This window comes from Mesorhizobium sp. ES1-4 (assembly GCF_020164745.1).
GTDB lineage: Bacteria > Pseudomonadota > Alphaproteobacteria > Rhizobiales > Rhizobiaceae > Mesorhizobium.
The window spans coordinates 1-56,253 of the sequence record NZ_JAIUGV010000002.1 but is presented as its reverse complement, the minus strand read 5'-3'; the positions used below and the strand labels follow the sequence as shown (position 1 = coordinate 56,253).

The 56,253-nt window shown below is 62.3% G+C and carries 54 protein-coding genes, 1 tRNA gene and 1 pseudogene (1 of these 56 only partly in view); 17 read left to right on the top strand and 39 right to left on the bottom strand.

Annotated elements, in window-relative coordinates; translation table 11 throughout:
- A protein-coding gene (locus LB556_RS03965; RefSeq protein ID WP_224564082.1) for an ATP-dependent Clp protease ATP-binding subunit crosses the window boundary here: on the top strand, positions 1-2,130 show its 3' portion. The gene continues 708 nt to the left of window position 1, outside the view; only the last 2,130 of its 2,838 coding nucleotides appear in the window; its start codon lies beyond the left edge, outside the window; the stop codon is at positions 2,128-2,130.
- A gap of 24 nt (positions 2,131-2,154) precedes the next feature.
- Here LB556_RS03965 and LB556_RS03960 read toward each other — a convergent pair whose 3' ends face one another.
- Entirely contained in the window at positions 2,155-3,723 is a 1,569-nt protein-coding gene (locus LB556_RS03960; RefSeq protein WP_224564080.1) for a winged helix-turn-helix domain-containing tetratricopeptide repeat protein, read from the bottom strand.
- Between the two features lie 277 nt (positions 3,724-4,000).
- On the opposite strand from LB556_RS03960, the gene LB556_RS03955 reads away from it, so the two are divergent.
- A complete protein-coding gene (locus tag LB556_RS03955; RefSeq protein ID WP_224565045.1) occupies positions 4,001-4,723 on the top strand; it encodes an alpha/beta hydrolase in 723 nt (240 codons plus the stop codon).
- Positions 4,724-4,895: 172 nt separating this feature from the next.
- On the top strand, positions 4,896-5,168 hold the full coding sequence (locus tag LB556_RS03950) for a hypothetical protein (protein WP_224564077.1): 273 nt from the start codon (positions 4,896-4,898) through the stop codon (positions 5,166-5,168).
- A gap of 311 nt (positions 5,169-5,479) precedes the next feature.
- On the opposite strand, the gene LB556_RS03940 is transcribed toward LB556_RS03950, so the two are convergent.
- The 11 genes from LB556_RS03940 to LB556_RS03890 form a co-directional block, all read right to left on the bottom strand.
- A complete protein-coding gene (locus tag LB556_RS03940) occupies positions 5,480-5,821 on the bottom strand; it encodes a pilus assembly protein (protein ID WP_411908564.1) in 342 nt (113 codons plus the stop codon).
- 121 nt (positions 5,822-5,942) lie between these two features.
- Positions 5,943-6,347, bottom strand: a complete 405-nt coding sequence (locus LB556_RS03935; protein ID WP_224564075.1) for a TadE/TadG family type IV pilus assembly protein — start codon at positions 6,345-6,347, stop codon at positions 5,943-5,945.
- 42 nt (positions 6,348-6,389) lie between these two features.
- Positions 6,390-7,616, bottom strand: a complete 1,227-nt coding sequence (locus LB556_RS03930; RefSeq protein WP_224564070.1) for a pilus assembly protein TadG-related protein — start codon at positions 7,614-7,616, stop codon at positions 6,390-6,392.
- 663 nt (positions 7,617-8,279) lie between these two features.
- On the bottom strand, positions 8,280-9,011 hold the full coding sequence (locus LB556_RS03925) for a phage portal protein (RefSeq protein ID WP_224564067.1): 732 nt from the start codon (positions 9,009-9,011) through the stop codon (positions 8,280-8,282).
- Positions 9,011-9,490: a hypothetical protein gene (locus LB556_RS03920; RefSeq protein ID WP_224564065.1), complete on the bottom strand. Its 480-nt coding sequence runs from the start codon at positions 9,488-9,490 to the stop codon at positions 9,011-9,013. Before LB556_RS03920 ends, LB556_RS03925 begins: the two co-directional genes overlap by 1 nt.
- Before the next feature lie 1,486 nt (positions 9,491-10,976).
- Positions 10,977-11,192, bottom strand: a complete 216-nt coding sequence (locus LB556_RS03915) for a hypothetical protein (RefSeq protein WP_224564062.1) — start codon at positions 11,190-11,192, stop codon at positions 10,977-10,979.
- Positions 11,193-11,215: 23 nt separating this feature from the next.
- The gene (locus tag LB556_RS03910; protein ID WP_224564059.1) at positions 11,216-12,970 is read right to left on the bottom strand and encodes a phage terminase large subunit family protein; all 1,755 of its coding nucleotides are present in this window, start codon (positions 12,968-12,970) and stop codon (positions 11,216-11,218) included.
- Complete coding sequence (locus tag LB556_RS03905; RefSeq protein WP_224564056.1) at positions 12,957-13,463, bottom strand: terminase small subunit; 507 nt, start codon at positions 13,461-13,463, stop codon at positions 12,957-12,959. Before LB556_RS03905 ends, LB556_RS03910 begins: the two co-directional genes overlap by 14 nt.
- Before the next feature lie 335 nt (positions 13,464-13,798).
- Positions 13,799-15,772 carry a virulence-associated E family protein gene (locus tag LB556_RS03900; protein WP_224564052.1) on the bottom strand — a complete coding sequence of 658 codons (1,974 nt, stop codon included), beginning with the start codon at positions 15,770-15,772 and terminating at the stop codon, positions 13,799-13,801.
- Between the two features lie 99 nt (positions 15,773-15,871).
- Positions 15,872-17,056 carry a tyrosine-type recombinase/integrase gene (locus tag LB556_RS03895; protein WP_224564049.1) on the bottom strand — a complete coding sequence of 395 codons (1,185 nt, stop codon included), beginning with the start codon at positions 17,054-17,056 and terminating at the stop codon, positions 15,872-15,874.
- Between the two features lie 209 nt (positions 17,057-17,265).
- Positions 17,266-17,342: transfer RNA gene (locus LB556_RS03890), tRNA-Met, on the bottom strand.
- A 239-nt stretch (positions 17,343-17,581) separates the two neighbouring features.
- Here LB556_RS03890 and LB556_RS03885 point away from each other — a divergent pair.
- Entirely contained in the window at positions 17,582-18,547 is a 966-nt protein-coding gene (locus tag LB556_RS03885; RefSeq protein ID WP_224564047.1) for a Gfo/Idh/MocA family protein, read from the top strand.
- Between the two features lie 41 nt (positions 18,548-18,588).
- Here the strand turns inward: LB556_RS03885 and mnmA are convergent, their stop codons facing one another.
- Complete coding sequence (gene mnmA / locus LB556_RS03880) at positions 18,589-19,779, bottom strand: tRNA 2-thiouridine(34) synthase MnmA (protein WP_224564044.1); 1,191 nt, start codon at positions 19,777-19,779, stop codon at positions 18,589-18,591.
- 286 nt (positions 19,780-20,065) lie between these two features.
- On the opposite strand from mnmA, the gene LB556_RS03875 reads away from it, so the two are divergent.
- Positions 20,066-20,341: a DUF1153 domain-containing protein gene (locus LB556_RS03875; RefSeq protein ID WP_006203587.1), complete on the top strand. Its 276-nt coding sequence runs from the start codon at positions 20,066-20,068 to the stop codon at positions 20,339-20,341.
- Between the two features lie 391 nt (positions 20,342-20,732).
- Here the strand turns inward: LB556_RS03875 and LB556_RS03870 are convergent, their stop codons facing one another.
- Positions 20,733-21,110, bottom strand: a complete 378-nt coding sequence (locus LB556_RS03870) for a flagellar export protein FliJ (RefSeq protein ID WP_224564040.1) — start codon at positions 21,108-21,110, stop codon at positions 20,733-20,735.
- A gap of 451 nt (positions 21,111-21,561) precedes the next feature.
- Here LB556_RS03870 and ctrA point away from each other — a divergent pair, with 451 nt between their 5' ends.
- Entirely contained in the window at positions 21,562-22,257 is a 696-nt protein-coding gene (ctrA, locus tag LB556_RS03865; RefSeq protein ID WP_006203583.1) for a response regulator transcription factor CtrA, read from the top strand.
- A 131-nt stretch (positions 22,258-22,388) separates the two neighbouring features.
- Here ctrA and LB556_RS03860 read toward each other — a convergent pair whose 3' ends face one another.
- Positions 22,389-22,757, bottom strand: a complete 369-nt coding sequence (locus LB556_RS03860) for a PleD family two-component system response regulator (protein ID WP_224564037.1) — start codon at positions 22,755-22,757, stop codon at positions 22,389-22,391.
- A 241-nt stretch (positions 22,758-22,998) separates the two neighbouring features.
- Positions 22,999-23,628: a histidine phosphotransferase ChpT gene (chpT, locus tag LB556_RS03855; RefSeq protein WP_224564034.1), complete on the bottom strand. Its 630-nt coding sequence runs from the start codon at positions 23,626-23,628 to the stop codon at positions 22,999-23,001.
- A gap of 386 nt (positions 23,629-24,014) precedes the next feature.
- On the opposite strand from chpT, the gene LB556_RS03850 reads away from it, so the two are divergent.
- Together LB556_RS03850 and LB556_RS03845 are read left to right on the top strand one after the other, a co-directional pair.
- Positions 24,015-24,551 carry a DUF1134 domain-containing protein gene (locus LB556_RS03850; protein ID WP_224565041.1) on the top strand — a complete coding sequence of 179 codons (537 nt, stop codon included), beginning with the start codon at positions 24,015-24,017 and terminating at the stop codon, positions 24,549-24,551.
- A 154-nt stretch (positions 24,552-24,705) separates the two neighbouring features.
- Positions 24,706-25,842, top strand: coding sequence for a hypothetical protein (locus LB556_RS03845; protein WP_224564032.1), 1,137 nt, complete (start codon positions 24,706-24,708; stop codon positions 25,840-25,842).
- A gap of 52 nt (positions 25,843-25,894) precedes the next feature.
- On the opposite strand, the gene LB556_RS03840 is transcribed toward LB556_RS03845, so the two are convergent.
- The 5 genes from LB556_RS03840 to LB556_RS03820 form a co-directional block, all read right to left on the bottom strand.
- On the bottom strand, positions 25,895-26,689 hold the full coding sequence (locus LB556_RS03840; protein ID WP_224564029.1) for a TrmH family RNA methyltransferase: 795 nt from the start codon (positions 26,687-26,689) through the stop codon (positions 25,895-25,897).
- 103 nt (positions 26,690-26,792) lie between these two features.
- Positions 26,793-27,137: an ArsR/SmtB family transcription factor gene (locus tag LB556_RS03835; protein ID WP_224564027.1), complete on the bottom strand. Its 345-nt coding sequence runs from the start codon at positions 27,135-27,137 to the stop codon at positions 26,793-26,795.
- A 171-nt stretch (positions 27,138-27,308) separates the two neighbouring features.
- On the bottom strand, positions 27,309-28,073 hold the full coding sequence (locus LB556_RS03830; RefSeq protein ID WP_224564010.1) for a HugZ family protein: 765 nt from the start codon (positions 28,071-28,073) through the stop codon (positions 27,309-27,311).
- Positions 28,074-28,151: 78 nt separating this feature from the next.
- Positions 28,152-28,913 carry a 3-hydroxyacyl-CoA dehydrogenase gene (locus LB556_RS03825; RefSeq protein ID WP_224564007.1) on the bottom strand — a complete coding sequence of 254 codons (762 nt, stop codon included), beginning with the start codon at positions 28,911-28,913 and terminating at the stop codon, positions 28,152-28,154.
- Positions 28,914-29,086: 173 nt separating this feature from the next.
- Positions 29,087-29,611, bottom strand: a complete 525-nt coding sequence (locus tag LB556_RS03820) for a GNAT family N-acetyltransferase (protein WP_224564004.1) — start codon at positions 29,609-29,611, stop codon at positions 29,087-29,089.
- Positions 29,612-29,878: 267 nt separating this feature from the next.
- Between LB556_RS03820 and LB556_RS03815 the strand changes: the two genes are divergently transcribed.
- The gene (locus LB556_RS03815) at positions 29,879-30,868 is read left to right on the top strand and encodes a glutathione S-transferase family protein (RefSeq protein ID WP_224564001.1); all 990 of its coding nucleotides are present in this window, start codon (positions 29,879-29,881) and stop codon (positions 30,866-30,868) included.
- Position 30,869: 1 nt separating this feature from the next.
- Here the strand turns inward: LB556_RS03815 and LB556_RS03810 are convergent, their stop codons facing one another.
- Positions 30,870-31,367, bottom strand: a complete 498-nt coding sequence (locus tag LB556_RS03810) for an NUDIX domain-containing protein (protein ID WP_224563998.1) — start codon at positions 31,365-31,367, stop codon at positions 30,870-30,872.
- Between the two features lie 53 nt (positions 31,368-31,420).
- On the opposite strand from LB556_RS03810, the gene LB556_RS03805 reads away from it, so the two are divergent.
- Positions 31,421-32,350, top strand: coding sequence for a metallophosphoesterase family protein (locus tag LB556_RS03805; protein WP_224563981.1), 930 nt, complete (start codon positions 31,421-31,423; stop codon positions 32,348-32,350).
- On the opposite strand, the gene LB556_RS03800 is transcribed toward LB556_RS03805, so the two are convergent.
- From LB556_RS03800 to leuA, 4 genes are all read right to left on the bottom strand, one after another.
- A complete protein-coding gene (locus LB556_RS03800; protein ID WP_224563978.1) occupies positions 32,334-32,948 on the bottom strand; it encodes a hypothetical protein in 615 nt (204 codons plus the stop codon). The two genes, LB556_RS03805 and LB556_RS03800, sit on opposite strands and share 17 nt — an antisense overlap.
- 107 nt (positions 32,949-33,055) lie before the next feature.
- Positions 33,056-33,856, bottom strand: a complete 801-nt coding sequence (locus LB556_RS03795) for an alpha/beta fold hydrolase (RefSeq protein WP_224563975.1) — start codon at positions 33,854-33,856, stop codon at positions 33,056-33,058.
- A gap of 206 nt (positions 33,857-34,062) precedes the next feature.
- Positions 34,063-35,838 carry a tetratricopeptide repeat protein gene (locus tag LB556_RS03790; RefSeq protein WP_224563972.1) on the bottom strand — a complete coding sequence of 592 codons (1,776 nt, stop codon included), beginning with the start codon at positions 35,836-35,838 and terminating at the stop codon, positions 34,063-34,065.
- A gap of 256 nt (positions 35,839-36,094) precedes the next feature.
- On the bottom strand, positions 36,095-37,831 hold the full coding sequence (leuA, locus tag LB556_RS03785; RefSeq protein ID WP_224563969.1) for a 2-isopropylmalate synthase: 1,737 nt from the start codon (positions 37,829-37,831) through the stop codon (positions 36,095-36,097).
- Between the two features lie 399 nt (positions 37,832-38,230).
- Here leuA and LB556_RS03780 point away from each other — a divergent pair, with 399 nt between their 5' ends.
- On the top strand, positions 38,231-39,397 hold the full coding sequence (locus LB556_RS03780) for an ATP-grasp domain-containing protein (RefSeq protein WP_224563966.1): 1,167 nt from the start codon (positions 38,231-38,233) through the stop codon (positions 39,395-39,397).
- Positions 39,398-39,401: 4 nt separating this feature from the next.
- A complete protein-coding gene (locus LB556_RS03775; RefSeq protein ID WP_224563962.1) occupies positions 39,402-40,178 on the top strand; it encodes an esterase family protein in 777 nt (258 codons plus the stop codon).
- 134 nt (positions 40,179-40,312) lie between these two features.
- On the opposite strand, the gene LB556_RS03770 is transcribed toward LB556_RS03775, so the two are convergent.
- The 5 genes from LB556_RS03770 to LB556_RS03750 form a co-directional block, all read right to left on the bottom strand.
- A complete protein-coding gene (locus tag LB556_RS03770; RefSeq protein ID WP_224563959.1) occupies positions 40,313-41,416 on the bottom strand; it encodes an AbrB family transcriptional regulator in 1,104 nt (367 codons plus the stop codon).
- 65 nt (positions 41,417-41,481) lie between these two features.
- Entirely contained in the window at positions 41,482-41,727 is a 246-nt protein-coding gene (locus LB556_RS03765) for a type II toxin-antitoxin system Phd/YefM family antitoxin (protein ID WP_224563956.1), read from the bottom strand.
- Positions 41,728-41,741: 14 nt separating this feature from the next.
- A complete protein-coding gene (locus LB556_RS03760; protein WP_224563953.1) occupies positions 41,742-42,050 on the bottom strand; it encodes a putative quinol monooxygenase in 309 nt (102 codons plus the stop codon).
- A gap of 58 nt (positions 42,051-42,108) precedes the next feature.
- Positions 42,109-42,894, bottom strand: a complete 786-nt coding sequence (locus LB556_RS03755; protein ID WP_224563951.1) for an SDR family NAD(P)-dependent oxidoreductase — start codon at positions 42,892-42,894, stop codon at positions 42,109-42,111.
- 69 nt (positions 42,895-42,963) lie between these two features.
- The gene (locus tag LB556_RS03750; protein ID WP_224563948.1) at positions 42,964-43,401 is read right to left on the bottom strand and encodes a DsrE family protein; all 438 of its coding nucleotides are present in this window, start codon (positions 43,399-43,401) and stop codon (positions 42,964-42,966) included.
- A gap of 103 nt (positions 43,402-43,504) precedes the next feature.
- Between LB556_RS03750 and LB556_RS03745 the strand changes: the two genes are divergently transcribed.
- The 3 genes from LB556_RS03745 (at position 43,505) to LB556_RS03735 (ending at position 45,298) form a co-directional block, all read left to right on the top strand.
- Complete coding sequence (locus LB556_RS03745) at positions 43,505-44,602, top strand: hypothetical protein (protein ID WP_224563945.1); 1,098 nt, start codon at positions 43,505-43,507, stop codon at positions 44,600-44,602.
- A gap of 67 nt (positions 44,603-44,669) precedes the next feature.
- Positions 44,670-44,915 (top strand): antitoxin, encoded by a 246-nt coding sequence (locus LB556_RS03740; RefSeq protein WP_224563942.1) that lies wholly within the window; start codon positions 44,670-44,672, stop codon positions 44,913-44,915.
- Positions 44,912-45,298 carry a type II toxin-antitoxin system VapC family toxin gene (locus LB556_RS03735; protein ID WP_224563939.1) on the top strand — a complete coding sequence of 129 codons (387 nt, stop codon included), beginning with the start codon at positions 44,912-44,914 and terminating at the stop codon, positions 45,296-45,298. Before LB556_RS03740 ends, LB556_RS03735 begins: the two co-directional genes overlap by 4 nt.
- Position 45,299: 1 nt before the next feature.
- Here the strand turns inward: LB556_RS03735 and LB556_RS03730 are convergent, their stop codons facing one another.
- The 6 genes from LB556_RS03730 to LB556_RS03705 all read right to left on the bottom strand — a co-directional run bounded on the left by LB556_RS03730 (position 45,300) and on the right by LB556_RS03705 (position 53,001).
- On the bottom strand, positions 45,300-46,244 hold the full coding sequence (locus tag LB556_RS03730) for a cation diffusion facilitator family transporter (protein WP_224563936.1): 945 nt from the start codon (positions 46,242-46,244) through the stop codon (positions 45,300-45,302).
- A gap of 5 nt (positions 46,245-46,249) precedes the next feature.
- The gene (locus LB556_RS03725; RefSeq protein ID WP_224563933.1) at positions 46,250-48,439 is read right to left on the bottom strand and encodes an anthranilate synthase; all 2,190 of its coding nucleotides are present in this window, start codon (positions 48,437-48,439) and stop codon (positions 46,250-46,252) included.
- Between the two features lie 221 nt (positions 48,440-48,660).
- Positions 48,661-49,716, bottom strand: a complete 1,056-nt coding sequence (locus LB556_RS03720; protein ID WP_224563930.1) for a succinylglutamate desuccinylase/aspartoacylase family protein — start codon at positions 49,714-49,716, stop codon at positions 48,661-48,663.
- 88 nt (positions 49,717-49,804) lie between these two features.
- Positions 49,805-50,983 (bottom strand): MFS transporter, encoded by a 1,179-nt coding sequence (locus LB556_RS03715; RefSeq protein WP_224563928.1) that lies wholly within the window; start codon positions 50,981-50,983, stop codon positions 49,805-49,807.
- 168 nt (positions 50,984-51,151) lie between these two features.
- Positions 51,152-52,543: an FAD-containing oxidoreductase gene (locus LB556_RS03710; RefSeq protein WP_224563925.1), complete on the bottom strand. Its 1,392-nt coding sequence runs from the start codon at positions 52,541-52,543 to the stop codon at positions 51,152-51,154.
- A complete protein-coding gene (locus LB556_RS03705; RefSeq protein WP_224563922.1) occupies positions 52,540-53,001 on the bottom strand; it encodes a DUF4126 domain-containing protein in 462 nt (153 codons plus the stop codon). Before LB556_RS03705 ends, LB556_RS03710 begins: the two co-directional genes overlap by 4 nt.
- 118 nt (positions 53,002-53,119) lie before the next feature.
- Between LB556_RS03705 and LB556_RS31825 the strand changes: the two are divergent.
- A pseudogene (locus LB556_RS31825) lies at positions 53,120-53,330 on the top strand (DapH/DapD/GlmU-related protein); the annotation flags it as partial.
- Here the strand turns inward: LB556_RS31825 and LB556_RS03695 are convergent.
- On the bottom strand, positions 53,317-54,324 hold the full coding sequence (locus LB556_RS03695; RefSeq protein ID WP_224563919.1) for a helix-turn-helix domain-containing protein: 1,008 nt from the start codon (positions 54,322-54,324) through the stop codon (positions 53,317-53,319). The pseudogene LB556_RS31825 and the gene LB556_RS03695 sit on opposite strands and share 14 nt — an antisense overlap.
- 126 nt (positions 54,325-54,450) lie before the next feature.
- Between LB556_RS03695 and LB556_RS03690 the strand changes: the two genes are divergently transcribed.
- The gene (locus LB556_RS03690; protein ID WP_224563916.1) at positions 54,451-55,095 is read left to right on the top strand and encodes a cysteine hydrolase family protein; all 645 of its coding nucleotides are present in this window, start codon (positions 54,451-54,453) and stop codon (positions 55,093-55,095) included.
- A gap of 66 nt (positions 55,096-55,161) precedes the next feature.
- Here LB556_RS03690 and LB556_RS03685 read toward each other — a convergent pair.
- Positions 55,162-56,253: formate--tetrahydrofolate ligase (locus LB556_RS03685; protein ID WP_224563913.1), on the bottom strand; the 1,092-nt coding region annotated here is incomplete at its 5' end.

Below are 56,253 nucleotides of genomic sequence, written 5' to 3'. Positions count from 1 at the left end.
GGTGTCGGCAAGACGGCGGTCGTCGAGGGGTTTGCTTTGCGCATCGCCCAGGGCGACGTGCCGCCGACGCTTGAGAACGTCAGCGTGCGCATGCTCGACGTCGGGCTGATGCAGGCGGGCGCCAGCGTCAAGGGCGAATTCGAAAAACGGCTGAAGGCGGTTATTGACGAAGTCCAGTCCTCCGAGACGCCGATCATCCTCTTCATCGACGAGGCGCATACGCTGATCGGCGCCGGCGGCGCTGCCGGAACCGGCGATGCGGCCAATCTCCTGAAGCCCGCGCTGGCGCGCGGCGAACTGCGCACCATCGCCGCGACGACCTGGGCTGAATACAAGCAGCATATCGAGAAGGATCCGGCGCTGACGCGTCGCTTCCAGGTGGTCAAGATCGACGAGCCGTCGGAAGCCGTCGCCGTGCTGATGCTGCGCGGCGTCGCCGGCGTGCTGGAGCAGCACCACAAGGTGCAGATCCTGGACGAGGCGATCGAAGCCGCGGTTGCGCTCTCGCATCGCTACATTCCGGCGCGCCAGCTGCCGGACAAGGCGGTCAGCCTTCTCGATACCGCCTGCGCCCGCGTTGCCGTTTCGCAGCACGCAACGCCGGCCGAGGTCGAGGATATCTTGCGACGCCGCCAGGCGCTCGAGGTCGAGCGCGGCATCATAGGTCGCGAGGCGGCGATAGGCATCGAGGTGACGGACAGGCAAGCCAGGGTCGACGCCGGGCTGGCGGAGACCGAGACGACGCTCGCCGCCGCGCAGACACGCTGGGATCGGGAAAAGACCTTGGTGAGCGAGATCCTCGACCTGCGCGCCAGGCTGCGCGGCGAAGGTGTGCCGCTCGATGCGGCGGCCGATGAACCTAACGGGGACACGGAAAGCGCGGACGTTGCGGCGAAGACACCTGAGAACAAGTCGACCGAGAGCAAGCCGGCCGAAGGCAAGACCGCCGAGACCAAGTCTCAGAAAGCCAAGGCCTCGAAAGCCAAGGAATCCAGGGCGGCAAAGGCCGAGGCACCTTCCGCCGGGATCGTGGCCGGACCCTCTGCCGCCGATCTCGCGCGGCTGCGCGTGTTGATGACGGAACTCGCCGAAGCGCAAGGCGAGACGCCGCTGATCCTGCCTTCGGTCGACCGCAACGCGGTCGCCACCGTGGTGCAGGACTGGACCGGCATCCCGACGGGACGGATGCTCTCCAGCCAGACCGAGAAGGCGCTCAAGCTCGCCGCCACGCTGTCTGAACGCGTGGTCGGGCAGGACCATGCGATGGAGATGATCGCGAGGCGCGTCCAGACCAGCCGCGCCGGTCTCGGCGCGCCCGAGAAGCCGGTGGGCGTGTTCCTGCTTTGCGGTCCCTCGGGCGTCGGCAAGACCGAGACCGCGCTGGCGCTGGCCGAGACGCTCTATGGCGGCGAGCAGAACCTCATCTCGATCAACATGTCCGAATTCCAGGAAGCGCACACGGTCTCGACACTCAAGGGCGCGCCGCCCGGTTATGTCGGCTATGGCAAGGGCGGCATCCTGACCGAAGCGGTGCGGCGCAGGCCCTACTCGGTGATCCTGCTTGACGAGGTCGAGAAGGCGCATCCGGACGTGCACGAGATTTTTTTCCAGGTCTTCGACAAGGGGATGATGGACGACAGCGAGGGCCGGCGCATCGACTTCAAGAACACGCTGATCCTGCTCACCTCCAATGTCGGCTCCGAAGTCATTATGGACCGTAGCAGGAACGGCACCGTCCGGACTGGGCTCGACGATCTCGACACGGCCCTGCGCGCGCCGCTGCTGAAGGTGTTTCCGGCGGCATTCCTCGGCCGCGTGGTGACGATCCCCTACTATCCGCTTTCGGATTCGATGATCGAGGCGATCACCCGGCACCAGTTCGGCAAGATCGCGCGCCGGCTGAGGGCGACCAACGATGCCGAACTGGTGATCGGCGACGGCGTCATGGATCTGGTCAAGGCGCGCTGCACCGAGATTGAATCCGGCGGGCGCATGATTGACGCCATCCTGACCAACACGCTGCTGCCGGAGCTGAGCCGCGGCGTGCTCAACCGCTCGCTCGAAGGGGCGAAGATGACAAAGGTCACCGTAGGCGCCTCGGCGGAAGGATTTACTTACTCGTTCGAATAGACCCAATTGAAAGTCGTTATTTCGCTACAAACCATCCGCATCGGTGGCAGGTTCAAGATCGAGGCCGGCCGCCAGCAGCCCGCACCTGACCCTCTCCAGACCCGCGGGGTCTCTGAACGGCGCCTGACCAATGCCCTTTGTGAACGAATAGTCCGGCTTTATCGCCTTAAGCTCTTGCCAAACCTGCCACGCGCCTTGGCGATCGCCCAGAAGTCCAAGCGTCGCCGCAAGGTAGGCGCGGCTCATGTCGGTCTCCGGAACGAGCAGGATGCGCTCTCGCAACAGGGCGGCGGCGGTTTGGTATTTGCCGGCGATGAGATGCGCAACGCCCAGATGATGAAGATACAGGTGCGAGAAGAGAGGGTCGAGGCGCATGGCGCGTTCCAGATCCTCGATCGCCGTTAGCGGTTTTCCCGAGTACATGTTGAGCGTCCCGCGCAAAGACAGCGAAGGCGCGAAGTTTGGATTGAGCGCCAGCGAAATTTCGACTTCGGATTCCCATCGCTCAAAGTCCTTCCGGTACATCGAAATCAAGGCGGCAACGCCGTGAGGAAAGGCATCGTTTGGGTCGCGCTCGATGGCTTCCTCGACAAGCTTGCCGGCTTCCGTGAGCGCGCAATCGGGATCGTCAGTCCAGCGATTGTAGTAGGCGTGCGCCATGGCCATCGCGAGCGCGGCGTAGGGTGCTGGATAGCCGGGATCCTGCTTGATAGCCTGGCGAAACAGTTCACTTGTCCGCTTGAAGACATCGCCGTTCTGCGTGGCGCCACGTTGCATCGCGCGCCCGCGCAGGAAGCAGTCATAGGCGGCAATATCTTTGGTTCCCGTCGATGCCATTCGAGGCCATTGCGTCACCTCTCGCGGAGAAAGCGCGATGTGGAGCTCGCCAACGATCTGACGCGCCACCTCCTCCTGGACCGCGATCATATCGGCCAGCTCCCGATCATAGCTCTCGGCCCACTGATGGACGCCCGTCTCTCCGTCACTCAACTGCGCGACGATCCGCAGACGGTTGCCGCTTCTGCGAACGCTTCCCGCCAGGACGAAACGAACGCCGAGATCACTGGCGATGGTGCGTATGTCGACCGACTTTCCCTTGTAGGCAAAGCTCGAACTGCGGGCGATGACGACCAGCCCGGAGAGTTTTGACAGCATCGTTATGATCTCTTCGGCGAGACCGTCCGCGAAATACTCCTGTTCGGTATCGGTGCTGAGGCTGGTGAGCGGAAGAACGGCAAGCGAGGGCTTCGCCTGCTGCACGGCCACTTTGGCCTCCTGTTCGAGGCTTGGCCGAAGGAAGCGATAGCCGATCCGGGGGACCGTCGCGATCCATTCTCCGCCATCGGGCGAGGGGCCAAGTGCCTTGCGCAGCAGCGCGACCTGCACCGATAGATTACTCTCCTCGACGACATTCCCGTGCCAGCCGGCATCCATCAGTTCGGTTTTGGTGAGAATTTCGCCTGGTCGTGCGAGCAATGCATGGAGGAGAAGAATGCCACGGCGGCCCAGGGCGACCGGCTCGCCCTGGCGCAAAAGCGTCCCCTTGTCGGGGTCCAGCGTAAACGGGCCAAAAACGGTGGCGTTCTTCGACATTGCACCTGCTGACGCGGCTTTGGAAATTGTTCGGAGATTATTCGGCATCGCTTCAATACGCGAGAGACCACTTCAAGACATCGTACTCAAGCACGCCAACGGTATCGCATCATCAGTCGAGATCCTGCGCTGCAGGATCGTTCAATCAGCAAGCGCTGAAGCAGCCCTGCCGTGTGCGCGTGAAGAGTTCGCGGTGAACTCGGAACCAACTTGGAGGGAGAACTCGATGTCGACTGCTCTTACCGCACTCGTCTCGGCTGCTGCACTTGCCCTGGGCATGTCAGCAACCGGGGCGCTCGCTGCCCCTGTGAAATCCATCGTCCTTGTCCACGGCGGCTTCGTCGACGGGTCAGGCTGGGAAGGCGTCTATGAAATCCTGAAGAAGGATGGCTATGACGTCACCATCGTCCAGAACCCGACCACATCGCTCGCCGACGATGTGGCGGTGACCAGGCGCGCGATCGCGGCCGCGTCGGGCAATGTCATCCTTGTCGGCCATTCCTACGGCGGCGTCGTCGTCTCGGAGGCCGGCACCGATCCCAAGGTGGCGGGCGTGGTCTACATCACCGCCTTTGCACCCGACGCTGGCGAATCCGTTTCAAGCCTGATCGCCAACCCGCCGCCAGGTGCTCCGGTGCCGCCGATCCAGCCGCCGGTCGATGGCTTCCTGTTCCTGGACAAGGCTAAGTTCGCTGCGTCGTTTGCCGCTGATGTCCGGCCGGACCTCGCCTCATTCATGGGCGACTCGCAGGTCCCGTGGGCCGTGGCGGCGCTGGAGGGAAAGGTCAGCGCCCCGGCCTGGAAGGTGAAGCCCAGCTGGTACATGGTCGCCACCGAAGACAAGATGATCCCGCCGGACGCCCAACGCGCCATGTCGAAGCGCGCCGGCTCCACCGTCGTGGAAGTCGCCGGCAGCCATGCGATCTACGTGTCGAAGCCCGGCGCGGTCGCCGAGCTGATCGAAGAGGCTGCCCAGACGGCGAAGCCGGCCGGAAATTAGCCGGTTTCTTTCACCCGCCCAAACCGTCAGCCGTTATCGGCGGCAAGACCAGAAAACATCCAGGCAGTCGATGCGTCCCGGCGAGCACGCCGAGGCGCCAGGCTTGAATGTTGCCGATTACCAAACAGGTCGTCGATCGGACGACCGCATCACCCAGGAAAGGACCAGATCCATGAACCTCAAACTTATCTGCCTCGCAACAGCTTCCCTCTTCGCCCTTGGTGGCGCCGCGCTTGCCGGCGCTCTCGACGAGCCCTCCAACATGGCGCCCTTCTACGCGGATTCGGCGCTGAAGCAGTTGAAGCCGATGGCCGAATTCAAGAAGGTCTTCATGGCAATGCCGAAGGAAAAGCAGGAAGAAGTGCATAGGCTCTGCCAGGATGCCGCGATGAGCAAGCCGCACGCCGAGTTCTGCGCCGACGTGAACGCGCTGGCGGGGTCGTAACGCCATTCGATCAAGTCTTCCAGGGATGGCGGGTCTTCACCCGCCATCCGGCGGCCCGTCACGTGCCCCTCGGATCAGCGCATTCGCAAAGGCTGCAACGATCGCGATGGATGCGGTCGCGTGGTCGAACGGGAACGACCAGTCGGCACTGGGCGCAATCAACAGATGCGTCACACCGGCATCGTGGGGCGTATCCGATGCACGAACACAAGAATGCACTGGTTGATCGCCAGCCCCAGCAAGAACGCCAGACCCGCCGACAGGGCCGCGAGACGAACGTGATAGCGGTCGACTTTGCCCGAATGGTCGCCCTACGCGCCGACCAACGGCACCGTGACGGTCGTCGCATAGTTGATCGGGAAGGCGCTGAAATAGGGGAAGTCGATGACGAAGGCATAGCTGGCAGTCAGATGCGCCATGCGGAAGCCACCGCTTACCGGATCGACGACGATCGTGACGATGACATCCTTCAAACCCAAGGCCTGCAGTTTCTGTGTGGCGATCGCCTGGATGTCGGCCTGGGTCAGCGTGTTCTGAAGCTGCAGCGAGCGTGACGATGTCTCCAGCGTATAGCGGACGCTGGACACGGCGTTCATCGACCAGCCGAAGGCGAAGATGCCAAATAGCAGCATGATAAGAAAAGGCGCGATCAATGCGAACTCCAGCCCGGCACCGCCCGATCGATCCTGCCTGAACGTGGAAGCGGTTTTCCTGGAATTGCATTCGAGAAAGGGAATAGAACGGGTCTCCGTTTGCTTGAAGTTAGAAATGGCTCTAGCGGACACGGATTACCTCCAGGTGCCCGATGACGCTGGACGTGGAAAAAACACCGAAGGTGAAAGGCGGCACCCAGGTGGCCGAGGCCTGGATCTGGACATACACCGATGGCGCCTTGGGCCCACTGCACAATGTGGCCGCGTCGACCACGGTCGTCCCGCACATGTAAATTCGGCTTAGCGTAACCTGGCCATCCGCCGGCCGCTTCTCCCAGCTCGAAATGGCAATGCCCTGGGTTGCCGTATCATCGGTCGATCCTGCCATGATCAGGTTCGCGGCGGTCTTGACGCCGGCGCGCATCGACAGTGAACTCGTTACGTAGGACCAGCCGTCCAGGATGCCGAGCAGTGCCACGCACAGGAAGGGCAGAACCATCGCGAACTCGACGGCCGCAGCGCCCACCTCATCTCTGAGAATCGGTATCGATCGGCGCTTCACGTGAGACTACTCGACCAGTGCCACGGATTGCGCGGCCGGGATGTCGCGCATGCCGAGGCTCGTGCAATCCTGATCGATCGTCGAGTTGCCAGACCATTGGATCAGGTTCGCGACGACTTGGGTGCACCCGTTCTTGCCGGAGAAATTGCCGAGATAGTTGACCTGCTGCTTCGGGAAATAGAGCGCGCCGGTCAGCAACGAATCTGCGGTGCCGTTGAAGGTGCTTTGTCCGCCGGCGCCCGTTCTGTCCCCATACATCAGCACGCCGGAGTAGGCGCCGGATGTCGGCGCGCTCAGATTTACGGTGGCGTTGCCGTTCATGCTGACGGTCGAACTGCCTGCCATGAAGATGGTCACCCCGCTGCCGGTGATGGCAGCGTTGGCGTTTATCTTGAGATTGCCCTGGACAACGTAGACGCCAGGCGAAAGGGTGACGTTGCCGCTAAGACTGAGTCCATTACAGTACGTACCCGGCGCCAACGTCGCTTTGTTGGTGTTCTGGCAGGGGTTCGAGGCCGCCGGCGCCGGCAGACCGGCAAACGGATCGGCGGCGGGTAGCGCCTGGGTGATCGGGGCAGCACAAACCGTCGTGACGGGATTGCTGAGAGAGACGCCGCCCGCCGATATCAGGCAATCGGCCTGGAGCCCTGCAGAACCCTGAAGCTTGATGGCGTCAGAGGCAATCGAATTTGACATCACCGAGCAGCCGGTGAGCTTCACGCTGGTACTGCCTGAAAACAGCGCAGCCTTCGATGAGGACGGATCCAGCGCCAGCACGCAGGCCTTCGAGGCATTGGTGATGAGCGCCACCGCCCTCGCCTGTTCGGGAACCTGGCCCTGCGTGAAGATCGAGGTGAACATCCGATCGAGCTTCTGGCCGACGATGACCTCCACCGCCTTCTTCGCCGTGTTCGGTCCGGATGCCGGCGGCGTGTTGACGACGATCGTGCCCGAACCCAGCCCGTTGGAAGCGGCCGACTGGGTCGCGGCCGCGACGATCGTCGGCTGGTCAGACCCCGAGATCTGTTCGAGCGCGCCGGCATAGGCCGCGGCGTCGGCCGTCGCCTGAAGTCTCAGGCTGTTATAGTACCAGTAGGACGTCTCGATACCGAAGCCCGCGGCACCGATAACGATGGGCAAGGTCAGAGCGAAGATGGTGGCGACATTCGCGCTCGTATCCCGGCTTATACCGTCCGCCATAAGCCGAACTAGAGTGAAGCGATTGAAAGCCATGGTAAATTAGAAGACATGCATATATTAACAAACGGCTAAAAAGTTCGGTTCATTCTTAGCGGTGATCTATTTGATACCAAATGGACTCGTTGGCTGCTCGTTGCCCTCCGCCGTTACCGTGGCCGCCGCCGTTGCCGCCAGGTCCTGCAAAGGCCGGAGAGGCGTTCCCGGTCGGGCCCTTCGAGGCAGGAGCAACCTAGCGTGTTTTAGCAACTTGCCTCGTCGTGAGTACGCGCTGGGATCTGCTCCTCCATCAATGGCTCTCGAACTACATGGGAGGCCACAACGCGTGACTTCAGTCGCGAACTGGGCGCGCAGGAGATGCCGTGTGCGAAATCGCACACGAAATGACGTTAGCCCTGTTCACGTTGTGATTCTTGACGGATCGGGTTGCATATTCAAGCGGGGTGAGCCCATCGAGGCTCGTGTGTAGGCGAAATCGTAACGGCGTTTCGAGATCCGTCGATAACCGGCGGGGTTGAAGTCGAAATCTCTGGTCGGCTGACGGCACTCTTGGGCGAGCGTGCCTTCCCACGGCGTCAAAGGAGCGGGGGGATGTTGGTAGCGGGAGAGGCTATCATATGTGCATGAAACTGTTACATTTTATTGGCTCAATACCAACAAAAATGCCAACAGACGAGTTAATCCACAGCCAATTTGCTGTTAGCGCTCATCCCGCGCCGTCTGCCTCGCGTGCGCGTCTTCAAGCGAGTCCAGCGCGTCGAGCCGAAGCAGGACAGGCGCGAATTTCGAGATTGCCCGGTAAGCACCGGTCTCGAATTGGCCCAGGTGCAGCACGTCGTCGGCATCGATACGCACGGGCGGCGCATAGGTCGCGAAGACGTCAGTCGGACGAGCCGGGTGGATATGGAAGGCAAGGACAAGGCCATCCGCGTCAATCTCTACGCCGTTGACGATTTGCCTGCCGTTGGAAAGCATCGTGGTCAGATCGTTTGCGACCTGCTCAGCGGGTATTGCCTGAAGCTGGTCGCCGACCCATCGCGCGAAGGCTTCCCCGTCGATGAATTCATCGGCTACGGCGTTGGCCGTCAGGGCGCCGAAATTGCCCCGACTTGTCACATCTGCCCGCTTTGCCCACTTGGTGAAATGAGCGTCCAGCGCTGCCCGAGTTGCGGAGTCGGGATGCTGGCTTGTGGGGATCAGCCCTGGCCCGACAACGGCAGTCGACCAAGCCTCTTTCGCGGCGCGCGCCAAAGCGTTGTTTTGGGCCTTGTGCCGCGCACGGCCCTGCACAGTGCCACGGGCTGCGGCAATCTCAGTTGCATAGGTGCTGAAGGTCGCGCGGCCGGCATCGAAACGGTTCTTAGCGCCGGTAACGGCTTCGTAGCTGCGAACTGCGGCCGAGCGTTTCCAGAGACGATCTAGGAAGCGCATCAGTTTGCCCCCTTCGGCGGATTGAGCCGTCGCACGACTGGCGACAACATTTCATCGAGCACAACCACAATTGCACCGCGCGGTGTGAAAGCAGGATGCATGGCGGGCGAAGCCGCTTCCCCGTAGCGGACCAGATGCGCATTGATGAATCGGCCAAGCGTGCCGCGATAGACATCAACGACCAGCGACCAGCTTTCGCCATCGGTGAGACCGGCCAGGCATCGACCGATACGAAGATAGATTTCAAGGCAAACGTCACGCTGTAAATCGAGGTCTGCAACGCCGCAATCCTGCAATGCGCTGAGAATGATCGCCACGGCCGAATCTTCAGGCCGATAGATGTTTGGGCTGGTGTTGGTCCCGGCCGCGAAACAGATTAGCCGGTTTTGTGCGTAGCTCGACACGCGGGCGCGGGCCGTCTCCGGATGCAAGCCAGCGCAAGCAATGTCATCGATCAGATGCGAGATGCGAAGTTTCATGTAGGGATTATGTCTTAAACTGCTGAATATTTCAATAGACTTACACTTTCAATATTTATGTGAAATCGCTGTACTCAAGGTTTCACAATAGATGTGAAAGTATAAACTGTTGACATCCCCTATAGATTACGGCTACATTCTCAGCAGAATTTTTAGTAGCGCACCAGGCGGTCTTCATCTCCCCGCCCGCTGCAGTCGGCGACGATCCTGAGAAGTCGGACGCCGACAAAGAGCCGGGCGGCGGTCTCCAATTTGGAAGATTGACGCCGCTGCCCGGCTCCCCTCGAAAAAAAAGGGAACGGAAGCCAATGAACGCTTCACAGTTGAAACGAGCACAGCGAGCGGCAGAGACGTGCGCACGCATGAACATGCCTTTTGAACTCGCGGCTTGGATGGTTGCTAGTTGGTTCAAAGACAATGGGATTAGGGTGACTGAGCGAAATCTTGAATCGGCGTTCGCCGAATATCTGCGCTGAACGAGCCATGTCATATACCGAGACCGTTCGAAGCGAGATTCAGGCGATTTTGTTTAGTGCCAACCTCTACGCATGGGAACCGAGCAAAACCCACCAGGCGATAGAACTCTGCAAGAACAAGTTCTGCATTGCCCCGGATGCGGAATGGGCAGATTGGGTGATTGACGCCCCCGAGAGGCCAATTCCTCCCGTCCTCTACCACTACACGCGGTCTGCCAACGTCGAGAGCGTAAAACGATATGGGATCATGCCGGCTAGTCGGCTCAGACCCGAAATAATCCCAAGTTACGTTACTGAGGAAACCGTCGACGTCTACTCCCTTATTCGAAATCGTATTTACTTAAGTGAGATCAAATTCGCCGCTGCACCCAATGAGGGGGATGAATTTCAAGGCACTGGAATACGATTCGGCGCCCGAGGCGGGATTAGCAGAGTCGATGTCGACACGTCGAAAATCGCCAATCTCTGCCGAGCACATGAGACCAGAACAACCATTTACATCACCAATTCAACAATACAAGTTTCCGCAATTTTGAGCGTTAACCCACTCGGGTCTATCGATTGGAAAACACGTTTAACGTGATTTTCACGTTGAATACGTGCGTTGACATGAATTTATTCTTATGGAATCCATACCTCCGTTGAGCAAATTCACGGAGGGATTTCTAAATGTCTACTTGGGCAACTGAAAACAATTTTGGCCGCCAACACGCGGCCCGGTTAATCGAAGATTGCACCGCGACTGGCGACTTTCCACGATTGGTGCGGGAAATCCGCGAAATGGCCGCCGCCCACGATGGCGTTTCGGTCGGGTTTCTGTATGCTCTCGCAGAAAGAACACTGCGTTAAGGCCCCATGCCTGAGCTTGCTACAAAAGCAGACATGCGTGAGTTGCAGCGGCTAATAGAGCGGCAAACGTTGCAACTCACCATGCGTATCGGCGGGTTGACTGTCCTTGGTGTCGCGGCGCTGGCGATTCTGAGCCGCACCTGAGCACCGCAAGGGCAATATCACATGTCCGGATAGTTGAAGTATCCGGCTATTCTCGAAAGCGCTGCGCAAAAGGCTTGCGCCTCTTTATGCGAAAATATCACGCTTTTCCCGTCAAAATTTAGATACAGCTGCGGTCCAGGGCCAACGAAACTGGTAGTTCCGGCTTCAATCGAAATTCTTTCGTTGGTCACGACATCGGTTACGTTCTCGTCAAAGTATGCTGTAGTTCCCATCGCAAATTCCCCTATGCAACTATTTATTGCTCAAGCCACTTCGATCGGACGACGCTCGGCGTTTTCTTAGGCATGGCAAGACTGGCCAATTCCTCGCCGCGCCTTTCCGCATTCTGGTTTATCAGCGATCGTGCGGCCCATGCGTACACGGTTGCGTCCAACGACTCGGCTCGGGCTCCTTTGTTTCGTTCAAACCGGGCCACCGGCTGGCCCTTGGTATAGCGCACTATGCGTCGCTCAGATGTCAACTGCTCGAAATAGACCGGCTCCAGATCCTCACTGAAGCGAAAGCCCGTGACGCGAGATAGCCGCGCAAACAGGTTCGATTTCACTGCATCCGAGCCGACAAGCCAAAGGTGCTGGCTGCCGGACTTTTGCAGGAACTGGCGAGAGAAGCCCGCAACGCCCTTGATCGACACTACGCGGCGGCCAAAGCGCGGCCTGGTGAAAGCGTTAACAAGCTCGGTATGGCCGCCGTCACCAGAGTCTACACAAGCCGCACTGATTCCGATCGTTGCGCCGCGCGGGTGTTTCCACGTCTCGCGCAACATCGAGTCCAGTTCCTGCCAAACCGCGTCACCGTCAATGTTGCCCCAAAACACGCGATGGTCGAGCACGAAGACATCCGTAAGCCCATGGCCACAGATAACAGCCTCCAGTCTGTCGTCCTGGCAGTCGACGCCGGCAGTGATCCACAAGACCTCATCGGGCAGGCTTTCGAGGCCGAAGGCTTCACGTCGGCCGAATAATTCATGCTCGTCAAAGTCCTCGCCTTCCGTGCGCCACGGCTCGCCTAGGACAAGGTTTGTGAAGGTTTGAAGCGTTTCCGGCGTCCGCTTGGCTTGCAGAAATTCCGCTACCAGCGTCGACCATCGGGCGTTGAAATGCGGGCTCACCAGCGAGTTGATGCGAAAGCCGGCCCGCCCTATCACTTCCGGCTCCGTCGCGCGCCAGCGGCCGTCCTCCACCGCCTGCATCTTGTCCTTTTCTTCGATGATGCAGCCATTGCAGGGACAAACTACATGAGCCGTTTCCGGCTGGCCTTCCTCCCATCTCACATGCTGCCATTTCAGTTCGAAGTGTTCCCGGCAGGACGGGCAGCAGATTTCAAACTGGCGTTTGTCGGACGCATCGTACAGCCGAGTCACCGGCCCATGATCGAAGATGGGAGTTCCACCGAAAACCATCGTGCGGTCGCGGTAGGTTTGGCTGCGCATCCGCAAGAGGTCGAGAACTGAGCCTTCCTCGGTCGGGGCGTAGGCGTCGATCTCGTCGGCAATGATGATCTTGCCCAGCTTGCGGCGAAAGGCACGCGGGCTGGACGCGGACAGGAATTCGAGGCTGCCGCCAGGATACAGGCGTCGCATCATGGTCGAGCGGCCCGACTCGTCCGCATCGTCGGAAATCAATCCCCGGATCGCGGGCGAAGCTTCAAACAGCGCTTCGATGTCAACGCTGAAGGCGCGGCTATCGTCTGTCGTCGGTTGCGTTGCCAGGATCGGCGCGGGCGCCGTCGCGACGGTATGCCCGACATAGCCGGCGAGAAGTGCGGTGAAGCCTATGCGTGCTGATTTCTGGATCACTATTTCGGACGTTGCCGGATCGTCCAAAGCCTCGCAGATGCCGCGCTGATAGGCGTACAGGCGCATCCGCCCAGGCGTCGCGGAGGCGGTCGACGGCAGGAAGATGTTGCTTTCTATCCAGTCGGCCAGCGGCTGTGCCTTTGGCGGTCGTAGCGCCTCCAGTGCGTCGCTTCGGATGCGTTCAAGCGTTTCCATCGGCCAAGCCCTCCAGCGCGGCCCGTATCTCTCGATCGAGTGCAGCAACGTCGTTCGCGCTCAAATGCGGCATCGTTGCGCCATAGCGGCTAGGAACGGCCAGGACAGCCGCCCGAACGTCGCGGAGGATAGATTGCCATTCGCGGCTCACAGCTTCGGCCGCAACCATCTCACCAGCTGCCAGCCGGTTCTTGGCTTCCTGAGCTTCAGCCTGTGCCTTGGTGAGCCGCAACCGTTCCGCCTTCAGCGCGTCACCGCCTTGGCTCGGGCGGCCGGCACGGGCAGCGTGTTCGCGAAGATGCGCGCAATAGGCTTTGACCGATGCGGCAAGATCGAACCGCGCGCGGCCAGCCCGCTTCAAAACGCCGTTGGCCACGTGCTCGCCGATGGCCTGCCGGGAAATCCCGAGTAAGCCGGCAAGCTGCCTTTCGTGCACGATCTCAGGATGAGAAGCAGCCGGCTCGCCCAAGAGGTCAGTTAGATCGTACTCCATCTCGTAAGCTCATGTTTGAAAATTTCTGCAAAGAGGCTTTTTTCGCGGTCAGTGTTCCCCGCAACCGGCCGCCCATCGGAGGGACCCAAGTGGGGATATGCGCGCGCCTCTAACCCTCTAACCCACATCTCTATGACTCTACGATTCATGCGCAGAGTCACGTTCATTCCTATCTTCTCTTGTGCAGTTACGATCATTCCTATCTCTGCTTCACTTCTCTCAACTGCTTAGGATTAGGGTTAGAGGGTTAGAGGTCTTTCTAAGTTGTTGAATTGTTTGATGTATAACCCTCTAACCTTCAGGGGCGGCAGGGTTAGAGGGTTAGAGGATTTGCCTCAAAGCTCTAACCCTCGGTCGATAGGGTTAGAGGCAGGGTTAGAGGCTTCTGCATCCCTGTCATATGCGATGACGTAACCGTATTTCGTTTTGAGATCGGGCCGCGAAACCGGGCCTTTAGACCGCTTCCAGCCCGTCAACATGGCTAGCGCCTTGCCTATCCGCATTGCATCCACCTGCGCTGGCGAACCATCACGGCGCAGCATCTCGCACCATACCTGAGCCGAGCACGTGCTATGGCGGTACTGCTTTGGCGTCGCGGGACTGTCGTCGAACTCAGCGCCGATGGGCTGGTCTAGCCACGCCTGTATCTGCCCGGCTAGTATATCAACGTCGCTTTCTGCCCTGCGGCTCGCCTGCAGCGCTGATGCCTCTTTCTCAGCCTCCCGTGACAGGGACAGATTCAGCAAGCCTCCCGGCTGTCCGTCACGCATGATTTCATATCGCCAGAGCGCTTCGGCCCAAATCATGGGCAGCTTCTTTTTGAGCCTGTCTATGTCGATCGGGTCGCCCATCGTCCGGCTCGATTTGATCGGCCAATAGCGCCGATTCCCGGTAGGGTCTTTTAGATACTGGTCATCGTTCGTCGTGCCCATGAACACGCACTGACGGCGCCGGCTAACCGGATGACGTGCATAGGCCATGCGGGCGCGATCTTCGGTTTTGACCAGCGACTCCTTGACTTCATTCGCCTCGGCTTTGTTCAGGCTGGCAAGCTCACCGACTTCTATGACCCAATAGCCTTCGGTCTGCTCGATCATCTTTTGGCTATTCGACCAATCGATCGTCGGCGCGCCTGCCCAATCCATCCCAAGCGCCGCTACAAAGGTCGATTTTCGGCTTCCCTGCGGCCCTTCGATGATCGGCATGTAGTCGAACTTGTGACCTGGCTCGAACACGCGCGCCACGGCAGCAACGAGCCAAAGCAAAGCCGCTTCGCGATGGTAAGGCGTGTCGGGGCAGCCGAGATAATCGATGAACAGTGTTTCGGCCCGCTCAGTGCCGTTCCATTGGGGAAGCGAAGTCAGCCACTCGCGGATAGGGTGGAAGCGGTTTTCACGCGCCGCGCGCCCAATCGCGATGTCTGTGATGTCGCTCGAAAAGTCCGCGGCGAGGCCGCCATTGTGCGGTGCGGCGCTGAGCCATGTTCTGACATCCTGGCTATGGGCGTCAGCGAGGGTGCCGCCGGCCTCCCAATGCTTGCCCGTAAAGTGCTTGCCGTCCGGTCGCCGTTGCACTTTGACGCGCTCATAGAACTCGTCCAACGCGAAGACGCCCTGCATGGCGGGATGGCGCGTCACGATGTTGGAAGCATTGTCGGGCGTCTTCTTCACGTTCCCGTTGCCATCCAGGTCGAGACTGACTTTGCCGCTATGGGACTTGCGAGCGGCGGCTAGGACCGCTTCCAATCCTTCGCGCGTGATGATGGCGAGGTCAGCACGTCCGATGCGAGCGCCGGACACGGGGCAATCAGAATCAGCGGTTGCTACCGAAACTCTGCCCTTTGACCATTTGTGGATCGGCTTCCCGCGCTTGTCTTTGCCGAGATGCTGGTTTCCGCGAAAAAATATGTAGACGGTCCCGCCACTAGCCTCGGCATAGGAATTGCAGAGATCAACAACCGCTTTCGCCCATGGCTCTATCACCCCATCCGCAACACAATTGTGCAGCGTTATAGCGCCGATGCCGGCGCCAAGAATGAACCGGACTTGGCGGCCGCTGGTGTTCGCCAGATCGAAGGTTGTGCCGCCATCCGGCTTCAGCCTGCCTGGCTTGCCATCGGGACGGGGCAGCCACCTAGTATCGTCGTGAAAGGCAGCAAGATTGCCGGTGGTCTGGTGATCGCCCAAGATATCGGAAAGGTCGAAATCGGCTTGCATTTGCAATGGGCTATGATGTATAGTCACGGCTATTCCTTGATATTCAAAAGCCCTGCTCGGCAACCGCCAAGTTTCGAGCGGGGCTTTTTTCATTGCGCTGAGCGTGACTCTACCATGCGACTATGGTCAAAGTCCATAAGCCGTTGAAAACGTTAGAGTTTCACGTTTTTCGTGAAATTGTTGGCGATGCAATTAGGCCAGCAAAGCCGAAAGGTCGTTCGGGTCTTTGGCGGTCAGGTAATCAGACCACCACGTCATAAGGCGTCGCCTCTCGTCCAAGTACGTCGCGTGATTGTAAGAGCTTCTGACTTTATTGCCCGGAACGTGAGCGAGCGCCCGTTCGATGGAGTCGGGAGTCCACAAACCCGACTCGTTGGCTATCGTGCTGAAGGTTCCCCGCAACCCGTGAATCGTAAGCTTGCTGTGAAAACCTAATCTGTAGAGCGCAAAAATCATGGTGTTCTGGCTGATCGGCTTGCCCGTGCGGCCACCGGGCACAATCCATTCCGAGTCGCCCGCAATCGTCTTCAACTGGCCAAGTAACCGCTTGGTTTGCTTAGTCAGTGGAACGATGTGATCTCTGCCTGCCTTCATGCGCTCGGCAGGGATGCGCCACAAGTCGCCGTCCATTTCTGTCCAGCGGCCGAACCGCAATTCATTGGTTCGAAGGGCAGTATGCAGGATGAATTCGACTGCAAGGGCGGTCTGCCTTTCGCCGTCATACGCCCGCAACTTGCCGATAAAGTTGGCGATCTCATTTGCCTTCAGGGATGCCATGTGTACGGGCTTGGGGTTCGGCTTCAGTGCGCCGCGAAGATCGGCGACGGGATCGCGGGCGGCGCGGCTGGTGGCGATAGCGTATCGGAACACGGCGCCCATTGACTGGCGCAACCGCTTGGTCACGTCCAGCGCGCCACGGGCTTCAACGGCGCGCAGCACTTCTAGGATTTCAGGCGCCGTGATGCTTTCAATTCGCCGGTCGCCCAGCGTCGGAAAAACATCGCGATCGAAGCGGCTCAGCACGCGCTCGGCATGTGCAGGCACCCACGATGACTCCTGCCCCTTGTGCCACTCACGGGCGATGGCTTCAAAGCTGTCATGTGCACCGGTCGCACTTTTGCCTTTGATCGCTGCCGGGTCTATGCCATCCACTAGCGCGCGCTTTGCATTCTCCCGCAAAGCCCGAGCATCAGCCAACGTCACGCGTGGATATGGCCCAAAGCTCAACGTCTTCTGTTTGCCGTCGAAGCGGTAGTTCATCCGCCAGAGCTTTGAGCCGTTCGGGTTGACAGCCAAGTGAAGCCCGCCAGCATCCGACAGTTTCTTGATAGCGGCTTCCGGCTTCGCGGCACGGCAGGCTGAGTCAGTGAGCGGCATGGCGAGGGACTCACATTCGTTAGTTGTTGGTATCGGGTTTTTCGGCGATACCAACAATCCATACCAACAGCAAGCAAATGACCCTCGTTCCACTTGCCCGTCAAAACGGGGCAAAAATGGCCTATATTCACTAAATATGTGAAATTGCTAGCATTTTTCGACAGGCGGAAGCGCCCCGAGATGGGCTTAATTCGTGTTCGTGATGGGACTGGTAGCGGGAGAGGGACTTGAACCCCCGACCCCAGGATTATGATTCCCGTGCTCTAACCAACTGAGCTACCCCGCCAAGGCGGCGACAGGCCCGAAATCCGCCTTGAATCGGAAGGCATTTCGAGGCGTTCGCCAAGGTCGCGCGGATATAAGGTTGGGAGGGCGAGCCTGTCAAGCTACGATGCATTCGATATCGGCTCATATTCTCAATGGAGAAAAGCTTTGCCGCGCGAGGCCCTGGTTGCTGCCGCCGGGGTTGAGTTCGACCGGGCACGTCGCTATGTCTCGGCCACGAGTTTTTAGAGTTTGAAACAGATGAAGCCGCGCATTGCAGTCCTCGGTTGCGGATACTGGGGCTCCAACCACATCCGCACCCTCAAGGCGCTCGGCGCATTGCACGCGGTTTCCGACACCAACCGTGCCCGCGCCGAAGGTTTTGCCAGCGAACAGGACTGCCTGGCGATCGAGCCGGACCAACTGTTCGTGCGCGATGACATCGACGCCATCATCATGGCCTTGCCGCCGCAGTTCCATGCCGATCTTGCCGTGCGCGCCGTCCAGAACGGCAAGGACGTGCTGGTGGAAAAGCCGATCGCGCTGACGGTGCCGGACGCCGAGCGCTCGGTGCAGGCAGCCAGGGACAATGGCCGCGTGTTCATGGTCGGCCATGTCCTGCGCTTCCATCCCGCTTTCGAGACGCTCAAGGGGCTGATCGACAAGGGCGAGCTCGGCGAGGTCCGCTACATCCATTCGCACCGGCTGGGGCTGGGCAAGTTCCACACCGAGAACGATGCGCTATGGGACCTGGCACCGCACGATCTGTCGATGATCCTGGCCATCACCGGTACCGAGCCGATCGAGGTGCGCGGCGAGGGGGCGGCACTCCTCGACAATCTCAGCGATTTCGCGCATCTGCACATGCGCTTTCCCAACGGGCTGCGCAGCCATCTCTTCACGTCGCGGCTCAACCCCTATCGCGAGCGGCGGCTGACCGTGGTCGGCACCAAGGCGATGGCGGTGTTCGACGATGTCGAGCCATGGGAGCGCAAGCTTGCCGTCTACCGCCACGCGGTGTGGCAGGACAGCGGCCAGTGGGCGTTCACCACCAATGAGCCGTCCTATGTCGCGGTTGCCCAGGGCATGCCGCTGACGCGCGAGCTGGAGCATTTCATCCAGTGCATCGAGACGCGCGCCGAACCGCGTACCAGCGGCGAGGAAGCGATCAGGGTGCTGCGCATCCTGACGGCGGGCACGGTCACCCACACCAAATCCACGTCCTGAGGGAAGGCGCGTTGCGGTCCTGATGCGATGGGTAGCGAAAGCTACTCGGCGGGAACCCGCGCCGGCTTCGCGGCCAGCCGGCTCAGCATCGCCTCAGCCTCGGCACCACGCTCGGAGCGCCCGATGAAGCCGCCGCCGAAGACCCGGGCCTCGTTGCCGTCATCGGAATAGAGCACGCAGGCCTGTCCGGGCGCGATGCCCGATTCGCCATCGGCCAGTTCGACCGAGGTCACGCCTGCTTCGTGGCGCAGCACCGCAGGCCGTGGCGGCCTTGTCGAGCGGACCTTGGCGAACAGCTCGATTCCGCCTGCGGGCACATCGGTAAGTGCGCCGTCTCCCAGCCAGTTCATGTCGCGCAGATAAATCTTGTGTGTCTCCAACGCCTCGCGCGGGCCGACCACGACACGGGCGCGCTCGGCGTCGAGATGGACGACGTAGAGCGGCTCGCCCGACGCTACGCCGATGCCACGGCGCTGGCCGATCGTGTAGCGCAGGATGCCCTCGTGGCGGCCGAGCACGCGGCCATCAATATGGACGATGTCGCCCGGGTTGGCGGCAGCCGGCTTCAGCTTGGCGATGATGTCGGAATATTTGCCTTCAGGCACGAAGCAGATGTCCTGGCTGTCCTGCTTGGCGGCCACCGTCAGTCCCATCTCCTCGGCAATGGCGCGAACCTGCGGCTTCGACAGGCCGCCGAGCGGAAAGCGCAGATAGTCGATCTGCGCCTGCGTGGTGGCGAACAGGAAATAGCTCTGGTCGCGGTCGGCGTCGACCGGCCGGTAGAGGGCGCGGTGGGCGCCATTGGCGCCTGAGCGGATGTAGTGACCGGTGGCCAGCGCGTCGGCGCCGAGATCCTTGGCCGTGGCCAGGAGATCGGCGAACTTGACCGTCTGGTTGCAGGAAACGCAGGGAATGGGCGTCTCGCCGGCGACATAGCTGTCGGCGAAGGGGTCGATGACCGCCTTGCGGAAGCGCTCCTCATAGTCGAGCACATAGTGGGGAATGCCCAGCGTCTCGGAGACGCGGCGGGCATCGTCGATGTCCTGGCCGGCGCAGCACGATCCGGCCCGATGCGTTGCCGCACCATGATCGTAGAGCTGCAAGGTGACGCCGACGACGTCGTATCCCTCGCGCTTCAGCAGGCCGGCGACCACGGACGAATCGACGCCGCCCGACATGGCGACGACGATGCGGGTTTCTTCGGGACGTCCAGGAAGATCGAGACTGTTCATGGTGCTTTCATTCCGTGGCAGCTCAAATGCCAATGCCGAGAATATAGGTCAAGCTTGCAAGCGGCGCCAGCTTGCGGGGAGACCCGCGGCGCGTGGCGGCGTTGTGAACAGACACGTTTCCCGCGGCTGAAACAGGGCTTCCAGCGGGATATTTCAAATGCCCGCGAAAACACTAACGCGGCGTTCACGATCCTTACCTAGTCATTAGGGTCTGCTTAGGCAATTTTTAAAGCTGTGGCGGTAACGTGGCGAGGATTGGGTCTTTGAGTTTTTTGTAGAGAGTACGATGACCGATCTGGTTAGACCTAGAGTTAAATATGTTATCGGGCCTGACGGCAGCCCTCTTACGATTGCCGATCTGCCGCCGACGAACACGCGTCGCTGGGTTATCCGGCGCAAGGCGGAAGTGGTTGCGGCGGTGCGCGGCGGACTTTTGAGCCTCGAAGAGGCATGCCAGCGCTACAAGCTGACCACGGAGGAATTCCTGTCGTGGCAAGCGTCGATCGACGAATACGGCCTCGCCGGGCTGCGTACCACGCGTATCCAGCAATATCGGCACTAGGCCGATCTCACCACGATCTGAGGGCGCGGCTCGCCGCGCCCCTTTTGCTTCGGCATCATCTGCTTTCGGTATCATCGCTCAGACCGTCAGCGCACCTTGCCGACCGGGCTGGTGCGTCGCGAGGGCTGAGCGGTCATTCCGTCACGCGTCGAAGGTTAACTGACCGAGTTCGGCCAGAAGCTCGCGGGCGTGCCTACCCAGATCAGATCATGGGCGCAACAGCATGCGCCTGATATCTCTAGGGATGCCCGGGCAAGGGCGATCGCCGGGAAATGACGGGAACTGGGCGGGCTGCGTCTTGCGTGTCACCAGCGCCTTCGCCGCCGGGTTTAGGCTGTCGCCGGACAACTGCGCGCTTGTGTGGCATGGAACAGGGCCGATATCGGCCCGTTCAGCCGATCATGGCGCTGCGCCCACCGGGGTCGGTCTCGCGAATCTTGGTATCGCGCGATTCCAGCATCTCAGCCTTGGACAGCTCCGCTTCAGCTTCGCCGAGTAATGATTCGGCGGCGCTTCGCTGCTGGGCGAGGTCGCCTTGCGAGTTCCTGAGATTGTCGCGGCGCAGGCGCGCCGCCTTGGCGAAGGTCGGATAGGCGAAATGGTTGATATCGGTGATGCCGGCTTTCTTTTCCTCGGCGGTGATCTGAAGCTCCAGTTCGACGGCCATGCGTTCGAACTCGGCGATCATCATGTCGAGCTGCAGCAGCTGACGCCGCTTCTCATTCACCTGAAATTGTTTCAGCCGAACGAGGTTTTCACGTGACTTCATGATTCGGTACTCCCGGAAACGCACACCCGCACATATCGTCCAAACCACTTGGAAAGGCCCCAAGCGCTGCTCGTATCCACCGGCATTCCCCGCACTATAGGAAACAAAACCCTAAAGTTTTTTGCCGACGGTAACCATTCGTTTACGCGCATTGTTAATCATACGGGTCAGGGCTTAAGGCCGGGTAAAAATTCCGGCCGCCGAAGCGAAGCGGCGTCGATGAGTCCCTGGAGTCACTTAGTCCAGATTATTAATGTGTCGCGTTAGGATTTTGGTCTGTGATTCGTCATTAGATTCAAGAGGGTGTAGAAAGGGGTTAAAAAATCTGATACCGTATTGGACGGGAAATTAGGTTTTGTTAACCATTCGATGGCAGCCTCTCTACAAGGCAACCACTGCTCCGGGGCAGGACGGGTCGTGAAATGGCCCGGCAGCAGAAAAGGGGAATGAAATGCGTGTTCTGCTGATAGAAGATGACAGTGCAACCGCACAAAGCATCGAGTTGATGCTGAAATCGGAAAGTTTCAACGTCTATACGACAGACCTCGGCGAAGAGGGTGTCGATCTGGGCAAGCTCTACGACTACGACATCATCCTTCTCGACCTCAACCTGCCCGACATGTCCGGCTACGAGGTCTTGAGAACGCTTCGCCTCTCGAAGGTAAAGACGCCCATCCTCATCCTCTCCGGCATGGCCGGCATCGAGGACAAGGTACGCGGCCTCGGCTTCGGCGCTGACGACTACATGACCAAGCCGTTCCACAAGGACGAGCTGGTGGCGCGCATTCATGCCATCGTGCGCCGCTCGAAGGGCCACGCCCAGTCGGTCATCACCACAGGCGACCTGGTGGTCAATCTCGACGCCAAGACCGTCGAGGTGGGTGGCCAGCGCGTGCACCTCACCGGCAAGGAATACCAGATGCTGGAGCTGCTCTCGCTGCGCAAGGGCACCACGCTGACCAAGGAAATGTTCCTCAACCACCTCTATGGCGGCATGGACGAGCCGGAACTGAAGATCATCGACGTCTTCATCTGCAAGCTGCGCAAGAAGCTCGATGCAGCGTCCGGTGGCCAGAACTATATCGAGACCGTCTGGGGCCGCGGCTATGTGCTGCGCGAACCCGAAGACATCCGCGTCAGCGCCTGAGCGCAGTCGGCAAATTTTTCTGAGAAACCCGGCCATCGCCGGGTTTTTTGCATTGTGGACCGGTAATTATTTTGGTTTTGCGCATTGCCAGATGCCGGACCGCGGCGCGGTTCTCCTGGAGCGGCTTCCGTTCAGGCAGCGATCTTCAAGGCGCGAAAACGTTCGAGCAATTGCGGGCGATTGAAGGGCTTCAACAGATAACCCTGGGCGCCGGCGCGCTTGGCCCGCATGATCGACCCAACATCGAGCTCGACCAGCGAGATCAGGATCTGCGGCCTGATCGGGCTTTCCATGGCGCGCAGGCGCCGGATGAGGTCGACCGCCTGCACGTCCGGCAGGGCGCCGTCGACGACGATGATGTCGGGCATGTCGGCGGCGCACATCTCCAGTGCGTCAAGCCCGCTGGCTGCCTCGATGACCATCATATCGGAACCGCCCAGGATGCGTTTTGCAACCTTCCTGATGACGCTTGAATCGTCGACGAACATGCAGCGTTTCATTTCCGGGATCCTCTTTGCCCTTGGGCAATCCGGTCGTGCGGGCATCTGCGGCACAGCCTAGGCCGATCTAGTAAAGAAGTCGAAAAGCCGTTAGGTAAAATTTTTGCAAAGATGCCGTTCGACCAGCCTTTCCTTGCGGATGCTTCGGTGGTGCCGGGCGGACGAAGTTCATCGTACGCCGATTGAGGCCTCAATCAAATATTCGGGACTGAAATACTTTGTTTGGCCGCGCCGAGGCCTTTCAGGCCGCCGAAAGGACGATTTCCTCAGCCGTCGCATGGATCGAGATCGTCATATTGGCCTCGCGGGCCAGCAGCAACGTGTAATAGGGCTGCACCGAATGTGCATCGATCGGCTCCTCCGGCTTGTGTCCGGAATGCAGTTCGAGAAACTTCGGCGGCACGCGCAACATCGGCCCGCTTGCCGAAAGCGAAAAGCGCGGCTCGGTCTCGAGATTCTCGAGCGTGACGACCAGCCTGCCGCCGCGCGGAATGGCGGCATTGGCGACCAGAAGCAGGTTCAGCAGCAGCTTGACCTTGTTCTTGGGCAGCAACGCGCGGATTCCGTTCCAGACCAATTCCGGCTTTTCATTCTTGAGGAAGGCGATGGCGACGGCCTCGGCATCTCCGGTATCGATCATCATGCCCGCCGAGCCGGCGGCGCCGAAGGCGATCCGGGCGAATTGCAACCTGGCGGAGGCGTTCTTCGCACTCTGGCGGATAAGCCGCATGGCGTCTTCGTCGGCACCACCCTCGTCGAGCAGTTCAAGCCCGTTGTTGATCGCGCCAACCGGCGAGATGATGTCGTGGCAGACGCGGCTGCACAAAAGCGCCGCCAGGTCGGGGGCGGAGAGGATGAACAGATCGGCCATCGGTGAAAATCCCTGCAAATTCCACTAGTCGTGACAGGGCGACCTGTCGTCGCGCCTGCTCACACGAATCACGTTCCAAACCCGAGGCCTTCTGAATACACAGCACTCGTAGGTACAGCAACAAATCCAAAATCGTCGTCGGGGCAAATGGCGTGTTTGCGCAGGCTGCCGGCCCCACACGATCCCAAACAGCCTTCGAACCGCCATCTTCATGTGGGAGTTTAATGGTTGAAAAAGGATTACGGCATAGTTTGCCCCTAACAGTCATCCTTAACGGCCGCCTAAAGAGCCGTACGGATGCGAGGCGTCGGCGAAAGTGCTTCATGACGGAGATTGGAAGCATGGTTTCCCGATTCTATGACCGGAGTTTTCTCCGTGTCCTCTCAATGGCGATCGCGCTCATGGGCGTTCTCGTCTTCTCGACATCGCCCTTGCGGGCCCAGGAGTACACCGCCCAGGAGATTGTCGATTCCGGCCACAAGTTCTTCGGCGCGACGTCTGGCGGGTTGGCCACCGTCGTGGAGAAGATCTTCGCCTCTTACGGCCTGCCCAACGGCTATCTCCTCGGTGAGGAGGGGTCCGGTGCGCTGATCGGCGGCCTGACCTATGGCGAAGGCACGCTCTACACCAAGAATGCCGGCGATCACAAAGTGTTCTGGCAAGGCCCGTCGCTGGGCTGGGATTTCGGCGGCGAGGGGTCACGCGTGATGATGCTGGTCTACAATCTCGACGATGTCGGCAACCTCTATAATCGCTATGGCGGCGTCGCCGGTTCGGCCTATGTCGTGGCGGGCCTCGGCTTCAACGTGCTGAAGAACAACAACGTGCTGCTGGTGCCGATCCGTACCGGCGTCGGCGCCCGGCTCGGCGTCAATCTCGGCTACCTGAAGCTGACCGAGCGGGCGACCTGGAACCCGTTCTGATCCGTCGATTGCGCGAATCGCGGAGCGGTTGACAGGATTCCTGAACTCACGGCCCGAATGAGCCGCGGCAAGCCCTTGCCGCGGTGCCGGATTTCGGCCATGCCAACATGGCACGGTCCAGCCTTCCAAGTTGTCGTCGATAACGGGTAGTCCTTTGGTTCAGTCGGTCCTGTTCTTTGCCCTCGGCTTTCTCTGTGCCGGCTTTCTGGCGCTGATGGTGACTCCGGCCATCTGGCGGCGTGCGGTCGCCCTGACCCGCAGGCGCATCGAAGCCTCCATCCCGCTGACGCAAGCTGAAATCCAGGCCGACAAGGACCGGATCCGGGCCGAGTACGCGATGTCGACGCGTCGCCTTGAAGTCAACGTCAAGATGTTGCGCGAGAAGGTGGCCGAACAGCTCGTCGAGATCAATCGCGGCCGCGAGGCGCTGAAGGGGCTGGCGGTCGAGCGCTCGGATAAAGACCGTGCGCTCGCCGAACTCGGCGCCAAGAGCGAAGCGCTGCGGCAGCGCGAAGAGGAACTGCATCAGCTTTCGGAGCGGCTCAAGGAAACCGAGCGAAAACTGGAAAGACGGGCGCTCGAGCTCGAGAAGCTGGAGCACATGTATGACGACGCCAGTTTTGCCTCCAGCAGCCGCCAGATCGAACTCGTGGCCCGCGAATCCGAATTGCAGAAGCTCGCCAGCGACATCTCGCTGCTGCGCGGCCAGCGCAAGGAAGCGGATCGGCGCGGCCAGGAGATCGCTGCCGAGAGCAAGGCCGCGCGCGAGGCCCTGAAAGCCGAGAAGAAAAGGGCCGCCGAACTCGACAAGAAGGTCGAGCGGCTGCTCGCAACGCTCGCCGACCGTGAGGACAAGCTTGATCGACGCGAAAAGGAATTGGCGCGGTTGCGGGAAAAAATGAAAACCGAGGACGGCGCACCGGCCTTGCGGCTGGTCGGCAAACCCGATGAGGCGGGCCGACGCGACGACCTGGACCAGGCGATAGCCAAGCTCGACGGCGACCGCGAACGGCTGGAGGCAAGGCTGACGGCGCTGGCGCGTGAGAACAAGCGGCTCAAGGCGGATCTTGGCGCCGCGGCATCGTCCGGTTTGACGAATGGCAGTGGGGCCGCGCTGCGTGAGCAGATGAACGAACTGGCGGCGGAGGTCGTTCATCTGACAGCCAAGCTCGAAGGCCCCGATTCACCAATCGCCAAGGCACTGGCCGCACCGCAGGACAACCGCTCCGCCGGCCACGACCGCAGCCTCGCCGACCGCGTGCGCGCCTTGCAGAAGGCAGAAGCCAGCTGACGGGGCGCGGGCTGGCCGCCTGTACGGTCGCCTTGGCATCACGCGACCCGCATCAACGTGAGAAATGATGCAGGGCAACGGCTGAGGCGGCGGCGACGTTCAAGCTGTCGAAGTCTTTCGACATGGTGATCCGCACGGTTTGCAGGCGGGCAAGCAGGCTTTCGGGCAGGCCCTCGCCCTCGGTGCCGAGATAGAGCGCCAGGCGCTCGCCGCGCCGCGCATCGCGTATGTCGATCCGGCCGCGTGGTGACAGTGCGAACTGGTCATAGCCCCGCCGATCGAGGTCCGCCGTGAACTCCGCCGTGTCGGTGAAGGTCGCGAAAGGGACCTTGAGCGCGGCGCCGACCGAAACCCGGATCGCCTTGCGGTACAGCGGATCGCAGCATGTCGCGTCCATCAGCACCGCATCGGCGCCGAAAGCGGCAGCGTTGCGGAAGATCGAACCCATATTGTCATGGTTGGCGATGCCGACAAGCACGACGACCAGGGCGTGCGCGGGCAAGGCATCCAGCAATGAAGCGGCCGGGTGCGGGGTCCCCTTGCGACCGATGGCCAGGATGCCGCGATGCATGTGGAATCCGGCAATGGCGTCCATTACCGCACCGGCGACGACGTAGACCGGCAGGTCCGCTCGTGCCTTGCGCAGAATGTCCTCCAGGCCGCCAAGCCGGTTTTCCAGGATCAGGACCGATTCGGCGCTGAAGCGGCGCGACGACAAAAGCAGGTCGAGCACCACCTTGCCTTCGGCGACGAAGCGGCCTTGCCGGCCCGCCAGATCGCGTTCGCGGATATCGAGATAGGCAGCGACACGCGGGTCGCCTGGATCGTCGATGCGAATTGGGGCCATGTCCGCCGCTCAACAATAAAGAGCGTGGTTCGCGCGTCGGGAAAGACACACGAACCACGCTCCGGAAATCGTCAGCGAGAGAAAAGGCCGCGGCAGCGTCCGGTCAAGTCCCGGCGCGGCGCAACCTCTGCGCCATCTGGGACAGATCCTCCTTGCCGCTGCCGAAAATGCCGTCCAGCATCGCGAGCAGTTCGCGCACCGCATCGGATTTGCAGGAATAGTAGATCATCTGGCGATCGCGGCGGGTTTCCACGAGATCGAGCGCCCGCAACTTGGCCAGGTGCTGCGAGAGGGCGGATTGGCTGAGCATCACCTTTTCGGCGATGGCGCCAACCGACATTTCACCGTCGATCAGATAGCTCATGATCAACAGCCGTTTTTCGTTGCCCATCAGCATCAGAAATTCGGCGGCCGATTCGGCGTTGGCTATTAGCTTTGTCGAGACCATTGATGCCCCATGCTCTTTGCTCATCGAGGCGCCATGGGGGCAATGGGGCCTGAATCCATAAATTCACCTACGAAGGGCGCCGACGAGTCAGCGCCATGTCAAAACGTAGAACATTTCTTTCAAATCTCAAGTGTCGCTTTCGATCAAATGCAATTTAGTCTCGTCTTGTGGCTACGACGCGACCCTTCCGGCCTTGGCCATCTCAACCAGAACAGAACGCAATTCCCGTGCATTTTCCAGAGGTTGCGGGAAGAATACCCGGCAAACATTGTCCCCAGACACCAGATCCATGCCATCGGCGTCCAAACCGGCAATGGTCCAGCCATCGCCTGGTGCCTTGGCAAAATGACGGGCATAGACGGCGATCGCGTCGAGATGATCCGCATTCATGTGCTCGACGGCCGATTGTTCGCTTCCGGCGAGTTCCTCGATGATGGGTCCATCGGTGAGGAGGTCCGGCCGTTCGAGCAGATAGGCTTTGCCGAAGCCGCCGTTGAGGCTGGCGCGTTGCGGCTCGAGGCGGAAGATCGAAAAGTCGCCAAGCCCCGCATAGAGGCGGGCCTTGGGATTGCGGTTGAGATAGCGGCGCTCGGCACGCGCATGCGCCTGCGAGCCGGGCTCCAGCCGCGACGCCTGGCAGATCAACGCCAGCCGCGGATGCGCCAGCGGATCGCCTTTGCCGGGCTCGCCGAGCAGCAGGGAACAGCGCGGATCGGCAAGCAGGGCAGGCGTGTGCGCCGCGAGCATCGACACCAGGATAAGCGGCGCGCCGTCGATGTCGGTGGCGACGCCGACCCGGCTCGCCAGCGGTGCTCCGGTGTGCGGTTCCAGTACCGCCAAGGCACCGAAACGTGCGCTGCGCAAAAGCGTTTTCGCCAGCCGGATCGCCTCGGTATCGGTCTCGCGGATGACATCGTTATTTTGATTTTGCCGCATCGAAACGCTCGCCACAATTTGTCTCGCTTGTCGATGTCGCGGGCCGGCTTCGGTCCTCCGACAACAGTTCGGCTGGCGCTATTTCGGCGCCATGCGGATGGCGCCGTCCAGGCGGATGGTCTCGCCGTTAAGCATCTGGTTTTCGACGATGTGCAAGACAAGAGCGGCATATTCGGATGGTTCGCCGAGGCGAGACGGGAAGGGCACGGCAGCGCCCAGCGAATCCTGCACTTCCTGCGGCATGCCTGCCATCATCGGCGTCTTGAAGATGCCGGGCGCGATGGTGCAGACGCGGATGCCGGAACGGGCGAGATCGCGCGCCACCGGCAGCGTCATGCCGACCACGCCGCCCTTGGAAGCGGAATAGGCCGCCTGGCCGATCTGGCCGTCATAGGCGGCGACCGAAGCTGTGTTGACGATGACGCCGCGCTCGCCGCCCTGCAGCGGCTCGAGTTTCGCGGCGCGGTCGGCAACCAGGCGGATCATGTTGAAGGTGCCGATCAGATTGACCTCGATCACCTTGCGGTACTGGTCGAGCGGATGGGGTCCATCCCTGCCGATCGTCTTCACGCCAATAGCGATGCCGGCGCAATTGACCAGGATGCGCGGCTCACCCAGCTTGGCGACGACCTCGGAGAGGGCGGCGGCGCCACTGTCGGCGCTCGCGACGTCGCACTGGACGGCGATGCCGCCGATCTCGGCCGCCACCTTGGCCGCGCGTTCGATGCCGACATCGAAGATGGCGACGCGCGCACCCTTGGCGGCAAGCGCGCGAGCGGTTGCCTCGCCAAGGCCGGAGCCGCCGCCGGTCACTATCGCGATCTGGCCGTTGGGAACCATGGCGTCATCCTTCCTGTACGAAACCGGCTTGCTGTGAGAGTCGGCTTTCTCATGAAACCAGGGACGGATCAGGCCCGGATCGAGCGACAAGGTCAAGATGGAGCAGTTCGTCGTCTTGCGGAAACGGCGAACCGCGGAACTGTCGCAAAACCGAGGTCACTTTCGCGCGACGCTTAGACGTGCTCGGCGACCCTGGCCTTGTTGGCGTGACCGACCTCGCCCGTCAGCCTGGCAACCGCGCCCGGCTTGATCTCGTGCGCCAAAAGTCGATCGATGTCGACAGGCCGCGGCATCGAAATCTGGCCGCGCGGAATGCGCTTGAAGCCGAGCGGTCCGTAATAAGGCTCGTCGCCTACCAGCATCACGGCGGGTGCACCGGCCTTGGCGGCCGCCTCCAGCGCGATTGCCACCAGCCGGCGGCCAATGCCGAGATTCTTGAAGGCTGGCCGTACCGCGAGCGGCCCAAGCATCAGCGCCCGGCCGGCACCGGCCGCTATCCGTGTCATGCGCACCGAGGCGACGACGAGGTCGCCGTCGACCGCGACAAAGGACAGGGCGCGCTCGTGGCCGCCCGCCTCGCGGATCTTGTACGCGGCAAGCACGAAGCGGCCGGGGCCAAAGGCCTCGTCGTTGATGGCTTCGATTTGAGGGTCGTGCGCCGGAGTTTCCGGCAGGTATTTCACGTCGGCAAGGCTCATGGTCTTTGCGTTCCGGTAGAGGAGAAAAGGTTGCTGCAAACGGCAGCATTCGCCAGTCAGCGCTTCATCAAGCGCGGGCGCCCTTTCGTCGTCGGTCAAACCGGATCAAAGCAAAGTCCAACATGCGGAGTGTCCGCTAGCATCAATTTTCGCTCGCCGCAATCGACGCCTTCGCTGGCCCTACCGATTGACGGTCTGTTCAGTCTGGATGATTTCCGCCTCGCCGCGTCGCGCTCTACATGGAGGAGAAACGCGAAAGGACAATTCATGGGATTGCTCGTCGACGGCAAATGGCAGGACCGCTGGTACGACACAAAGAACAGCGGCGGCAGGTTCATGCGTGCGCAGTCGCAGTGGCGCGACTGGATCACGCGCGACGGCAAGCCCGCCAACGAACGGAGCCGCGGCTTCAAGGCGGAGCCCGGCCGCTATCACCTCTATGTCTCGCTCGCCTGTCCCTGGGCACACCGGACGCTGATTTTTCGCGCGCTGAAGAAGCTGGACGCCATCATCTCGATATCGGTGGTGCACCATTTCATGGGCGCCGATGGCTGGACATTCCTGGCCGAGGACGGCGCGACCGGGGACACGCTCTACGGCCTCGACTTCCTGCATCAGATCTACACCAGGGCCGATCCCAGCTATTCGGGCCGGGTGACGGTGCCGGTGCTCTGGGACAAAAAGGAACAGACTATCGTCTCCAACGAATCCTCCGAGATCATACGGATGCTCAATTCGGCCTTCGACGAATGGGGTGACGCCAGGCTCGACTTCTTCCCGGAAGCCTTGCGCGGGGAGATCGATGCGATCAACGCGCTGGTTTACCCCGCCGTCAATAATGGCGTCTATCGTGCTGGTTTCGCCACCACGCAAGCGGCCTATGAGGAGGCGTTCGACGAACTGTTTTCGACGCTCGATACGCTGGAGGATCGCCTTTCCGGGCAACGCTATCTGGTGGCTGACCGCATCACCGAGGCCGACTGGCGGCTGTTCACCACGCTGGTGCGCTTCGACCCGGTCTATGTCGGCCATTTCAAATGCAACTTGCGCCGCATCGCCGACTATCCGAATCTGTCGAACTATCTGCGCGACCTCTATCAGGTGCCTGGTGTCGCCGAGACGGTGAACCTGCACCACATCAAGGCGCACTATTACGGCAGCCACGAGACCATCAATCCGACCCGGATCGTGCCGGTGGGACCGGAAGTGGACTATGGTGCGCCGCACGATCGGGGGCGGTTCAGGAAGGCGGCGTGACCTACCAGTATGCAGACGCCGGCTCGCCTTGAAAAACCTCGGCAATCCGCCGCAGCGTTGCCGGTGTCGTGCCTTGCGGCAGGCGACCGAGCGGGAAAAAGCCGGCCTCGGCGATTTCATGGTCGGGCAGTTTCGGCGCGGTCTGGCTGAAATGCTCGATCAGGTAGAAGCCGACATGATCGCGGCGGCTGGCGCGGCGGTTGAAATGCATCGACTTCAGCGCCGGCGTGGCGGTCAGCGCGATGTTGCCCTCTTCGGCGAGTTCGCGGGCCAGCGCCTCGGCCAGTGTTTCGCCGATCTCGACGCCGCCGCCGGGAAGCTGCCAGCCCGGCACATAGGTATGGCGGATGAGGAAGACGGAATTGGTGGCGGCATCGTGGATCAGCCCGCGCACGCCGAGCGTCATCGGCCGCCGCAGCAAGAAATAGAGGTGGAACAGCCGTGCCCTCAAACCTGGCCAGCCGGCCTGGCGGAACGCGGCCTCGTCATCGGTCGCCATCAGTAGCGAAACCGTGGGTGGAAAGCGGGGCGTGGGTCGCCTATGAAGTAGGCATGTTCAGGCTCGCGCATATTTCCGATATCCATCTGGGACCGCTCCCCGATGTATCCTATCGCGATCTCGCGTCCAAGCGTGTGCTCGGCTACGTCAACTGGCAGCGCAACCGCCGCCGCCACATGCACGATGCCGTCATCGACGCCATCGTCGCCGACATCAAGGCGCAAGACCCGGACCATCTCGCCGTCACCGGCGACCTCGTCAACCTGGCGCTCGACGGCGAGATCGAGATGGCCAAACACTGGCTCGAAACGCTGGGGTCGCCGCATGACGTTTCGGTCGTACCTGGAAACCATGATGCCTATGTGCCCGGTGCCTTCGACAGGATCTGCCGGTCGTGGGCGGCGTGGATGAGCGGCGACGGTGTCAACACGCCGGTCGATCGCAATGCCTTCCCCTATCTGCGCGTGCGCGGCAATGTCGCGCTGATCGGCGTCTCGACGGCGCGCGCCACGGCGCCCTTCATGGCCAATGGTTTCTTCATGGAGGGGCAGGCGGAGCGGCTCGGCAAGATTCTCGATAACACGGCGAAGCAAGGGCTTTTCCGCGCGATCATGATCCATCACCCGCCGGTGCGGGGCGCCGTGCTCCAGCACAAGCGGCTGTTCGGCATCGCCCGATTCCACAAGATCATCCGCCGCCATGGCGCGGAGCTTGTGCTGCACGGCCATTCGCATCTGCCGTCATTGTTCCAGATCGGGGTTCGCGGTGCAAAGGTCCCGGTCGTCGGCGTCGCCGCCGCCGGCCAGGCACCGGGCGGCAAACATCCTGCCGCGCAATACAATCTGTTCGACATTGACGGCGAAAGGGGAAACTGGCGCATCCGCCTGACGCGGCGCGGCCTGACCGGACCGTCCATACCGCCTTCCGATCTGCAGAGCCTGGAACTCGGCACGGGGGTCGGCGAGGCTATGGCCGCCAGTTGAGAACCACGGCCACGAGGCGGTCCCATAACAGCGCGGCCGACACCGCCAGACCAACCAGCGCGCCAGCGACGATCAGCCCGAGGCCGGACAGGAAGGCCGACCAGCCATTGCCGTGCGTCGATGTTCGCAGCGGCGGTTCGGCTTCCGCGACCTCGGCGCGTCTCATGCCGGCGAGCGCCGGCTCGACGCCACCCTCCATCATCCTCTGGCGCTCGACGATGCGCTCGGCGACATAACGCGTCACGGAATCGGCCACCGGCTTCATCTCGGTCGATTCGGCAAGCACGACCCGGCCAATTCGGGTGTCCTTGAGGAAGCGATACGTGCGGCGGTCACGCCCCATTGCGACATGGCTGACGGCGTCGATCCACAGGCGCGGCTGCAGCCCCGAGGAGACGACAAAGTCGAAATTGTCCATGTCGGCTGGAACGTCGGCAAAGACGGGCGCGAGATCCGCGGCCAGGAGGTCAAGGCGCATGCGGTGCGCCTCGCGCATGTCGACAACGACATCGTCGCGGTCAGCGAAGGCATTCTTCACGTCACGGATGGCATCGGACAGTTTGCTTGATGGATCGATCTTCTCGCCTGCGTCCTTCATCGGCGTCTAGCCTCGCGGGTTTGGTTAACAGGCTGTTAACACAGCCGCCGGCAAAATGCACTGGCGCGATGGGGCGAGGAACGAAGGGCGTCGTCGTGCCTGAAAGGTCAACCGGTCGCGGCGCGTCTCGGGTGGAGGGGCCTGGCGCGGCGGTTCATATTGCGCTGGATGATCTTGGCGACCAGTCCAGGCGCCTCCTCGATCAGCATATGGCCGGCTTCGAGCACGTGATGCACATGAAAGTGCGCGGGAAGGTCATCCGCCTGGGTGACGGGCAACACGGCGTCGTCACTTCCCCAGGCCACCATAACCGGCATCGCCAGCCTGTCCAACTGGTCGCGTGGGATGACGCCCTGCCGGTCGCCGCTCGTCATGGCGGCGGCGATCTCGATGAGTTTCTCCACCTGCCCGGGTCGCGCGCGCATGTCCCCAAGGGAGTCCACGATGTGATCCATCGACCGCGTCAGTGGTCCTGACATCGCGACGAGGCACGCGCGGATGTCGGACGGGTCCCTTGCGGCGGCAAAGCGGCGCAACAGCGGCGCGTTGATCTCCGCGCCAAAGCCGCCAGGCGCCAGAAGTGTCAGCGATGCCACCTTGTCGGGCTCGGTCAGCGCCATCAGCGCCGCCACCGCGCCACCCATCGAGTGGCCGACCAGATGAACGCGCTTCACTGATCGCGCGGTGAGATCGGCCAGGACGGCCCTTGCCGCCACCTTGGCCAGGCCGGCACCGGGGAAATCGAGTGACAACCCGTGCCCCGGCAGATCATAGGCCAGCACGCGAGCGGAAGCCGAGAGCGAGGAAATCACCTCGCCCCAGACATCATGGCAGCCGCCGAAACCATGCAGTAGCACGATGGTCTTCGAACCGGCGCCTCGTTCGGCGGCATGAAGCGATGAAATCATGAAGCTGGAGGCTTGTTGCAGGGCTATGAAAAACGCGAGACCACGGTCAATTGTGGCTGGATTGCGCCTCGTCCAGCGCGATGGCCAGTAAAATTTTCGCGATTTGTACGGTTGATGACAGAACTCGCCGGTTAATCGACATTCGATGGTCGGTATGTACGAAATCGACAATGGTCGGCGGGACAAGCCGTCGACGTTGCTTGGTGTTAGCCAGCACTGCCGAGTCCGGCGGCGCTTAACGCGCCGACCAGCCGCTCGGTCAGATCGGGCGGATATTTCCGGTCGGTGAAGGTCGCGCGTGGGTTGGCGGCGAATTTCGGAAATTTGGCGGTCAACTCATCGAGCAATTTGCGCGCCTGCTTGTCCTGGCCGGTGATCCTGGCGCCGATCAGCCTGGCGGCAAGATAGTGCGATTTCGACGTGGTCGTTCTGAGAGCGTAGCTGGCGATTGCGGCCTTGTTCGTGTCGCCAAGCATCAATTCTCCGGCGAAGAGCCCGAAATCCCACCATGTCGGATGGCCGCTGGAGGCATCCACCGCCTGCGCCAGGATCGGCGTCCCCTCGGCATACCGGCCGGCGAAAATCAGCGCGTAGCCGTAAGCGGCGGCCATGGCGAGATCGTAGGGATTGAGGTCATAGGCCTTGCGCATCCAGCGCAGCGCCTCGTCGGCATTGCCAAGACGCGAATTGATGTAGCCGTAGGAGCGATGCGCATAAGGGCTGGTCGGTCCCATCTGCACCGCGCGGTGGGCGAATGACATCGCCTTCTCGATGGTGGCATCCGGCGGATAGGCGTAGTGGTCGTTCACGGCCTCCAGATGCAGCGAGGCGAGTTCCGAATAGACCAGCGGCGACTTGGCATCGTTTTCAGCGAGGGTCTCGAGGCAGCGATAGGCGGCCTCGTGGGTCGTGGCATTCTGGTCGAGATAGTATTTGTCGTTGAGCGTCAGGCATTGCGTCAGGGCGGTCTGAATGCCGCTCTGTTCGAGATAGCTGTAGATCGTGCCGGAAGCGGGGAGGGCGGACGTCAAGACGCCGGCTATGCTGTTCTCGACGGCGCCCGGTGCGCTGTCGGCGGCGGTCAGGTTGCGCGACAAGAGCACCCGTCCCGTCGCCACGCTCTGCAGTTCGATCATGATGTCGCCTGTGTCCGGCCCAGGCAGAATATCGAAGATGAAGCTTGTGGCATTGGTGGCCGGATCGGTCGTGTCGACCGCGTCGCGACCGATGAAGTCGATTGTATCGAAGCCACTCAGGGCGGCGCGCAGCGACGAGGCGACACGGCTGGCATCCGTGCCACTGGCCTTGACGGCGATGTAGACGAGCGGCAAAGCCTCGCTGTCGGAGGACGACGCGACGCTACCGGTCAGGCCCGCGGTCTCGAGGGTGGCTGCAAGGTCGCCCCCTGCCAGCAGCGCACCGCTGCCCTGGCGCAGGATCAAAACGCCGAGCATGGCGATGACGACGGCGATCGCCATCCAGAAGAATCTGAGATGACGTGCCACCGATGGCACCGGCGCAGCCATCGGTGCCGGCAAGGCAGCGGCCGGAATGACATTCTCGGCGGTGCCGTGTTGCGCGGATGGAGCCGCCGCTGCTTCCGCCTGGATGGCAAGTTCGGCCGTCTCCGGCAAGCGGATAGCGTTGAGCTCATAGGCCGGAACATAACCACCGCGCGGAATGGCGATGCGGACAGGCTCGGCGATACCTTCATTGGCGAAATATTGCCGCAGCAAGTCGCGCAGCCGGCCAGCCTGAACCCGCACCACCGCGTCGGTCGAAGGATCGAAATCGCCATCCTTGCCGAAGACATCCATGGCTATGGAAAAGCCCTTGAGCCTGTCGGCTTCGCCTGCCTGTTCGCGCTCGACAAGATAACGCAGCAGCTTGCGGGCGCGCTCGGATCGACCGAACGTTTCGCTGGCTAGCAGTCGCTCTAGTGTCTCGCGCACTGCGGGGGCGGCAGGCGTGGCATGCTGCAAGTGTCGATCCTCTCGAAGTCGGCACAGGTTGAGGTGCGATCATATAGTTCCCGCACCGCGGCACAAGTATACACGCATTATGCGATCGCGTACCCCACTGGACAATTTTCCCGTGGTTAACGGCCCGGCGGGTTCGGCCACGGAATGGTCGTGGGAGCCACCATCAGCCGGTCGAGGTCAAGGCCCTTGTACGGGCTTGGAAAAACGGCGGCGAGCGCGAGCTGCTCCTGACCCTCGCGCCGCCGCCCTGCCGATGCTATCGCGCCTTGCGGCCGACGATACGATTGGCGGCCGAAGTCACCGCTTCCAGCGAGGCGGCGACGATGTTGGTGTTGATGCCGGCGCCGAACAGCTTGCCGCCGGGATATTCCATCTCGACATAGGAGATGGCCGATGCGTTCGAGCCGCGCTGCATCGAATGCTCGGAATAATCGAGCACCGACATCTCGACGCCGACATGGCGCGACAGCGCATCGACGAAGCCGTCGATCGGGCCGGTACCGGTGCCTGATATCGTCATTTCCTTGCCATTGTCGAGGATGACGGCCTCGACCACGCGCCGGCCTTTCACCTCGGTGTCGGGATAGGTGTGGTGGTCGAGGAATTTCAGGCGTGCGCCCGGCTGGTCGACATAGGTTTCGAGGAAGCGCTCGTAAATGCGCTTGGCCGGCACTTCCTTGCCTTCGGCGTCGGTGATCGCCTGGATGGCCTGGCTGAACTCGATCTGCAGGTTGCGCGGCAAATTGAGGCCGTAATCGGCCTGCAGCACATAGGCGATCCCGCCCTTGCCCGACTGCGAGTTGATGCGGATGATGGCCTCGTAGCTGCGGCCGACATCGGCCGGATCGATGGGCAGGTAGGGCACTTCCCACAGACTTGTGTTGGCCTTCTTCAGCGCCTTCATGCCCTTGTTGATGGCGTCCTGGTGCGAACCGGAAAAGGCGGTGTAGACGAGCTCGCCGACATAGGGGTGACGCTCTGGGATCTTCAGCTGGTTCGAATATTCGTAGACGTCCTTCATCCGGTTGATGTCGGAGCAGTCGATGCCCGGATCGACGCCTTGCGTGTACATGTTGAGCGCCAGCGTGACGATGTCGACATTGCCGGTGCGCTCGCCATTGCCGAACAGCGTGCCTTCGACACGGTCGGCGCCGGCCATCAGGCCGAGTTCGGTGGTGGCGATGCCGGTGCCGCGGTCGTTGTGTGGGTGCAGCGAGATGATCAGGTTCTCGCGGCTGTCCAGGTTGCGGCACATCCATTCGATGCGGTCGGCATAGATGTTGGGCGTCGACATTTCGACCGTCGACGGCAGGTTGATGATCAGCTTGTTGTCCGCCGTCGGCCTGACGATCTCGGTGACGGCGTTGCAGATATCCAGCGCGACCTCGAGTTCCGTGCCGGTGAAGCTCTCCGGCGAATATTCGAAACGGTAGCCGCCGCCCGCCTTGGCCGCCATGTCGGTGATCATCTTGGCGGCGTCGGTGGCGATGCGCTTGATGCCGCCGACGTCCTTCTCGAAGACGACCCGGCGCTGCAACTCGCTGGTCGAATTGTAGAAATGCACGATCGGGTTGGTGGCGCCCTTCAGCGCCTCGAAGGTGCGGCTGATCAGTTCGGGACGGCACTGCACCAGAACCTGCAGCGACACATCGGCCGGCACATTGCCTTCCTCGATGCACCAGCGAGCGAAGTCGAAGTCGGTCTGCGAGGCGGACGGGAAGCCGATCTCGATCTCCTTGAAGCCCATGTCGAGCAACAGCGCGAACATGCGCGCCTTGCGCTCGTGGCCCATCGGATCGATCAGCGCCTGGTTGCCGTCGCGCAGGTCGACCGAGCACCAGATCGGCGCCTTGTCGATGACTTTCGAAGGCCAGGTCCGATCGGTGAGGCCGACGGTAGGATAAGGTTGGTATTTGCGGGCTGCATCCGGCATGCCGCCGGCCTGCTTTTCCGCCGGGGCGTCGCTTGCCCGGATTTCTTCTCGTGCGTTCATCGTCCTGTTCTCCCGGCGGCCCTCGCATCCGTCCGAGGCGGATGGGTAGCGAGTGGCGCCTTTACCAAATTATCGTTCGCTTGATATGACTGCCAAGGAGCATGCGCTTGCGCGGCGGTTCGACCGCCGGGCGCTCCTTCAGCGAACCCGGCGATCGCCGATAAGGCCGAGAAGAAGCAGGGTCGAGGCAAGCGCGCGCACGGTCTCGCCGGCAAAGCCGGTCTGACGGGAAGCGGTGGTGGCGCGCATATTCATGGCCGCTCTCATACAGGAGCGGCCTGTTGGAGGCAAGCGGGGCCAGCCCCTCGAATTTTATCCCTAACGCGGATGCTCTTCCCCGTGCGCCGTAAATGCGCCAGACTTGAACGGTGGCGGGGTGCCGCCGGCAGGGGGTCGTCCATGAATTTCGTGTTCTTCTCGCCGCATTTTCCCACCAACGGCGCCGATTTCTGCGACCGGCTGAAGAAGGCCGGCGCGACCGTGCTCGGCATTGGCGACGCACCCTTCGACGCTCTGGACAGCAAGCTGAAGGTGGCGCTTTCGGAATATTACCGTATCGCCGACATGGAAGACTATGACGCAGTGTTCCGGGCGATGGGCCATTTCATCCACAAATGGGGCCGCATCGACCGGTTCGAATCGCTCAACGAGCACTGGCTGGAACTGGAAGCCAATATTCGCACCGACTTCAACATCTACGGCACCAAGCTCGATTTCGTGAAGAACCTGAAGCGCAAGAGCCGCATGCGCGCCTTCTTCCGCAAGAGCGGCGTCGAGACCATCGCGCAGCGCAAATGCTCCGACCGGGCCGGCGCCATGACCTTCATCCGTCGCGTCGGCTATCCCGTTGTGGTGAAACCGGATTCAGGCTCGGGCGCCTCGAACACCTTCAAGATATCCAACGCCAAGGAGCTCGACCAGTTCTTCCGGGACAGGCCGGAGGACGTGACCTTCGTCATGGAGCAGTTCATCGAAGGGCTGGTGGTGACCTATGACGGGCTGGTCAACCGCGACGGCGAGGTGGTCCTGGCGGCCAGCCATCGCTACGACCAGAGCGTCATGGACGTGGTCAACAAGGACCGCCACATGAGCTACACCTGCTTTCCCCGGATCAGGCCTGTCGTCGAGGCGGCCGGCCGCAAGATCCTGAAGGCGTTCGACGTGCGCGAACGCTTCTTCCATATCGAGCTGTTCGAGACCAGGGACGACCGCATCATCGCGCTGGAGGTCAACATGCGGCCGCCCGGTGCCTGGATGACCGACGCGATCAACTACACGTTCGACATCGATGTCTACGCGGCATGGGCGGACATGGTGGTCAAGGACGCCGCCGGCGGCCCTTATGAGGGCAAGTATTTCACCGCCTATGCCAGCCGCAAGCGCCACCTCGACTATTTGCACAGCCATGCAGACGTGCTAGCCGCCCACCGCGACAAGATCGTCTATCATCAGCCAATAGAAGAGGTTTTCAGCCGCGCCATGGGAAATTACGCCTACCAGATGCGCTCGAAGGATCAGGCGGCGCTGCGCGAGGCGGTGGCCTATATCCACGCGGAAAAGGCTTGAGGGCATGGATATCTCCTATCACAAGGCTTTCGCCCGCAACCTCGGCCGCGACATGGAGTACAAGCGCTACGGCCATGCCGGCCGCCCTGTCGTGGTGTTCCCGACCTCGCAGGGCCGGTTCTACCAGTTCGAGGATTCCGGCGGGGTGGGGGCGCTGGCCGAGTTCATCGACACCGGCCGCATCCATCTGTTCACCGTCGACGGCATCGATTCGGAGTCCTTCTTCGCCAAGCATGTCGATGCCGCCCATCGGATCGGCCGCCACGAGGCCTATTTCCGCTATGTGCGAGAGGAGGCGCTGCCGGAATTTCTGGAAATCGCCGCGCAGGCCAATGGCGGACGGCGGCTGAAGCCGGTGTTTTCAGGCTGTTCGATGGGTGGCTACCATTCCTCGAACTTCGTCTTCCGGTTTCCCGAACTGGCCAGCGGTGTCATCTCGCTGTCGGGGGTCTATTCGGCGCGTGATTTCTTCGGCAAGGCGCTCGATGGCGACATCTTCTACAACTCGCCGCTCGATTATCTGCCCGGGATCGTCGACCCGAAATTGCTGGCGCGGCTGAAGGCGCTCAGGCTGATCTTCTGCTGCGGGCAGGGCGCCTGGGAGGAGCGCATGCTGGTCGAGACGCGCCAGCTGGAACAGATCCTGCGCGACAAGTCGATTCCCGCCTGGGTCGACTATTGGGGCGGCGACGTCAGCCATGACTGGCCATGGTGGCACAAGCAACTGGTCTATTTCTTCGGCCGCTGGCTCGACGACGATCTGATGCACAGGCTGGACTGACGTGCCTGATATTCAGGTGAGGCTGCCAGCAAACCTGTCGGCCCGCGTTGGGCGCTCGGCGTGGCGCTGCCGCTCGGTTCGCGGCGGCGGTTATCGGGGTTCACGGATGCAAGTCCTCGGGGGCGCCGCGTTGCCTATTCCCTGATGCTTCTGGCCACCAGCCGGGCGACGCTCGGGCCAACAATCAGCAAGATCAGGAAACGCGCCGATTGCAGCGCCATGACGAAGGAGATGTCGACGTTCTGCGCCGCGGCGGCGATGATGGCGACGCTGTCCATGCCGCCGGGGCTGGTCGCCAGGTAGGCGGTCAGCGGGTCGACGCCGGCAAGATGGCTGATGAGGAACGCAAGACCGCCGCAGAAGGCGATCAACGCGACGATGGAAGCGATGATCTGCGGCAGGGCGCGTGCCGCATGGCGCAGGATCGGCCTGGTGAAGTTCAGGCCGATCGACCAGCCGACCATCGCGTAACTGACCGCCAGCAGCCATTGCGGCAATTGCATCGGCACCCCGAGCCCAAGATGGATGACGGTGCCGAAGATGAGGCTGCCAAGGAAGAAGGGCGAGGGCAGCCGGCAGAGCCTGCCCGCCAGGCCGCCGACAAGTGCCATGCCGATCGTGGCGGCGAAGGGCTGCGGATCGATCACGGGAAACCAGACGATGGGCGGCACCTCGATGCCCGAGGTGTCGACCCACATCTTGGCGACCAGGGCCGCCGTCATCGACACGAAGATGACGCGCAGATACTGCATGAAGGCGACGAGGCGTTGGTCGGCGCCAAAGGCGCCGGCCATCAGCACCATGGCGGTGGCGGCCCCCGGCGAAGAGCCCCAGACGGCGGTGGTGCCTGGCAGGATGCGCCAGCGGCTGATCAGCCAGCCAAGCAGGCTGGAGGCCGCGACGGTGGCGATCACCACGCCGAGGAACAGCGGCCACTCCTTGTGGAAGACCGGAAAGATATCGGCTGAGATCGAAGCCGCGACGAGGCAGCCGACGACAGCCTGGGCGGAGCCGAACAGAAGGCGCGGCACCCGCACCGTGGCGCCATTGGTGCCGGCGGCGATGGCCGCCAGCATCGGCCCGATCAGCAGCGCCGCCGGCAAAGCGGCGGCTTCCAGCGCGCCGGTGAAGAGCGCGGAGATGGCAAGCAGGATCAACCATTGCCAAGGCTTGCTCAGCCGTGTCATGCGCTCGACAGCGGGCTGGTCGGGAGGTAGCTGCTCGGCCTCGGAATCCATGTTTTGGTCTTAGACCGGGTGGCAAGGAATGCGAACCCGCCCGCGCCGAAAAAAAGCGACAGCTTCTAGGTATCCGTGCCGAACAAGTGGTCGATCTCTCCACGGCCTATGCGATCGAAATGCTCGGGTACGGAAAACTGGCCAGCCATAAAGCCAACCCGTCGCGCCTGTGCCGGGGGCGATGGATCGAGAGGCATGACTTTGACCAATGGTTTGCCAGCCCTGGCGATGATGAATGGCTCGCCGTTGGCGGTCAGGTCAACGAGACGTGAAAGATTGGCCTTCGCGTCGCTGATGTTAACGGTCCGCATCGCGCCGTCTCAGTTCAGCCCGTTTTGGCTTCAACCAACCCAAACCCGCCAACCGGATGGGTTTCCACCTGGAACTCGAAGCCGGCGATGAAGGGGCGTGCCTTGGCGATGGCCGCCTGGACCTCCGGAAGCTGCAGCGAGGCCTTGTGACTTGCCTGATCGGTCCACACTTCGGTCACCCAGATCGCGTCGGCATCGGCGGGGTCGGTGGCGATGATATAGCTAAGGCAGCCGGGCAAGGCGCCGGTGCTCTCGCGCAGCACGGTCATGACAGCGTCGCGTTGGCCGCGCGCCGCCCGCATCTTGCCGATCAGTCCGTACATGTCCTCGTCTCCCCCTGGATTGGCGCGAAAGGAGTGTGTCCAATATGCCGGTCGCCGGTCACGGCATCAACTGGCCGCCATTGACCTCGATCACCTGGCCGGTGATGTAGCCGCTCAGCAGGTCGGAGGAGAGGAACAGATAGGCACCGACGCAATCTTGCGCGGTGCCGGCGCGGCCCTGCGGAATGGTGGCGACCATGCCCTTTATCTGCTCATTGGTCGAATAGCGTTCGTGGAAGGGCGTGAGAATGGTGCCCGGCGCCACGGCGTTGACGCGAATGCCGAAGCCGATCAGTTCCTTGGCCATGCCGCGCGTGACGTTGGAGACGAAGGCCTTGGCCGAGCCATAAAGGCCGGCACCGCCGCCGGCGCCATTGCGCGCGGCGATCGAGGAGGTGTTGACGATGAAGCCGCCCTGTTTCTTCAGCCATGGGATCGCCTTGCGCGAGGCGGTCAGCACCGAGCGTGCGTTGAGGTCCATCACCGCGTCGTAATGCGCCTCGGTCTGCTCGGCATAGGGCACGCGGCCAAGCATGCCGCCGGCATTGTTGACCAGCCCGTCGAGGCGGCCGAAATGTCGCGCGCTGTCGTCGACGACGCGTTCGACATCGGCGGGGAGGGAAAAATCGCCCTGGATGAGGAAAACCTCGCCGCCGCCGTCGCGAATGGTCCGGCCGAGCTTCTCGGCGGCGTCACGGCTGGAATTGTAGTGCAGCGCCACCTTGCATTTCTGCTCGGCATAGCCGAGCGCAAGCGCCGCGCCGATGCCGGTCGAGGCGCCGGTGACCAGCACCGCCTTGCCGGCGAGATCGGGGATGACAAGACCAAGGGCTGTCTCTGGCACTGCTGTTCCTCCGGGATTTTCCGATCTCTTGGCTGGTCTTGCCACCCTTGCATTCAAGTCGGTGCCGCTTCAAGGCCTGAGATAGACATAGCCCTGGCTTTGCAGTTCGGCGAGCTTGACGACGCCGCCCTTGTCGGCGGCATGGAAGCCGTCGAGCAGATCGGCGAGCGTGATGTCCATGCCGTGCATGGTGTTGCCGCAGGCATGCGGATCGAGGCCTTGCTGGACAAGACCGGCAAAGCGCCCCGAAATCGCCGCCGATATGCCCTTCGACTTGAAGCCGGCAAGGGCCGGACCATGTACGACCAGCGCGATATCGACGTTGCCGCCGGTGCCTTCGTAGTGGTTCTTGATGTTGCCGAGCACGAAATTGACCTTGTCGAGGTCGCTGAGGTGATAGGCCACCTTCAGCCTATCAGGCGCGGTGGTTGCCGCCTGTACCGCACGCAGACCGAGAAGCGTTCCAGTTCCGGCGAGAACCGCGTGGAACATGTCGCGTCGGCGCATGGCGTCCCTCCCAGACTTGCCGGTCCACCGCTATTTGCGTGGCCTCGGCCGCGATACTAGCATAAATTGACGTTACGTCCTGTCGATGCGGAGGAGAGACCAAATGGCGTCCAAGGGATGGAAGGCGCTCGCCAGCGCCGGATTCGCCGCTGCACTGCTTGGCGGACTTGCGGGTTCTGCTTTCGCCGATGATGCACTCAAGCTCACCGAACTCAGCCCCAACGGGGCGGACGCCTGTTTTGGCCGGGTCTATGACGCGGCGCATCTCAAGGCGCATCCGAAGCAGAAGGTGGCGCGGATTTTCTTCTACTATGGCCATGATCCCGTCAGCCGCCCGAACGAGGAACCGAGCGCGAATTCCGATACGTCCTACAATGGTTTCCTTACCACCACGGTGCGTGGCGCCAAAGCACCGGAATGGGCCGGCGGCTGGTGCAATCACGAGTCCGAGGACGGCAAATCAGGCCCGATCCGCTGCGGCATGGACTGCGACCGTACGCTGGCGTCGTTGAAGGTCGACGACAAGGGCCGGCTGATCCTTTCGGACCTGCAGCCCGACATCTATCTCGATGCCGGTTCGGAGGAGGAACTCGGAACGACGGAGTACAACAAGCAGGCGCTCGGCTCGGAGGACGACAATTTCCACCTGGACCCGATGCCGGCAGCGACCTGCAAAGCCGAGTTCGCGCGTATCGATCCAATCGATCCGGCGCTCGGGCCGCCGTTGCGCGAGCGGCTGAAGCCCGGTCAGGCCTTCTGCTATGGCCGCGACTATGATGCGGCGCATCTGGCCTCGCACCCCGATCAACTGACGCAGTCGATCCGGGTGTTCCGCGGGCCGGTGGAGCTCGCCTCTTTTGCCTCGGGAGGCGACGCCGCCAACTGGCCAGACGGTGCCGACATCGCCGTCTCCGTCACCACCCGGCAGAAGGGGGCCAAGGTCACGCAGACCTATTCGTGCCAAGGCGAAGCCGACCAGTGGCGTTGCGCTGCGAGTTCGAAGATGAGCGATTTCGCCTGCGACATCGCGCAAAAGGAAATCTTCCTCAAGCGCGGCGTCAACGGCACGATGATAGTGGCAAATCCCAACAGCAGCCTGGCCATCATCGACCTGTGTTCCAAGGTCGCGGACGGCAAGACGAAGTCGGACGACAAGGTCTATCGCCTGGAGGCAATGCCGCAATCGGCCTGCGCGCCGTAACCGCCCGTCTTGTCTGCGGTGCCCAGATGGCATATTTCTTTGCTATATCTCATCTGAGGATAGAGTGATGGAAAAGGCAAAGGTATTCTGGTCGGGTCGTTCGCAAGCGGTACGCTTGCCGAAGCAATTCCGTTTCGAAACCGACGAGGTTTCGATTCGGCGCCACGGGAAAACTGTTATTCTCGAACCGCTGGCGCAAGACTGGGCATGGCTCGACCAACTCACCGGACCGGTGGACGATGATTTTGTCGAGGCCGTTTCGGAGCAACCGGCCGAACAGGTGCGGCCGGCTCTCGACGATGTATTCAAGTGATCTATTTGCTCGACACCAACGCTATTATCGCGGTGGTAAAACGAGACGTGGATTTGTTGAAGCGGCTCAAGCGGCATGGGCCACAGGACTACGCGCTTTCAACGATTGTCGCCCACGAACTTTACTATGGGGCTTACAAGAGTCAGCAACAAGCCGGCAATCTGGAGCGAATTGAAGCGCTTCGGTTTCCGGTACTTGAGTTTGACCATGAAGACGCAAGACATGCCGGTGAAGTTCGTGCGATGCTAGCTGCTTTCGGAACCCCCATTGGCCCCTATGATGTTTTGATCGCGGGCCAGGCGCGCGCCAGAGGACTAATCCTGATAACCCGCAATATCCGGGAATTTGAGCGGATCAAGGATCTCTCCCTGGAAACGTGGTGAATTAGGCAAACGGCACGGCGGTCGTGCCCTTCGGCAGCTTGGCCTCGTCGTCGGGTTCGACATGGATGGTCACCCGCACCGAGGGGAGTTCAGCCTTCAGCGCGTCCTCGATGCGGTCGCAGATAACGTGGCTGGCGCCGACCGACATGTCGGCGTCGACGACCAGATGGAACTCGATGAAGGTGGCGCGGCCGGCGATGCGCGTCTTGAGGTCATGCACCTCCAGCGCGCCCTTGCAATTGGCCGAGATGATGTCGCGGATGCGCATGTGCTCCGCGGTGTCGACGGCCCGGTCCATCAGGCCGTTCATCGACGAACCGATGACATGCCAGCCCTGCCACAGGATGTTGAGCGCGACGATGACGGCCAATGCCGGGTCGAGAATCTGCCAGCCGGTCAGGATCGCCCCGACCAGGCCGCCGAAGACGCCGATCGAGGTCACCACATCGGTCATGATGTGATTGCCGTCGGCGACCAGCGCCGGTGACTTTTCGGCCCGGCCGGCGCGGATCAGCGTCCAGGCCCAGAACGCATTGACGGCGGTGGCGACGCCGTTGACGGCAAGGCCTTCCCAAGGCTGTTCGAGCGGCGCCGGCGCCTGCCAGGAGCGCCAGACCTCGCTCAGGATCAGAAGCGCGGCGACCACGATCAGCACGCCTTCGAGCACGGCCGAGAAATACTCGGCCTTGTGATGGCCGAAAGGGTGATCCTGGTCGGCCGGCTTGTGGCTGACCTGGATCGCCCAGAAGGCGGCGACCGAGGCGATGACATTGACGATCGATTCCAGCGCGTCCGAATAGAGCGCCACGGAGCCGGTTATGTACCAGGCCGCGAGCTTCAGCGCGAGCACGACAAAGGCGACCACGATCGACCAGAAGGCGAGCCTGGCGACCTTTTGCTTGGCGGCGGCTTTTGCCGCAACCGCCATGTTCCCGGCTTCGGCCATACTGGTCAGGCTGCCTTTTCCTTGGCCTTGCGCGGCAGGTGGGCGACGATGTTCTCGATGATGCGCATGCCGGCATTGTGGCCGAGCGTCATGATCGATTCCGGATGGAACTGCACCGCGGCGATCGGCTCCTTGCGGTGCTCGAAAGCCATGATGACACCGTCCTCCGTCTCGGCGGTGACCACGAAATCGTCGGGCAGGCGAACCGGGTCGGCGAAGATCGAGTGGTAACGGCCGACGGTGACTTCCTTCGGCAGGCCGGAGAAGATGACGCCCGGTTTCGAGACGCGGATGCGCGAGGGCTTGCCGTGCATTGGAATATGCAGTTGCCTGAGTTCGCCGCCATAGGCTTCGGCCAGCGCCTGCAGGCCAAGGCAGACGCCGAAGATCGGCAGGTCGCGGGCTCTGGCCTTCTTGATGGTCGCGGCGCAATCGAAATCCTTCGGCGTGCCGGGACCGGGCGACAGCACGACAAGGTCGGGCTTCAGCCGTTCGAACACTTCCTCCGGCACCGGCGAGCGCACGGTCGAAACATTGGCGCCGGTCTGGCGGAAATAATTGGCCAGCGTGTGGACGAAGCTGTCCTCGTGGTCGACGAGCAGGATGTTGACGCCGTCGCCGACGCGCGCGGCGGCGCGTTCGGTGCTGGTCGAATTGCCGGTCTTGGCGTCGCGGATGGCGGAGAGCATGGCGGATGCCTTCAATTCGGTTTCGGCTTCTTCTTCCTCGGGAATGCTGTCGAAGAGCAAGGTTGCGCCGGCGCGCACCTCGGCGATGCCGTCCTTGATGCGGATGGTGCGCAAGGTCAGCCCGGTGTTCATGTCGCCGTTGAAGTTGACCATGCCGATGGCACCGCCATACCAGGCGCGCGGGCTCTTCTCGTTCTGCTCGATGAAGCGCATGGCCCACAGTTTCGGCGCGCCCGTCACGGTGACCGCCCAGGCGTGCGAGAGAAACGCGTCGAAAGCATCCATGCCTTCGCGCAGCCGCCCCTCGATGTGATCGACCGTATGGATCAGGCGCGAATACATCTCGATCTGGCGCCGGCCGATGACGCGCACCGAACCTGGATCGCAGACCCGGGACTTGTCGTTGCGGTCGACGTCCGAGCACATTGTGAGTTCGGATTCATCCTTCTTGGAGTTGAGCAGCTTGATGATCTGCTCGGAGTCCGAAATGGCATCGTCGCCGCGCTTGATGGTGCCGGAGATCGGGCAGGTCTCGACGCGGCGGCCGTTGACGCGCACGAACATTTCCGGCGACGCGCCGATCAGGTACTCGTTCTCGCCCAAATTGATGAAGAAGGAATAAGGCGAGGGATTGATGGACTTCAGCTTGCGCGAAATCTCGGATGGCTGCGTTTCACAGCGTTCGTAGAACATCTGGCCGGGGACGACCTCGAACAGGTCGCCGCGCTTGAAGCTGTCCATCGCCCGCCGCACCAGATTGGCGTATTCGCCCGGCTCATGGTCGCCGCGCGGCGGGATGCGGTCGGCGGTCCTGAACGGCTCGGCGGCCTGGTCGCGCGGCAGGCCTTCGGTCGAAAAACCTTCGCCCGCATAGTCATAGCGGTCGGTCCACGCCTTGGCCGAATAGTGGTCGACGACCAGGATCTCGTCCGGCAGGAAGAGCACCAGGTCGCGTTGGCTTTCCTTGCGCACGAGCGTGTGGTCGACCGGGTCGAACTGGAAGGCGAGGTCGTAGCCGAAGGCGCCGTAGAGGCCGAGATTGGCGTCTTCGGCCGTCTTGAACAGAGCGGTGATGGCCCGCAGCACGGTGAAGACGGAGGGAACGCGGCTGCGTTCCTCCTCGGTGAAGACACGGCCGGGCTTGGCGACGTCGAGGCGGATCAGCTTCTTTGTGGTCTCGGCGACCGTGACCTCGGCAAGAGCGCCGAGCGTCTTGCCGATAACCGGCAACAGCGTTTCGCCACGGCCGTTCAGCGCCTCGATGCGCATGGCGCGGCCGCGCGCGGAGATGACCAGCGGCGGATCGATGATGGCGGTGTCCCAGCGCGTGTAACGGCCGGGATATTCGTAGTTCGAGGAAAATACCGCGCCGCGCCGGAAATTCAGCCCGTCGACATAGGTGTCGATCGCGCCTTCATAGGGCCGGTCGTGACGCTCGCGGGTGATGGTGATGCCACCCGCGGTCACAAAGCTTTCAGCGCCGTTTTCCAGAACCTTCATCGTCATTGCCGTCTCCATCAGCTACTTGGGCAACGGACCCGGGAATGGCTTTAAAAAACAAATGGCCGCCCGGACATTCCGTTGCGGCCACCCTCTATTTTCACGCGCACGCGTTCGAACAGGCCGCTGTCAGCAGGCCCACCACCAAATGGTCTTGGTCGAACGCATGTTCATGGCGATTCCATTAGCGGCGATTGGGCGGCCGCGCAACTGGATTCGACGGAGGCTCAATCCTCCAGCGTACCCGACCTGGCATCGGCGCTCTTGCTGTCGCCGACCAGTTTCAACAGGTCCTCACCGGCGCGGATGATGCGGCGCGAGCGGCGGGTCAGGATGATGCCGTCCTGCGGCGCGAACACTTCCGTGCGGCCATCGGCTTCGCCCGGCGCGTGGACGATGGTTGCGAGGCGCGCGCCCCTGGTGACGCGGTCGCCGGGCTTGACGTCGTAAAGGACCGCCCCGCCCCGAGGCGCCGGCATCATGTCGATATTTTCCAGAGGTGCCGCGACACCCTTGAACGGGCCGGGCGCGGGGAGGGCGCTATCCGATATCACGCCGCGCGCCGCCAGCAGCCGGTAGAGGCCTTCGGCGTCCGAAGCGGCCAGCGCGTTGTCGACGTCCAGGATGCCGCGATATTCGACCGTGGTGGCGACGCGCCTGTCGAACTTCGCCACATCGGCGGCAGCGTTCTGATAAGGCATGATCGAGGCGCCCTCGAACGTGCCGTCGGTGTCCTCGCTCCACAGCACCACCGCATCGACGCCCATGGCGGCGGCACAATCGGCCATTGCAGGCCACAGGCTGGTGTGGACGTAGAGATAGGCAAGGCCCTCATCGTCGCAGTGCAGGTCGAGCACGATGTCATGGCCGAGCGAAAGCTGCACCAGACGCGACTTCAGCCGCTGGTCGGCGCCGCCAAGGGTGACATCAGGCAAAAGCCTGGTGTCGGGCGCGGCAAGCAGCGGAAAGCCGCGGTTGAAATTGGTGCGGGTGCCCAAATGAAAGCGGCCCTGGTGCTCGCCGAAATGATATTGCGCGCGGCCGATCGGGTTGGCCCAGGGCACAATGGTGATGTTGCCCCTGATGCGACCTTCGGCCTCGGCCTTTTTCAGCGCCGGCATCAATGCATCGATGGCGACGACGCCCGGCAACTCGCCGGCATGGAGAGCCGCCTGCAGATAGGCCGAAGGTGCTGTCTTGTCGGCGCCGGCGAAGCGGAACACCGGGAATTCGTAGGAAACGCCCTCGCTGTCGCCGGCGATGCGTTCGATCGATTTCTGCATGACGTCCTCCTTCAAGAGCGAGAAGACATGCCCATTTGACGGTGCCGATGTCGATTGGTCCAGGCCGACGCGCTATGGGCGCAAGTGGTTACTCGGCGGCAGGCTGGAGGGCGACGGCCGGCGCGCGCCGGTCCAGCGCCTGCGACAGGACCGCGACAGCGACCGCCAGCAGAGCGAGCACCGCGCCGACCAGCGGCAAATTGGCATAGGAAACGCCTGCGGACAGCGCCACGCCGCCGATCCAGGCGCCGCCGGCATTGCCGACATTGAAGGCGCCCTGGTTGAGCGTTGCGGCAAGGTTGGGTCCCTCGGACGCGGCCTCGACGACACGGATCTGCAGCGGCGGCACGACGACGAAGATGAGCAGGCCCCACAGGAACACGATGCCGATGGCAACGCCGGCGATGGCGCCGAACTGCATGAAGCCGACGAACAGCAGGGCCATCAGCAGGAGGGTGCCGATGACGGTCGGCATCAGCTTCCAGTCGGCCAGCCTGCCGCCGATGATGTTGCCGATGGTCATGCCGGCGCCGAACAGCAAAAGCACCCAGGTGACCGCCGAGGTCGACAGGCCCGATACGTCGGTGAGGTAAGGCTTGATGTAGGTGAAGACGGCGAAAAGACTGGCCGAGGTCAGCGCTGCGATCAGCATCGCCAGCCACACCTGCAATTTGCCGAGCACGCGGACTTCGGCGCGCAGACCGCCGCCGCTTGGCTCGGCGACGTCGGACGGTACCAGCCAGGCGATGGCCGCGACCGAGATCAGGCCGATGCCGACCACGGCCAGGAAAGTGGCGCGCCAACCGAAGGCTTCCCCAAGGGCCGTGCCGGCCGGAACGCCGAGGATGTTGGCGAGCGTCAGGCCCGCGAACATCAGCGCGATGGCGCTGGCGCGCTTGTTGCGCGGCACCAGGCTCGCGGCAACGACCGAGCCGATGCCGAAGAAGGCGCCATGGCCGAAAGCGGTGAAGACGCGCGCGGCCATCAGCAGCCAGTAATTGGGCGCGATGGCGCAGAAGAGATTGCCGACGACGAACAGGGCCGCGAGTCCCACCAGCACGGGCTTGCGCGGCAAGTGCGCGGTGGCCATGGCCACGACAGGCGCGCCGAAGACGACGCCCAGCGCATAGCCGGTGACCAGCAGGCCGGCGGCGGGGATCGTCACGCCGAGATCGGCGGCGACCTCCGGCAGCAGGCCCATGATGACGAATTCGGTGGTGCCGATGCAGAAGGACGCAATGGCAAGCGCAAGGATCGGCAAAGGCATCGGATGTCCAGACTGAATCGGTTCAATTTCAGACTGCGCGAGGATGCCAGCCGGGCGCAACAGACATTGCCGCAATGCAGCAATGCAGAAAGCGCGGGGCAGATTGAAGACGGGGGAGTCGCCCGTAGAGCGGCTCGGCGATTCCACCTACCCCGAAACGCTCCAGTCTCAGGCCAGCGGTTTCAGCTCCTGCGCTATCGTCGGCAGCAACTCCGAGACGGTTGGGTGGATGTGCACTGCGCGGGCCAGTGTGTCGACCGGTGCCTTGGCGTACATCAGGTCGAGCACGCAATGCACCGCCTCGTCGCCGCCGGGGCCGAGGACCGAACAGCCGAGGATCTCCCGGGTGTCGGCGTCGACCAGGATCTTCATGAAGCCTTGCGTCTCGCCCTTTTCGACGGCGCGGCCGACGCGGGTCATCGGCCGCTGGCCGACCAGGGCGCGACGTCCGGATTTTTTCACCGCCGTCTCGGTCATGCCGCAGCGGCCGAGTGGTGGATCGATATAGAGGGCATAGGCCTCGATGCGGTCGCTGACCCTGCGCGGGTCGTTGTCGAGCAGATTGGCGGCGACGATTTCGTAGTCGTTGTAGGACGTATGGGTGAAGGCGCCCTTGCCGTTGCAGTCGCCCATCGCCCAGATGCCGGGCACATTGGTGCGCAACTGGTCGTCGACTGTTACGAAGCCGCGCTGGTCGACCGCGACGCCGGCCTTGTCGAGGCCGAGATCGTCCGTGTTGGGCACCCGTCCGATTGCCAACAGCACATGCGAGCCGACCGCCGGCGGCTTGCCGGCCGAGAAGGTGACGGCGACATCCCCGCCCTGCTTGGCAAAGGCGATTTCGTCGGCGCCGAGATGAACCGTGATGTCTTCGTTTTCGAGGATCGACAGGATCGAGGCCGAGACATCCTCGTCCTCGCGGCCGGTCAAGCGGGGGGCTTTTTCGATGATGGTGACCTCACTGCCGAAGCGGCGGAACATCTGCGCGAATTCGAGCGAGATATAGCTGCCGCCGACGACGATGAGATGGCGCGGCAGGACGTCGAGATCCATCATCGAGGAATTGGTCAGATAGTCGATGTCGTCGATGCCGGGCAGGTCCGGCACGGAGGCGCGGCCGCCGGTGTTGAGGAATATCTTTTCGGCGCTCAGAAGGTCGTCGCCGACACGCACGGTGTTGGCGGATTCGACGCGTGCATGGCCGCGATAGAGCGTGCAGCCCTCCATGCCGGCGATCCAGGTCTCCAGATTGCCGCGGGCGTCGTTGGTGACCTTGTCCTTGCGCGCCTTTATCCTTTGATAGTCGACCCCGACGGGGCCGGAAAACGTCACGCCATAGTCAGCGGCGCGCCGCGCCAGATGGGCTGCATAGGCGCTGGCGACCATGGCCTTGGTCGGCATGCAGCCGGTGTTGACGCAGGTGCCGCCGACCAGCTTGCGCTCGATCAGCGCCACGCTCATGCCGGCGGCCGTCAGGCGGCCCGCCAAGGGCGACCCCGCCTGACCGGCGCCGATGATGATGGCGTCGAAGGTCTTTGCGTTTACGGTCTGGGCTGTCATGCCATCGCCGCCACGATCAGCAGGCCGCCGATGATCGCCACCGCGTCCTCGATGAAGGCAGCGGGCGGGTCCTTGCCGAAAGCGGCCGCCAGCCGGCCACGCGCTTCGGCGCCCCCCAGCGTGCCGATGACAGCGCCGATGATGCCGGCGATAAGGCACACGATGGTGGCGCCGCCGGTCGCGCCGATCACCGCGCCCGAGAAGGCGCCGAGCAGGATGCGGGCGCCGAACTGCTGCGGAACCTTGCGGCTTGGCGTCGATGGCAACTGGTCGGTGACCAGTTCGACGATGGCCAGGATGGTGAATATGCCGACAGCCGCCCAATGTCCCATGAAGCTCGCCCAGGTGCCGGCAACCGGCAGCCAGCCGAGATAGGCGCCCCAGGCGACGGCGGCAGGTGCCGTCATGGCGCGCAGGCCGGCAATGACGCCGATCAGAAGTGCAAGGATGTAGAGCATGGTCGATCCCCCTCGATCCCGGGCTGCAACGGCCCTGAAACGGCAGGCTACCATAGGTCGGCTATTTGGCTAGGGCGTAGACTCGCAAGCGCGGCAGCAGCCCCGCATGCTGCTCGGCAAGGAGCCGGCAGGACGGCGGGCGGGGCTGGAGATCGCCAGGCCGGTCACGATCGGCGACAATGGCTGGATCGGCGGCAGCGCGGTCATCCTTGGCGGGGTGAGCATCGGCGAAGGCGCCATCGTCGGCGCCGGGGCCGTGGTGACGCGCGACGTTCCCGCGAACACGACCGTGGTCGGCAATCCGGCGCGGACGGGTCAAGCGCGGTTAAGCGCGCTTCCCGCGGACGCCATGCGCCCGTCCAGGTCGATACGTCTTGAGAATTCCCGCCGGTACTGTGCCGGCGACGTTTTCAGTCTCGCGGAAAAGTGCTGGCGCAGCGATGTGGCGCTGCCGAAGCCTGCCTCGAAGGCGACGATGTCCATCGATTTCTCCGTGGCTTCCAGCAACCGTTGCGCCAGTTCGATCCGCTGGCTTGTCAGCCAGTCCCCGAAACTGGTGCCGATCGATTTCTGGAAGCGGCGGGTGAAGGTGCGCCGTGTCAGGCCGGCGGCCTCGGCGACGCTGTCGAGGCCGTGCGTTTCGCCGAGAGTCGCGCGAACCGCATCGAGCGCCCCGGTGAAGCGGTCGGCATTGGCGCTTTTTGCCAAGGGACGCTCGATGAACTGTGCCTGTCCGCCTTGCCGGTGCGGCGAAAGCACGACGTGCCGGGCGAGCCGCAGTGCCGCCTCCGCGCCATAGCGGGCACGCACGATGTGCAGGCAGCAATCCAGCCCGGCGGCGACGCCGGCGGAGGTGACGATGTCGCCGTCATCGACATAGAGCACGTCGGCATCGACGGAAATGTCCGGATGGAGGGCCTGCAACCGCTCCGCATGGGCCCAATGGGTGGTGGCGGTTCGGCCCGCAAGCAGGCCGGCGGCGGCGATGGCAAAGGTGCCGAGACACAAGCCCACGATCAGCGCGCCACGCTGGTGGGCGCGGCCGAGCGCTTCCTCGAGCGGTCTGGCCAGAGGCGCTTCGAGATCCTTCCAACTCGGGATGATGACGATATCGGCGTCTTCGAGCGCGGCAAGCCCGTGCGGGACCAGGATGCTCAGCCCCGCATCGGTCCGGATCGGACCTTCCTCGATGCCGCAGACGCGGAAGTCGAAGCGCGGCAGGCCGAGGCTGGTTCGGTCCGCGCCGAACACCAGGCACGGCACGGAGAGATGGAACGGACTGATGCCATCGAAGGCGAAGACAGCAATGATGGGCGCGGTCATGAGACGTTTTCCAGTGCGAATTCGTGAATTGTCCCAATTCTTTCGAATGATGTCAATCGGGCCACTTTTACCAGATGGCAGAGAGCCTATCCTTGGCTGGTCACCTCAAGCCCGAAAGGAAACACCATGTCCGAGCCAGCCAACACCGCGCCGCGCCGCGCGCTCGTCGTCATCGACGTCCAGAACGATTATGACGGCGGCAACCTGGCCATCCAGCATCCGCCATTCCGCGACAGCGTCGTTAATGTGGCGCACGCCATGGACGCCGCCACCGCTGGCGGCATCAAGGTGGTGGTCGTCAAGCAGATGGCGCCCGAGACCTCGCCGATCTTCGCCAAGGGCAGCCATGGCGGCGAACTGCATCCCGAGGTCGCCAGGCGTCGTCGCGACCATTATGTCGAGAAGAATTTGCCTTCCGCCTTCACCGGCAGCGACCTCGAGGACTGGCTGCGCGCCAACGCCGTCGATACGATCGCGGTCGTCGGCTACATGACGCATAATTGCGACCTGTCGACCATTATCCACGCCGTGCATATGGGCTTCGCGGTCGAGTTCCTGTCCGACGCGACGGGTTCGGTACCTTATGCCAACAGCGCCGGCTATGCCTCGGCAGAGGAAATCCATCGCGTGGTGAGCATCATCCTGCAGTCGCGCTTTGCGGCGGTGCTGAAAACCGCTGACTGGATCGATCGCCTGAAGACCGGCGCGCTGCCGGAGCGCGACACCATCCACGCGTCCAACCAGCGGGCACTGGCGCGCACAGCGGCGTAGGACGTTCCGCAAACGAAAAGGGCGCCGCGGCGATGCGGCGCCCTTCTCAATTGTCGAGACGAAAGATCAGAACAGGCCTTCGATCTGGCCGGCCTCGTTGAGGAAGATCTTTTCCGAGGACGGCGCCTTGGGCAGGCCGGGCATGGTCATGACCTCGCCGCAGATGATGACGACGAAGCCGGCGCCCGCCGAAAGCCTGACCTCGCGCACCGGCACGGTGTGGCCGGTCGGCGCGCCGCGCAGGTTTGGGTCGGTCGAGAACGAGTACTGCGTCTTGGCCATGCAGACCGGCAGATTGCCGTAGCCGGCATCTTCCCAGGCCTTGAGCTGGTCGCGCACCGACTTGTCGGCGATCGCTTCCGAGCCGCGATAGATGCGCTGGACGATGGTGTTGATCTTGTCGAACAGCGGCATGGCGTCGGGATAGAGCGGCGCGAACTGCGAGGCGCCGGATTCGGCCAGCGCCACCACCTTGTTGGCGAGGTCCTCGATGCCGGCCGAGCCCTTGGCCCAGTGCTTGCACAGGATCGCCTCCTCGCCCATCGAGGCGACGTAGTCCTTCATCGCCTGGATCTCGGCGTCGGTGTCGGAATAGAAGTGGTTGATGGCAACCACCGCCGGCACGCCGAATTGCCTGATGTTCTCGATGTGGCGGCCGAGATTGGCGCAGCCCTTCTTCACCGCCTCGATGTTTTCCTTGCCGAGGTCTTCCTTCTTGACGCCGCCATTCATCTTCATGGCGCGCACGGTGGCGACGATGACGGCCGCCGCCGGCTTCAGGCCCGCCTTGCGGCACTTGATGTCGAAGAATTTCTCGGCACCGAGGTCAGCGCCGAAGCCGGCTTCGGTGACGACATAGTCGGCGAGCTTCAGGGCCGTCGTGGTGGCGACGACCGAGTTGCAGCCATGCGCGATATTGGCGAAGGGGCCGCCATGCACGAAGGCCGGGTTGTTCTCCAGCGTCTGCACGAGGTTGGGCTGCATGGCGTCCTTGAGCAGGACAGCCATGGCGCCGTCGGCCTTGAGGTCGCGGGCATAGACCGGCGACTTGTCGCGGCGGTAGGCGACGATGATGTCGCCGAGGCGCTTTTCCAGGTCCTTCAGGTCGGTGGCAAGGCACAAGATAGCCATCACTTCCGAGGCGACGGTGATGTCGAA

Bases quoted from the DNA above. Each gene is read 5' to 3' on its own strand.
- LB556_RS03870 (WP_224564040.1), bottom strand. From the start codon at position 21,110: ATGAAGTCACGTGAAAACCTCGTTCGGCTGAAACAATTTCAGGTGAAT.
- LB556_RS03740 (WP_224563942.1), top strand. From the start codon at position 44,670: ATGGAAAAGGCAAAGGTATTCTGGTCGGGTCGTTCGCAAGCGGTACGC.
- LB556_RS03805 (WP_224563981.1), top strand. From the start codon at position 31,421: ATGTTCAGGCTCGCGCATATTTCCGATATCCATCTGGGACCGCTCCCC.
- LB556_RS03715 (WP_224563928.1), bottom strand. From the start codon at position 50,983: ATGCCTTTGCCGATCCTTGCGCTTGCCATTGCGTCCTTCTGCATCGGC.
- LB556_RS03930 (WP_224564070.1), bottom strand. From the start codon at position 7,616: ATGGCTTTCAATCGCTTCACTCTAGTTCGGCTTATGGCGGACGGTATA.
- LB556_RS03780 (WP_224563966.1), top strand. From the start codon at position 38,231: ATGAATTTCGTGTTCTTCTCGCCGCATTTTCCCACCAACGGCGCCGAT.
- LB556_RS03690 (WP_224563916.1), top strand. From the start codon at position 54,451: ATGTCCGAGCCAGCCAACACCGCGCCGCGCCGCGCGCTCGTCGTCATC.
- LB556_RS03915 (WP_224564062.1), bottom strand. From the start codon at position 11,192: ATGGGAACTACAGCATACTTTGACGAGAACGTAACCGATGTCGTGACC.
- leuA (WP_224563969.1), bottom strand. From the start codon at position 37,831: ATGAACGCACGAGAAGAAATCCGGGCAAGCGACGCCCCGGCGGAAAAG.
- LB556_RS03900 (WP_224564052.1), bottom strand. From the start codon at position 15,772: ATGAAAAAAGCCCCGCTCGAAACTTGGCGGTTGCCGAGCAGGGCTTTT.
- LB556_RS03895 (WP_224564049.1), bottom strand. From the start codon at position 17,056: ATGCCGCTCACTGACTCAGCCTGCCGTGCCGCGAAGCCGGAAGCCGCT.
- LB556_RS03695 (WP_224563919.1), bottom strand. From the start codon at position 54,324: ATGACCGCGCCCATCATTGCTGTCTTCGCCTTCGATGGCATCAGTCCG.
- LB556_RS03850 (WP_224565041.1), top strand. From the start codon at position 24,015: ATGGCGATCGCGCTCATGGGCGTTCTCGTCTTCTCGACATCGCCCTTG.
- LB556_RS03725 (WP_224563933.1), bottom strand. From the start codon at position 48,439: ATGACGATGAAGGTTCTGGAAAACGGCGCTGAAAGCTTTGTGACCGCG.
- ctrA (WP_006203583.1), top strand. From the start codon at position 21,562: ATGCGTGTTCTGCTGATAGAAGATGACAGTGCAACCGCACAAAGCATC.
- chpT (WP_224564034.1), bottom strand. From the start codon at position 23,628: ATGGCCGATCTGTTCATCCTCTCCGCCCCCGACCTGGCGGCGCTTTTG.
- LB556_RS03815 (WP_224564001.1), top strand. From the start codon at position 29,879: ATGGGATTGCTCGTCGACGGCAAATGGCAGGACCGCTGGTACGACACA.
- LB556_RS03705 (WP_224563922.1), bottom strand. From the start codon at position 53,001: ATGCTCTACATCCTTGCACTTCTGATCGGCGTCATTGCCGGCCTGCGC.
- LB556_RS03730 (WP_224563936.1), bottom strand. From the start codon at position 46,244: ATGGCCGAAGCCGGGAACATGGCGGTTGCGGCAAAAGCCGCCGCCAAG.
- LB556_RS03840 (WP_224564029.1), bottom strand. From the start codon at position 26,689: ATGGCCCCAATTCGCATCGACGATCCAGGCGACCCGCGTGTCGCTGCC.
- LB556_RS03720 (WP_224563930.1), bottom strand. From the start codon at position 49,716: ATGCAGAAATCGATCGAACGCATCGCCGGCGACAGCGAGGGCGTTTCC.
- LB556_RS03910 (WP_224564059.1), bottom strand. From the start codon at position 12,970: ATGGAAACGCTTGAACGCATCCGAAGCGACGCACTGGAGGCGCTACGA.
- LB556_RS03760 (WP_224563953.1), bottom strand. From the start codon at position 42,050: ATGTACGGACTGATCGGCAAGATGCGGGCGGCGCGCGGCCAACGCGAC.
- LB556_RS03795 (WP_224563975.1), bottom strand. From the start codon at position 33,856: ATGATTTCATCGCTTCATGCCGCCGAACGAGGCGCCGGTTCGAAGACC.
- LB556_RS03860 (WP_224564037.1), bottom strand. From the start codon at position 22,757: ATGAAACGCTGCATGTTCGTCGACGATTCAAGCGTCATCAGGAAGGTT.
- LB556_RS03810 (WP_224563998.1), bottom strand. From the start codon at position 31,367: ATGGCGACCGATGACGAGGCCGCGTTCCGCCAGGCCGGCTGGCCAGGT.
- LB556_RS03925 (WP_224564067.1), bottom strand. From the start codon at position 9,011: ATGCGCTTCCTAGATCGTCTCTGGAAACGCTCGGCCGCAGTTCGCAGC.
- LB556_RS03770 (WP_224563959.1), bottom strand. From the start codon at position 41,416: ATGGATTCCGAGGCCGAGCAGCTACCTCCCGACCAGCCCGCTGTCGAG.
- LB556_RS03710 (WP_224563925.1), bottom strand. From the start codon at position 52,543: ATGACAGCCCAGACCGTAAACGCAAAGACCTTCGACGCCATCATCATC.
- LB556_RS03750 (WP_224563948.1), bottom strand. From the start codon at position 43,401: ATGCGCCGACGCGACATGTTCCACGCGGTTCTCGCCGGAACTGGAACG.
- mnmA (WP_224564044.1), bottom strand. From the start codon at position 19,779: ATGAACAGTCTCGATCTTCCTGGACGTCCCGAAGAAACCCGCATCGTC.
- LB556_RS03825 (WP_224564007.1), bottom strand. From the start codon at position 28,913: ATGGTTCCCAACGGCCAGATCGCGATAGTGACCGGCGGCGGCTCCGGC.
- LB556_RS03765 (WP_224563956.1), bottom strand. From the start codon at position 41,727: ATGCGGACCGTTAACATCAGCGACGCGAAGGCCAATCTTTCACGTCTC.
- LB556_RS03745 (WP_224563945.1), top strand. From the start codon at position 43,505: ATGGCGTCCAAGGGATGGAAGGCGCTCGCCAGCGCCGGATTCGCCGCT.
- LB556_RS03950 (WP_224564077.1), top strand. From the start codon at position 4,896: ATGAACCTCAAACTTATCTGCCTCGCAACAGCTTCCCTCTTCGCCCTT.
- LB556_RS03885 (WP_224564047.1), top strand. From the start codon at position 17,582: ATGAAGCCGCGCATTGCAGTCCTCGGTTGCGGATACTGGGGCTCCAAC.
- LB556_RS03820 (WP_224564004.1), bottom strand. From the start codon at position 29,611: ATGAGCCTTGCCGACGTGAAATACCTGCCGGAAACTCCGGCGCACGAC.
- LB556_RS03835 (WP_224564027.1), bottom strand. From the start codon at position 27,137: ATGGTCTCGACAAAGCTAATAGCCAACGCCGAATCGGCCGCCGAATTT.
- LB556_RS03960 (WP_224564080.1), bottom strand. From the start codon at position 3,723: ATGTCGAAGAACGCCACCGTTTTTGGCCCGTTTACGCTGGACCCCGAC.
- LB556_RS03920 (WP_224564065.1), bottom strand. From the start codon at position 9,490: ATGAAACTTCGCATCTCGCATCTGATCGATGACATTGCTTGCGCTGGC.
- LB556_RS03955 (WP_224565045.1), top strand. From the start codon at position 4,001: ATGTCAGCAACCGGGGCGCTCGCTGCCCCTGTGAAATCCATCGTCCTT.
- LB556_RS03905 (WP_224564056.1), bottom strand. From the start codon at position 13,463: ATGGAGTACGATCTAACTGACCTCTTGGGCGAGCCGGCTGCTTCTCAT.
- LB556_RS03775 (WP_224563962.1), top strand. From the start codon at position 39,402: ATGGATATCTCCTATCACAAGGCTTTCGCCCGCAACCTCGGCCGCGAC.
- LB556_RS03875 (WP_006203587.1), top strand. From the start codon at position 20,066: ATGACCGATCTGGTTAGACCTAGAGTTAAATATGTTATCGGGCCTGAC.
- LB556_RS03800 (WP_224563978.1), bottom strand. From the start codon at position 32,948: ATGAAGGACGCAGGCGAGAAGATCGATCCATCAAGCAAACTGTCCGAT.
- LB556_RS03830 (WP_224564010.1), bottom strand. From the start codon at position 28,073: ATGCGGCAAAATCAAAATAACGATGTCATCCGCGAGACCGATACCGAG.